This window comes from Pseudoselenomonas ruminantium (genome assembly GCF_900113715.1).
GTDB classification, from domain to species: Bacteria; Bacillota; Negativicutes; order Selenomonadales; family Selenomonadaceae; genus Selenomonas_A; species Selenomonas_A caprae.
This window is the reverse complement of the sequence record NZ_FOQK01000004.1, coordinates 1-57671: the sequence shown is the minus strand read 5'-3', so window position 1 is coordinate 57671 and position 57671 is coordinate 1. Positions and strand designations below refer to the sequence as shown.

Below are 57671 nucleotides of genomic sequence, written 5' to 3'. Positions count from 1 at the left end.
ATTCTATTAGCATCTCTTATACACAATATAGTACAGTCTCTGCCGCCCCATAATTATGATGCCTTATATACATTTTATATGTTGGAACCAATGATTTTATATATCTCGGTATATCTATAATATCCTCTTGATTATGGTAAACACATATTGCAAGTTTTGGCTTATATGCTTTTATTGTTTTCTCTGCGCCTTTTAATGCTTCCAATTCCATACCTTCAATATCCATTTTAATGAAACTAATCGGCTCAGAAATTTCTTTATCAATAGAAGTTACTTGTATAAAATAATCATAATCCCCGGACTCGACAACCCTTGAAGCACCTTTTTCTGTATCTGTCTTAAAATACAATGTTTCCTCTTTATTTCCTGCTCCTTTTGGTATAAAGATTATTCTATCATCTTTTTCTTTCTCTATTTTTTCTCTTATAATACTAATACATTTCACATCTGGCTCAAAACAATATATTCTCTTATATTTGCGATTCAGCCTGTCCAGTAATTCAATCAAAGTGCTACCATCATTCGCACCCACTTCAATAATTGTTTCATTTTCATCCAAGCTAATAATATCATCTGGAAAATACTGATTAAGCGTCATCACATTCGAAAAGTAATCCTGATTCCCCGTAATCCTCCCCTTCAAAATTGAGTCTAATGTTTCCCTAGATTTTTCATCAGCTAAAGACTGATATACATCATCCAATTCGTCGTAATGTTCCAACAAATATTTACGATACATCTTGACATCCTTGATAAAATTACAGTAGATTTCTGTCTCAAATGAATAAACTGGTACATTTTTCCATTTTTTTAAGATCTCACTTATTTCTCTTTTGTATTTGGGCGAACCAATAATGACACATAAATTATATAGTCCAAACTCTCGCTCTACATCATCCATAGACTTTATCTCAACAGAATCAATATATGATCCCTTCTGTCTTAAATCGCTATCGATAATGCACAACGGCTCTATTCCATGACCTCTTAACCATTCAACATACCATAAACATGCAGCTCCCCCTCCATAGATTACAATATTCTTGTCAGAAATCATTGCATTCAAAAAACTTTGTGGCAAATTATTTGCTTGCTCTATAAAGTCCTTTTCCAACATAATTTTACCTCAATATTTCCAATTTAAATCATCTAAATTATCGCATTCGTAATTACTCCAGCAGAAAAATCCTCCATTAAACCTATTTCTCCATAGACAATCCCTTTGCTTATCCTCACTTTAACAATTTCTACCTTCTCGATAACACCGATATCGTTGCCAATCCTTATCACTTAGTTTGGGCGCCAACTCATTCAATGGAGCAGATACCATCTCTCCTGACTCTAGTTTCTTACTAGTGGTCTTGAATGCTGGCCCCTGCGAGGAATCCTCTATCAGTTCACATAATGCATATCCAGGCTTCGCCAAGAACTCTTGTAATTTCCTATCGATATCCTGTACATTCTCCATTTTTGTATACGGAATATCATAGGCATAGGCAATCTTTTCCCAATCAGGGCAATCCAGTCCAAATTTCGGTGTGCAACCAGTCAGCCTTCCTTTGAAATAATGTTTCTGTGTCCGCACGATTCCCATATATCCATTATTGTTATATATCATTATCTTGATAGGTATCTTGTTCAACACCACCGTCTGAAGTTCCTGAAGATTCATCTGTATACTTCCATCTCCGGTCAGGCAAACAACAGAACGTCCACTTGCAACAGCCGCTCCCATTGCCGCTGGCAGATCATACCCCATTGTTCCGCAGTTTCGATTGCCGAACAGCCTTTGACCGTCTTTTTCCACGCCATAGTGAAGAGCCATTGCACTTCCCGAACTATTCCCCACAACCACAACAGCATTGTCATCTAGTGCATGCATAAGCCTTTGAATCATGCGATAAGGATTTATCCCTTGAGAATGTTCTTTTATTTCATTCTGCAGAGAAAATCTATCTTTCAAGGTATTGGCATAAGCTATCCATGACTCCTTCGCCTGCCAAGGAGTCAAAATAATTTTATTCATAACAGTTAGAAGTTTCTTTAAGTCTGCCTGAATGGGGAAGTCTATTTTCAACGTATGCTTCTTCAATTCATTTGCATCAATGTCAACCACCATCTTGTAAGCTTGTGGCGCAAAGGCATCATAATTAAATCCAATCTGATTCAAAGACAAGCGACATCCAAGTGATAATATTACATCAGCATTCTGTACAAGGAAATTTCCAGTTCTACCTCCGACAACGCCAAAATTCTGATAATAATACGGATGGCCTATCGGAAGTACATCTGCAACACAAGTTGGCGAAACTACAGGTATACAGAGCTTATCTGCCAACTCTCTGAATACATCATAAGCACCAGACCTGCGTATAGATGCACCAGCGAGTAGCAAGGGAGCCTTTGCCTTTGCCAATTTCGACAAGATCATCTTTGCTACAGGTTCATAATCTACACAGTCTAGCGGCGGCTCATAACCTTTCAAGTCATCAGTCTCGATACTTGCCCCTTGCACATTAAGTGGAACATCCACCCATACAGGCCCGCGCCTGCCATGAAGGGCCAAATACAATGCTTTTTCCAGTACATAGCGAATTTTTGAAGGATCTTTTACCGTATAAGCATACTTTGTCATAGGAGCTGCTGACCGAATAATATAATACTCTTGTTCTCCAAATTGTCTCAAATCAAGACCAGAATTCTCCACCGTTGTTGAATAACGCACCTGCCCAGAAACAACAATCATAGGCACATTATCCTGCCAGGCACATAAAACCCCCGTAAGAGCATTAGTCCCTCCAGGTCCCGTAGTAACACACACAGCTGCTGGTTTTTCATGAATACGAGCATATCCTTCTGCTGCCATAGCACTAGCCTGTTCATGATGATTATGAATGACATGTATTTTATCATGTTTTCCAAAAGCATCATTTAGGAACATGGCACCGCCACCAACAACTGTAAATACTGTATTTATGTCATGTGCTACTAAAAAATCTGCTATATATTCTGCCACACTTTGTTTCATTTCTACAATCCTCTTTCAACATATTCATAAGTACGGAAACTTGTTCTACCAAACCTTCCACGGAGCTTTATTCTGAGCCCACAGGCTTTCAAGCTCCATCTTTTCACGTAAAGTATCCATACAGCCCCAAAAACCCTCGTGTCTGTAACTCATAAGTTCGCCTTGTTCTGCCAGTAACGGTAAGACATCCTGTTCAATGGTACAATCATCTCCACTAATATAGTCTAAAACCTTGGGATCTATTACCATATAGCCAGCATTAATATAGGCATTATCTTTTATCGATTTTTCCCGAAAAGCTCGTACCGTATTATCAATTCCGATATTCAATATTCCCTTTGATTGTTTCTGCAAGACAGATGTTAACGTAGCTATCTTACCATGTGATTTATGAAACTCCACTAATCTATTCACATTCACATCACAAACACCATCACCATAAGTCAGTAAAAACGGTCCATCCCCTAGATATTTCCGAACACGTCTTATTCGTCCTCCAGTCATCGTTTCCAAGCCAGTATCTACCACTGTTACACGCCAAGGCTCTGTAAACTGATCATGAACAATCATTCTGTTTTTCTGCGTAAAGTCAAACGTTATATCCGAAGTATATACAAAATAATCGGCAAACCATTTTTTTATCATATGCTGTTTATAACCAGCACAAACTATAAATTCATTATATCCATAAAAGCTGTATTCCTTCATAATATGCCAAAGAATCGGCATCCCGCCGATTTCTACCATTGGTTTTGGACGGTATTCCGATTCTTCCTGTATACGAGTTCCCATTCCACCTGCTAGCAATACAACTTTCATTTAATAAACACTCCCTAACTCACCCCATAAACTACTTAATTAATGTTCTGTAAATATTTCCCCCGATGTCATTTATATTACAATCTATTACTGTTTTTCCTTTTTCTCGTAAAACATAAAAAACTGTCTCCTCGTCCAGCTCCCATTCCGCAACTCCATATCTCTCTGCATATTCTTTATGATACTTATCTTTTAGTTCCGGAGAAAAATCAACTATCCAACTATCAACCTTTTGTGACTTAGTATGGATACAAACGAGCAAATTCCCGTAATATGGTAAAAGATATAAATCATCTCCTACAACCTTCAGTATTGGCATCCCCAATTTTCCTTCCGATTTATTATTGATTTTATTTCTATAAATATTAACTTCGTCTGTGTCAATATTATAAATGCCATAAACATCCTGATAACTAGCAATAATCCATATATTTCTATTGACACATTTTATAGCACCATAGTTAGCGGCAATCCCCAGGGGGTTTACTATTTTTTTCTTTTGCCCGGACTCAGGCGTCCAACAAATCAAAACGCCCTCTAAAGTATACAGCCAAAAAAACTCCCCATCATATTCGATATAAGCAACTTTTCCATATTCTTCATCAATATCATGCGAATATACCTTGTGAGATATTAAATCAAATTGAAGTATTTGCGAGCTTTGTGCTGCTATTATCCAAAGACTTCCTCTTGCCAGCATTGACTCTCCATATATTGGATATACATCCTTCTGTACATCACGCAACACTCCATATATCTCTGGATAATATTCTACTTTTTTTGTTCTTAAATCATAGGATACAATCGCCTTACCATGATGTGGAATCATCCAGATTCTTTCACCCCAAAGATAAACTCCATAAAACTGCACATCTCCATTTGTGTCTATTCGTCCATCAACAAACTTACGACTAATAGGTATTTCTTCTATCACATCCCCGTTGAAATCAACGATTCTTGCATACTCATTATTAGCCGGAGCAAGAAAAAGCTTATCATTTAAAGAGCAAATTCCTCCACAACACCAAAACCTATTTATCCTTTGTCCTAGCCAAGATAAATGTTCTAATCTATTTTCATTGGTCTGGAATACAAATAACCCTTTATAATTCATTGGCGTAAAATATAAATCACCACCAATGACTATTCCATGCGGGATATTTATTTTCCAATGATATCTATCACCATCTTCGTCATTTCTGTTTATTGCTTCATATATTATAGGTTTATTTACTTTTTCATATAATGATACAACACTACTCGAATCGCCATAATATGCATCTGTCCATGCTACAGCCCTATTCAAATCTGCTGTATCATCATAAATTCCCCAACCTGCCGAGCGATATTTATTTACTATATCATCGTATTCCTCTAAAAGTTCTGGATACATAGATTGAAATGTAGCTCTTAACAATGGATGTGGCCGCCACCAAAGTACCACATCATGCTGAGATTTGAACGTTGAGAGAACCGAGCATATTTTATTAAGATAATCTTTACCATACCTCAACATGGTAGTCAAACCAGTATTATAAAGGACAACCTTTTTTTCTTGTATAAGATTATACCACTCCTGTGGAAGTTCATAATACTCTTTAGATGTATTAGTAACCTTATCATATTTAGGCGACCCCAATCCTAAAATATGTTCTTCCCAATACCGGCGCTCTACATCTGTATGTCGCATCAATACATTTATATATTTTTTTCTTAGTTTTTCTGACTGAACAATTGTATAATCTGCATTTATAACTCCAGGTGCCAAAATAAAGTTTGCGATCTTATCTTCTTCGTTAGTATTACCACTATATCCTAATTTTGATTCCGTCAAAACAAAATAAGGAATATATACAAGTCTATCTGTACATTTTTTCAAGTTACTTGAATAGTATTGTTTATCGATTGAAGTAACCGCATTATAGTTATCGTACGGGTTATGAATGAATATAACATCCGGGTGCCATGATTTCAGCTTTTCAAACGGATAGTCATTCCAATCCAGCACTGGAACATCCTTTGGAAACAACTCTGCTTCACAATGCCAAGTAGCTACTGTACCATCAGGATTTCGATCAGCATACGGGATAGGGATAACATACGTATTGCAATGTTCTTTATCCTCGCTCGCCGCCCGCCAGACGCTTTCGAGACTATCCCACATTGATGCTTTATAGGGCAGGAATACAATGTCTTTTTTTATTTCTTTTTCCTGACGTAATTTGCTGATAACGATATGAATGATATCCTGACAAAGGTTACGGCACTCATGCTTTTCCTCGGCCTGCAGATTCAGCCAATCTGTCTGGCCAATAATCTGGGCCAGACCACTGAGCGATTCCGCATACACTGCAGCCTTGAGTGCTGTGAAATCCATATTGCACCGCTTGTTCACGGCTTCGAGGATTTCCACTACGGTCTGCCGCTGTACACCATCACTAAAGTCAATGCCACGCAGCATTTCATTCAATTGTAACAACGCCTTGATAAGCTCCCGTTGTGTTCCTCGATCCATCATCTGGCATTCACTCCCTATACTTGCCTATACTATATCTATATTATAATTCGGTACACACCAAAAGAATCCTGCTCTTGTGCCAAAATCTCCCTAAAATCTACCCTCCCAATAGTAACAAAGCACCATCATCAATCACCATGTCATTTTCCTGCGAGATAAAGCCTTTGAACCAAAAGCGAGCGGCCTGACTGTCCATTTGACTTGTCAAACCGCCCGCTTGGCGTTTATTTTGTCATTTACCAATTTGCTTCTACATATCCTTGGGCCACATTCAGTTCAAGGTTGAAACGTGTCATGATTTTATCGATGGTCGTTGCCTTGTCAACATTGAGCTCTTTAAGCGTAATAATTACAGCCTTTATTCCTTCTTTGCGACCTTCCTCGACAGCATATTTCAACTGTGCCGCCTGATCACGGCGGAATTTTTCTGCTTTTTCATAGGACCGTTTGGCCACTTCGTCCTTGGTGAACACGTCTTCCACCTCCATCGCTTCTTGGATTGCCGCTTCGCTGGCGGCGATTTCTGCCAGCTCCTCATCAGGAGTACTGGGGGAGAAATAGGCGGCCCATTTCTCCATGCGGTTCATTTCTTTCACGTTCTTGCTCTTGAACTTCAAAAGTTCAAGAAAATGGATTTCCAATTTATCCGTCAGCTGGCAGCTGGTCTTCACATCATAGATACCAAAACAGCTGTGCATATCCGGATATTTACTGCCGTCAAACAGGTTGAAGCCCAAAATGTTGATGGCCACGGTGCGGCTTAACTGGTCGTATTCCTCGCCCCGCTTCAGATCAGCGTAGTTGCGTGCCCAATAGTAAACGGAACGCTCGCCCATGGCGGCCAAGGAGTTGACCTGCATTTCTATATTGACCTTGGTGCCGGAAGCCGTGCGGCCCAAAATGTCCAGCCGGGATTCCTTGCCCTCATATTCGTCGGCGTCCATTTCCCGGTCAATAAATTCTATGTCTTCGATAAGCTCCGTACCCTGAAACTCGAAAAAGGCGTTAATCAGAGCCAGCGTTATCTGCGGGTGCTTAGCAAAAACCGCCTTGAATACCGCATCATTTGTTCGATTGATACGAAAACCTGCCATGATTTTTTCCTCCTGTTTCTTGTCTCTATTTTATGCCTTTGCCTCGGAAAAGGCAAGATTTACCCGCAGGTTAGACGTATATTTGCAATTCTATAACAACGCATTACCTTTTTGCTAGAATTACTTCCTTTTGCACTATCTAAATGCTCTGTATGACTTCCTGATGGATAGTCTTCACTGCGCTATCACACGTATATGCCGCCATAACACACTCCTGTATCTTTCATTTCTCCTCAATAGCAGTACAGCACCGTCTCACAGGACGTTGGTATCTTATACCCCAGCCCATATTCACGCAGCAGGGCTTTATCCTGCTCCGACAGCCAGTAGTCCGTGACATCGATTGGATAGTGGCGGAATTCGAAGCGATAGCTTGGGCAGAGGGCGGAGACGTATTCGCGCAGTGCCCATAGGTCATAGGGCCGATGATAGGCACTGATGGCCATCTTGGGCTTCCATTTCAGAATGGAGGCCGCTGCACCTTCTAACACTTCCTGCTCGGCTCCTTCGACGTCGAGTTTGATATAGTCCACCCTTGGCAAATCAGCCCGCTCGACATAGGCGTCGATGGAAATGAAGTGCGCCACTTCCGCGCCGTGGTCCAATTTGCAGCTGGCCGTGCCGCCTCGATGATAATGCGCGTCGGATTCTGCATTGGACAGGCCCATGTTTTCGACAACGAAACCGTATTTCTCGGCTTTTTCCTGGCATACCTGATAGTTTTCCCTGTCCATCTCAAAGGCATAGACTTTCGCCCCCAGGGAGGCAAATAGTCTAGCCGTGCCGCCATCATAGGCACCGCCGTCAATCGCTATGTCATTTTCCTGGGGGATGAAGCCTTCGAGCATGTACTGTGGTTCCGGTGCGAAGTGATAGTCCCGTACCTGCCAGGATACATTACCGGCCACAGCGGCCAGATAGGCTTTTTTCGATTCTTCCTGACCAAGGCAGGCATAGGTTTCATAAAGCTTTGGCAAATTGTCAAACATAAAATCCCTTATGTTGATGGCGTCCTGTAGATGGCCCAAATTGATAGAATCTACACCGATAGGAGCTAAGACCTTATCCAGCACGGGCAGCCACATCTGGGTATGCAGCAGCATGACTTTCACGCCCTGCGGATCTGCCAGGAATTCTTTCAGTCCAACGACACGGCAGGCAGGATAATCGATTTGTGCGAGGTGTTTATCCCAAGTGCAGATTGTCGTTACGTTCATGCCCCATTCCCGCACTGCGTCGATGTTTCCAGCTTCGAATGGTTCCATAGGATAAAAATAGGCACAGGGAATCTGCTGTTCCTTGATTGCCTCCATCGAATCCTCATAGTTGCGATAATACAACTTCTTGACCATTGTTAGAAAATCCTTCATCGTTATCCCCCTTCAATCCATATCAACCTTATGCGATTTTCAATTCTAGCAGCAACGCATTGCCGCTTTGCTGGATTTTATCCACCTGCCCCCAGCCTAACCGATAGTCGAGCAAAGCCCGTTTCCATTCATTGGCCAGGTATTTGACCTCCAGACTCGGCAAGGAGGCATAAATCAGCAGGACAAACTGCTCTGCCTCATCTGCCAGCTGCAAGAGGGCATCGATATCTGCTCCTTCTACGGTCACTTCCCTTTGCACAAGCTGTATGCGCTCTATGGCTTCCTGCTGGATAGTCTTCACAGCACTATCCCAGGTATCAGCCGCCATAGCCTCATGTTCGGCTGCACTTATGGTGCTTTGACTTACCGTCCAGCCATCACCTGCTAAATACGTTTCTGCTCCTTTACCGTTAAATGCCTGCTGCATTTCCCTGCGCCGGGACAGGAGGATTAGCTGCCCCTCAGGCCGCAGGGACAGCCATAGATGCTCCTTCAGAGAGGGCAATAGGTATTCATCGGTATCATCGAGTACGATAAGGTCAAAAGTTTTCTGTGGCAGAAGCAGTTCTTCAAAGGGCATCGTCATGCAGATGCAATCTGCCCGCTCTTCCCTGCATGTTGGCGTCAGCCAATACATACGGTTATCCGGGTGGAATTTTGGCAGCAGCTGGCAAAAGCCCAGGAATCCTGCGCTAGTCCTGCCGCCTAGATGCAATAGTTTCAGCGGCTTGTATTTCCGCAAGCAAAAAGCTGCCAGCATCAAATTTATCATTTGGTACCCTTGGCGCAGGGAGCTGTCGCTGACAGCTGTTTCCAGTGAATGCAGCAGTTTTTTTATTTCCCGGTCCAGTACGAAGTCAACCGCAGCGCCATCCTCCCCCACGGTATGCATGGGCAGAGCGCTATGATTGCTATATAGGTCAAAGGTATCGAGCAATAGCTTTTTGCCGCCCTCTATTGCTTCCCCATAATAACGGAAATATTCCCGTGCCTGATCAGCCATTATCCCACCTCTTTGAAAAGCAGCCAATATAGGTGCTGAATGATTTTCTCGAAATCATATTCTTCTTTGGCATAGGCCAAAGCCCGCTCGCCTCCCTGCCTCATAAGATTTTCATCCCGGCATACCTGATATAAGATATCTGCCAGCGCAGCAATGTTTTCCCGCTCGTACTTTTTCCCGCAGCGGCCTTCGTCGATGACATCATCGGCTGCATCGATGTCCGAGGTAACCATATAGCAGCCACTGTATAGAGCTTCCGCCACCACATTGGGCGTACCACCTTCAAAGACCGAGGTCAGTGCAAAGATTTTCGCCCGTTTATATTCCGCCAGCAACTGTTTTTTCTCAAAGATTGGCCCCGTCATCACCACTTGCCGGCCGATTTGCGGATAGCGCTGACAAAAATCCTCAAACCACTGGATAAAATTCGGTTCCACATTGCCTACCAAGCGCACCGTCCAATCCGGCAGCTTATCATAAACCTTGGCAAAAGCTTCCAGCAGTTCTTCGTTACGCTTCTGGGCAGAGCCGATCCGGCCCACGGTCAGAATAACCTTTTCTTTTTGCTCAAAGTCTACCGCCATATCCAGCTGGTCAAAGTTGTAAAAGCCATTGGGCAGGTATTCCACCACGCAGGGCCATTTTTGTCCCAGGCATTTCTGCATGCGATGGCAGCTGGCCCCTATCACATCACATTCCTGCAGGAACCGCAAAAAGGCGGGATGTGTCCATTCCAGTGTGTCTTCATAATAGGAATTGGGATCGAGCTCCAAATAAACCTTGCCATCAGGACGTAGCTCACGATAACGGTGCAGGATGGGAAAATAAAAGGGAAACAAGCCATGCAGGACCAGTACATCCATATCTTGATAATTTTCAAGGAGATACCGGCATTCCGTCTCCCATTCTGCATCTGGCAGAAGATCCATCTCCACCCCCTGTATATAGCGTTCCAAAGACGGATACTCCGCCTGCATACGTGTACCAACCATCACCGCCCGATAGCCATATCTCTTGTGAAATAGATATGGCACAATCCCGCAGTTCTTCGTCAGCTGCTGATCGTTCCAGCCATTATTGGGGGCAATACTGTAAATCCCTCGTCTTTTCCCAGCCATAACTCACTCCTGCTTTCCCCGCATATCCTTACAGAATCGCTCGATTGTCCCGATAACCATCTGGGGCGTGATTTTCTTCGAGCATTCGTATTCCCGCGCGGTTCCCTTATGGTAGGGACATTTATCCTCCCGCCAGTCCACGCGCAAATCGTTATAGCAGCCATGGCAGACCTGCCGATTCTGCACGCGGCAGGGCGTATCGAATTCCGAATAGGGCAGCGATATGCCGCTAATCAACACCACTGGGCACCCAGCTGCATGGGCCAGCCACGACAAGCCACTTGATAGGCCAATAAAAAAGTCTGCATAGGCCAACATATTGACGCGATCCATCAACGTGTAAGAGCCCGACATATCCTCGGCACCAGCTGGCATCTCGATGGTCATGCCATCCGTATGGGTCACCCGTTCACGATCGATGCAGAGTACACGATACCCCAGCTGTTTCAGATAGGCAACGACCTCGTCCCATCCCTGCGGATACAGCCAGCATTTGCGTGCCCCCGAGGCCTGCACCGCGATACAGACATAGGGCTCCCCTATCGCCCGCGGCTGGGTTGGCTCATAGATAACATTCTCTACCGCCCGATACAGCCCCAACAATTCCCGGCCGATATACGAAACAGGCAAAGACCGGCTGTCGTCCGGCATCAGAAAGGGTGGCGTCTGAAAGGCACCGATATGGTAGGTCGCGTAGGCATCCTCAGGAAATTCCTCCACCACGGTAAATTCTGGATAGTAGTTTGCCAGGATCTCGCGGAATGCCGGTTTATCGAGAATCACGCCACGGCATTTCCATTGCTGCACAAAGGCCCGGAGGTAGGGCAGCAGCATGATGATATCGCCGAGCACATCATCTGCCAGGTCAAAGCAGACCACCTGCCCCTCCGCATCATACGTATGCGAAAAAACGAGCTCACCATCTTTGGCAATCTCAATCTGCCAGCGGATGAAATACTGCTCCATGGAGATAAGCACCGTTTCTGACACCTGATCCGCGAAAAACACCTGTCCGCTGTCCGCATCGGTAATCCTGACCTGCCAATCGCCAGCAGGAACTGCCACCCTCACACCGGCATTGAAATCGATTTTTAATCCCTCAATGCCCGTATCCCCCTTGACCGTCCCTGCCAATTCATCATAACGTACAAAGATCCCGCTGTCTTCGGCGGTAAAATCCTTCACGCCCGAATAAAAATACAATACCGGCCATAAGTGCATCCTGCAACCCCCTTCTACAGCTGACTATGCATTTCCACCAACGGAGTATCCATCGCGCCAATGATGGCATCCTGCAGCACGGCCTGCCAAAGCTCCTGCCATTGCGGCACACCGCCCTGCAGGAAATCCCGGCAAAACCCGCACCGCTGCATCGTCTGCCGCCGGAACAAAGGCGCGGACAAACCGCCCGTCAACAGTGCCTGGTGCTCTTGCAGATATTGCCGGTAGACATTGCCATCACCGATGGCAAAACCATCTGGCAGCTGCAAATCCACCAAAGTGCCCTGCGCTTTTGCCGGTTGCAAAGCAGGATGATCCAGACTATTCGTCAGCACGAAATTGATATTGCCATGACGCGCCAGCGTCGTAACCATCGGCTGTATTTTATGCTTCGCTAAAATATCGCCAGGAAATACCCATTGGATGAATTCACCATCTGCGGACTCCCATAAATCCTTCCAGAGAATATCTCCCTGCTCCTGCAGATAGATAATATCCTTCGTGGTCTTTTCCGACTGCTCTTCCAAGAATCCGAGCAGCCAATCGTCACGACTTGCTGTTTCTCCCAACGGGAATACGATAAGGTTCACCTGCGGATAATCCTCCGCCACCACGCTGGCAAAGGACTGCTGAAAGGGCTCCTGCTCTCCAAGATAGGGCAGCAGGAGCGATACCTTATGCTGTTCACTGGCAGCCTGCTGCTCACTATATGCATTGGCCAGCTGTTCAGCCGCCAGCAAGACATTGCGCAGTAATACCACTTCACCGCGCTGTGCTTTCGTATACACGAGCTGCCGTGCCTTGCAAGAGGGGGCAATCCGCGCCGGCTGACCATGTTTTAACAGCGGGCGAATCATTTTTTCGCCTGCCAGCAGCCGATAGAATCCCTGCCGCCAATGATTGGCCAGATTCGTCTGCCGCGAGTATTTAGCCACATTGGCCAGCCACCCCACAGCGACTTTCGACGCCGCCTGTTCGCTGCTGCGCCAGGAGTAATGTGCCAGATGGACGCCATTTAGCGGCAAAGGTTTCAGCCGCTGCCAGCCATCTGCCCCAGGAAGCAAGGCATGATGGTTCCCCTGGCTCAGCCGGAAACTTGTCTTTTCCCAAGCCTCACGCCCCAAGAGAAGTTTCCCGAGTTCTTCGGACTGGCTTTCTCGCTGGCTTTCCATTGCCAGGATAAACTGCTGGCCATGATATTCTTCTGCCGTCTGGTAAGTAACCCATGGCAGCTGATAAATATCCGTTGGCTTGCAGACCGAAAGCAGCGCCTCGCGGCACCAGGCCATATCCTGTTCTCCATCGGGCAGCAGGAATTCGTCGGCATCAAGCGGCAGAACAAAGTCTCCCCCCGCCGCAAAAGCCTGCTCCATCAGGTCTGTCATGATCTCAGCCTGTGCCTGCTCCGATTCGGAAAACTGCTGCACACTGAGCGGCAAGCCCTCTGTTGCTAGTTGCTGCAGGATCTCATAGGTACCATCCGTACTGGCATGCTCTACTATATAAAGTTTATCCGCAAAGCTTGCGGCATGGCGCACAAAGCTTTCGATGATATCCGCTTCGTTGCGTACCATCGAGATTACCGCTATCTGCATCATGATCTTCCTTCCCTCAGTTTATAGATTACGGATCAGTGCTGGTGAACGGAAAAGATGACCGCTGTATTTCTCCGGCAGAAGCAGCCAACCATCCATAAAATCCTGCCCCTCCTGCCAACCTGCCGCTAAAAGTTCCTGCTTTATTTTCTCATACTGTCCCGAAAACAAGATGTAGAGCCTGCGTCCCGCAGGACTTACGCGCTCATATTGGCACAGGCGTCCCGCCCAATCCATATCACTGCGCATCGTAAGGTAACGATCCTTCCCTCCCAAATTGAAAAGTTCCTGAATCGCTTTCTGTGAGGCTTCATTGGCGCAAAATATCCGCTGCCTTTGACTGGCAACGCTGAATACCTGCCGCGCCAGCTCCAGATCGATATCATGTTGCCGCTCCATCTGCGCAAAACAGCGATAGAGGAAGTCTTCGTCGCACCATGGCGTCTGGGAAAACACCGTATAGAATAGCCGATCATAGACGTCGTCTTCCCGCAAACCGAGACTTCCCGCATCATAATGATAAACTGCGGGTACCAACTGCTGGATTTTACGAAACTGCAAAGCTGGCACAAACGCATTATAGGCAATATTCAAATGTTTATAGCCGTTAGCAAAATATGCATTGAGGATATCCTGATCGTAAAACACAAATCCTTCGAGCTGTTTTAACCGCTTGATGCCTGCCCGCAGGATATCGCCCTGCGCCAAAAACTTCTCACGGTCTACAAGCAATACCCCGGAGTTAAAATAATCACGGCCATCCAGCCAGCCTGCTGCCACCATCGGATTATCCGCCGGATCTCCTGCCTCATCATACTCTGCTACCGCAGCCAGCGGATAATCCTCCAGGCTCTCCTGCCACAAACCAGCGATATCCATATGAATTACGGTATCGGCATCAAAATAAATAAACCGCGACACTGCTGGCGGCAATAACCGTGCCGCCAACAAGCGGTAAAAGGCCGCATAAGTATAACGCGATACCCCAGCCTGAGGTAATTCCTGCCGCAAATAGTCAAGCTCCGCCGCTGCCAGCACTTCCACATTGTAAAACGAAAGCTGCTGGCCAAAATGCATGGCCGCCTGGCGAAACCTCTGCTTTTCTTTTTCCCGCAGCGTCCCATCGTGCAATATATGGATATGCAAATCCTTCGCCGCATGCTGCTGGCAAAGCGACCATAGCGACGTTCCCAGGAACTTGCTGTAGGTCCCCTTTTCATCCGCTATCGCATAGCAAACATCAATCATTGTTCCTATACTCCTTATATCTCGCCCTTTATCAAGAAAATATCCCACAGGCGATTGGGGCCAACATCCTTAAAAGCTACGAGTGAATCAACAGGCCAAATCGCCTCTCTTCCCTCCATATACTCTTGAATCAGGATGTACTTTGTATATCCTGCCTCACGCAGATAGTCCACCATAGTCTGCAAAAGCCCCTGTTTATTCCACCAATAGGGATTGAATTCCATGTACAACGGAATAGCCCGCTTCTTCAGGATGTTCATTGCACCGCCCACGACAAAGGGCTCAAAACCTTCCGTATCAATCCATATATACTTGATTTTAGCATCATCGAGGCCGCTTTCCTCAAAGTATTCATCCAACGAAATCAACGGCACCTCTGTGGCCGTGCCACCGCTATTTCGAACCAAGCTCGTTCCACCTGGGTTGTTTTCATCATAGTAGAGTTCCTTGTTTTCCCGTCGATCGGATAAACCATAGGCCTCAACATAGGCCTCACCTACCAAACCATTCAGCAGCATATTAATCTGCAGCAGCTTATTGTTGCGCTCGTCCGGCTCAAATGCGATTATCTCAACGTTCGTATCAATCTTTTTGCGGAAATATATACTCGTCGTGCCAATATTGGCTCCTAAATCGAGGAAATAGCCTGGCGTATCATCGCGAAGTGCATAATATTCATGGGCCAGTTTATAAAACAAATGCATTTCATCCGCCGACCAAACCTGCCCATCACGCATCATTGTCGGCATGATTACCTTATCATCCACCGAAGCTATAAAAGTAAGCTCTTCGGCCTTACAACTGCAATAATCCTTAGCACTGCATTCATGATACCAAAAAAGCAATCGCCTCATGCCACCAGGATTATCCTTGAGCAAGAATACCGCTAAATCAAACTTCTCATACCAACTAATCATCTCATAAATGAATACCACTCTATCACTGTGGAAACCAACATTATCCAACAGCTTTACGATATTGCTGTCTATGACTCTGCTAGCAATCAACAACAAATCGATATCATCACTCAGTTGAATATTATTCTCACCAGAAGGTATTCGTTGCACCAGTTCTACGCGTTCTGCCTGAATATTTTCTTCAAACCACTTTTCCCCGTTGCCGTCCATATCCCATAAGATTATGCGTGCCTTCACTGTCATCAACTCCTTAATTACAATCCTGCCCGGCGCTCGGCCTCATGGCCTAACAACAGCATTTCCCGCAAGGCGGTACCGTCGCGATGCTTTTGCTGTGCAGCCAACCGCTTTACCAGCCGGTCGCCCCACCAGAGCTGAAGTGACGTAAAGTTCCCGGCCGCAATGGTGCGCCTTATGGCCTCCTCAATAGTCTGCTGGAATAAGTCACTGATAATACCCGCCCGACCGCGGCTTCCTTCTGCCATATGCCACAGCTGGAATAAATCATACGTCTGTTGCTGCCAGGTTTTATGCCCTTCATCATACTGCTGCAAATAGTCAAGCATCAAATCAAGTGCTCCACGGAAGTCCTTCCGCTGCCAGCAGCCATAGACACGCGGCAGATTCGCCTGCTGGTGCACCTGCCATTTCCGCACGATATCCCTGCGGCCAAAATCATTACTGATAAGCCCCTTCAAAGGATAGCCCTCACGCGCAAGGATACGCTCCCAAAAGGCTGCATCCATCTTATTCCAGCCATGCGCGCCGAATGGCCGCCAACCAGCCAGCATGCGCGGATAGGCATGCTGGATGTTTTCCTGCACGGCAAACTCCAGGGCTGTTTTCACATCTGGCACCTTGAAATCCACTTGAGGATTTTTCCCGCAATACCCCCAGAACGCGTCTTCACAGTCCAGCAGTTCCCCACTCCAAGGATGGTCGTCAGCCCACATCTTTTGCCAGATAGGAATCATCGCCCGGCAAGCCGCTACGCGCCGCAGGGAAAAGCCGCCATTGCCTACCCGCGCGCCGATTGCATGCCACAGCGGTATCAGCCGCCGTACAGGAGCACCGATATAGTCATAGCCCATTTGACAGAACTCCGCCAGGCGGTCAGCAAACACAAAGGCATCAAGCTGATAAATCAGCACGTATTCATAAGCGGCAAAGCGGTCATAAAATTCCGCCGACAGCAGTAAGGCGCTATAACCGGTAGTGCTCTGGAAATAAACATCATCAAAGGCTTCGGCAGCGATACCTGCCCCCAGTTCCCCATAATCCGGCTCCATGGATTCCGGGTGGATAAAGCACAGCGGATAATGGCCCAGCACCTTGCGCAGCTGCCGCAAGGCTACGATTTCAACAGGTGTTAAAGCCTGCTTATAAACTGGTACTACAACAGCCGCCAATTGTTTCTGCATCATAAAAGCGTCTCCTGATTCACACATATTGTTCCATTTTGACCGCTATTGCAGCGCGCCCGCAAAAGGTCAAACCCCTTCCGCATTGCCTGTACCTTGATCTGAACAATGCAATGCGCCTCCTTAGCATTAGAACACCCATATTCGGAGCGCTTCGTTTTACAATCCTCCAAAGCCTTTTCTGGCTGAATGAATACAGCTGGCGTCTGACGGGGAGCAAAAATCGTCGGTATATCATCAGGCCCCAACGGAAACTCTGCGGGGAAACAATTAGGAGCCAAGATTGGTTTATCCAAGGCTGCTGCCAAATGCATATTGCCCGTATCATTGCCGATATAGGCCTCACACTTATCGATAACCGCAACGGTCTCGCAATAGGTTAGTTTGCCGACAAGATTCCGGATAGCGTCTGTCCGGCCCTGCAGCTCACCATATACCTGCAAGAAGCGCTGTACCTCCCGCTCATCAATTGCACCGCCACCAAGCAGCACAAAACGCAAAACAGGATAATCTTCCTGCAAAAGCCGTATAAGCTGCGCATATTTTTCTGGCGGCCAGCGTTTGTACGCTCCCTCACCACCCATGACGATGGCATAAAGCGGATACTGCTCCACCAGCCAATCAGAAAGGATTTCCTCTGCACAGTTTATATCTTCAGGACAGCACCAGACTTCTGTCTCGCGCGCCTTTACCTTTTGCCCCCAGAATGCATCCAGTACCCCGAGATAACGGTCTGTCGCATGAGTGTTTTCACTGCGATAAGGAACAGACCGATTAATAAATGGCTCCACCACATCATAGGGTATGTCACCATGCCAAAAGGATGACTTCTGCACACGACTGATGTCATAAGCCACCCGCTCCTTTGCGCCGCTCAGATACGCCAGTTGCACCGCACTGCCATAATGCGGAAACACAAACGCCAAATCAAAATGATAGGGCAGGAGCTTTGCACAAAAGTCCTGATTCCATTCGTAAAGCGATAGAAAATCATCCCACCAGCATTGGCGCAGATTTGGTATTACCTCATCCACATAGGGGCAGGCCTCAGCCAAGGCCAACGCACGCGGGAAAAGTACCAGCACGATATGCGCCATCGGATAATGCTCGCGGATGGCCCGCAAGCATGGCGACAGATTGATGAAGTCCCCCACGCCCGCATCATGAATGATCAGGATATTCCGCGGCGATTCTGGCATTGCCGTACGATCCCCATACCGCACAAAATACGGTTCCATATATTGGATAAAATCATGCGTATTAAATTCCTTCGTTTGCTTTATCTGTTCTTCATAAATCGCGATGCCCTGCTGTATATCCTCAATCGCCCGCATATCTATCACCATCCCTGTATTCAAGCATCCTCTACATTGCGCTGCTCACAATACGAATGCTGCTCATCATAATAATAGAGTTTCCCCAGCGGTTTTAAGCGCCGGGCAAGTTTTTCCAGCACCTGCTTGCTGTCCGGAATCGTCCGCACATTGCCCAGTACCAGGATAATATCCTGCCTTGCGGGAATCGCAGCACTGATATTTTCCCATTGGGGCACATAGCGAATAGGAAAATCCTGCACGGCGTTCGCCTTATCCGCAACATTTAGTACCACTCCAGAAAGGTGCAGCTGCGAATATTTGCGCTTCAAATTGCACAAATCGAGTCCCACACTGCAGCGTACCAGCAGAACATGCTTGCCTGCATCCTCTGGCTGCAGCACATCCGTAATCCCATGGAATACTTTATGGTCTGGCGATACCTGCCATTTCTGCATGAATTTTGCTTCGTTCGCCTGTAAAATTTTGGCAAAGCGTTCCTGTCTGGCCTTGGCTTGCTCAGGATCAAGTGCCTGCTTGAATGAGGCACTGCCGAAATGATGGATAAACGTATCGGCGCACAAAAGCAGCCGGTAACCTGCCTGACGGATTGTATACGAATAGTCATCATCCTCGTAATTTCCCGGCGAGTAACGCTCGTCCATACCGCCAATCTTATCGTATACCACACGTTTCAACAGGAAGCAAAAACCAACCAATGTTGGCCAGCTGTACCACTTCTGCGCATCGCTGTGGTTGTATCCTGTTGCAAACTGCTGCAGTTCCTCTACGGTCTGGTAATCCACCGCAATCGACTGGCCATTGCTGCAGTTATTGGTCACGCAGCTGACCGCGCCGATATCTTTCCCGCTGTAAAGTGCCTGCTGCAGATTATCCAGCCAGTGTGGCGTCACAATCGTATCGCTGTTGAGCAGCAATAAATCATTTCCTGGCGCGGCGGCCTTCATGCCTTGATTGCAGCCGGCTGGAAAACCAACATTTTCCGTATTGGCGATGAGTTTTATATCGAGCTGCTCCTTGAGCCATTCCAACGAACCATCCGTAGAAGCATTATCTACCACGATAATCTCATAGCTATTTTTTCTCGTATAAGCGCGAATACTTTCGATACAAAACTGCGTATACGAAAGCGTATTATAGCTAAGTATTACAATACTTGTTTTTCTCATAGCTCAATTGCTCCATTGATTTGAATCGGAGACTCCAACGGCACACAAATTACATTCACCGATACCATCGGTACCTTGGCAATCGTATCTTCTGCCACTGGTATCGAAGCTACAAAAACATTATTCGGATTATGGAAATAATTATCCTCATTATACAAAGGCGCATTATGCGCATAAATCCGATATCCCAATGTTTTTGTATAGGCTAGCAAGGCATCTTTCTTCTCCGGACGATCTGCCTCCATATAGATGATTGGCCTGCATTTTTTTATCGTCTGTGCAGCTCCTTTTAATACATTCAACTCCATCCCTTCCACATCTATTTTCAAGAAATCACACCGTGATAGGGAAAGAGAATCCAATGTTATAGCTGGTACCGGCTCTCCCGTCTGCGTATGCTCCAACGACAAGCCGCCCCAATTCACTTCTGTGCCAACATCCTGCACAGGAACCAACACCGTCTCTGGCCGATCGCTAACACATTTCTGCTCACAATATACATTGGTAAGACCATTTATAGCGATGTTTCCTGCCAGCAACTGAAAAACCAAGCGTTGCGGTTCAAATGCCCATACAGTGCCATTATCGCCAGCCAACTGCGCTAAATGTACCGTATGGGAACCGATATTAGCGCCCACTTCAACCACTGTATCTCCTGGCTGAATAAAAAACTCAAAAATACGTGCTTCTGATTCCGAATACTCACCATACAATTCCAACGATTTACCAACATACTGATCCAAAGCATTATACATTATTTTCCCATAACGAAAATCAATGCATTTATTCACACTTTTCATCCCAATCCTCCCTACCATTTTCCAGGCAATACTTTATCTTCTGCCATACATATTCAACCGTAATTCCCTTTGAGCATTCCATTTCTCGCTCCGTCCCTTGATGATACGGGCAAAAATAATTCTTATCGTCAACGCGCAAGTCATTATGGCAGCCATGACAGACCTGATAGTTGATGACCCGATACGGCGTAAAGAATTCATTTGACGGCAGGGTAAAGCCGCTGATCATCACCACCGGCGTCCCTGCCGCATAGGCCAGCCAGGAAAGCCCGCTCGACACGCCAATGAAGCAGGCCGCCCCATTGAGCAGTGCCAGGCGTTCATCCAGCGGCCGCCGTCCCGTATAATCTTCGGCCCCTTTAGGAATCCCCACATGATAACTCCCCTGTCGCAGTTCCCGATCGCCATCGATGCAAAGCACGCGATAGCCTGCCTGTTTCAGCCGCTTGATGATGATTTTCCAGCCCTGCGGATAATGCCAGCACTTATTGACCCCCGAAGCCTGGGTAGCAATACATACATAAGGCTCTTCTATTAAGGGATTCCGCCCCGCAGCCGTAAGCTGCAACTTCCTTGGCACAACCGGCAGATGCAACAGAACACCGCCAAGCTGCGTGAGCGGCACCGAACGCGCATCCGTTGGCGATAAAATGGGGGCATTCTGAAAGATTCCCAGCACAAAGGCCGCATAGGCATCTTCTGGCAGTTTCTCCACCATGGGAAATTGCGGCCAACAGACGTCAAACAGCGGCGCGAAATTTTCCTGCCGCTCGCAGACAACCCGGCAATGATATTTTTCTTGAAAGGCCAAAACGTAAGGCATAACCGCCAGCATATCGCCCAAAGCATTGCCGAGATAGAAGTATACGGTTTGCTCCGTGACATCCAGGCGATGCGCAAACACCATGCTGCCACTTTGATAGACTTCTACCTGCCAGGGAATATAATATTTTTCCATGGAAGCCAGTAGCTGATTGCTGACCGCTCCCTCAAAATACACCTGGCCGCTTTCACTGTCGCTCACGCGGACGGCAAAATCCCCCGCTGGCACCTCAAGACGCAGCCCAAAATTAAAATCAATCCTAAGGCCTGAGATGCCAGTCTCCCCCTTGACTTCGCCAGCCTTTTCCATCAGCCGGACTAACAGCGCCTGATGGTATTCATTCATTTCATTTTGCGCAGCACTAAAAAACACGATTGGTTTCATTCTTCTTCATCCTTAAGCTGATATTGTTGCATCACACAATAATCCAGCAACAACATCACAAAGTCCTGCTGTTCCTTAAAGTATTCCTGACAGTATGGACCGATTTCCTGATTGATTTGTTCCAAGGAATAGCACTTAGAGACAGGCAGCATATGCCGCTTTAGGAAGATGCCGAAAAAATAAGCTTTTATCCGCTGCTTGAGCTCCGGATTCTGCTGGAAAAGCTCCATCCCTGCCATCCATTGCTCGCAGGCCAATAATGTCTTTATCCCCGACAGCCAGTACTGCTTTATCTTAGACAAATCCTGTCCGCGTGACAACGACTGCTCCCGCACATGATAGTGATAGTCCGTGGCGGAAATAAACACATAGCGTTTGGCATAATAAAGGCATAGAAAATTAAACAGACAGTCTTCAAAGTTTGGCATATCATCAAAGTGCAGTTGATATTTTTCGATAAGCTCCCGCCGATAAAGCTTGCCCCATGACGCAACATTGGTTCGATTTTCCAGCATTGCCTCAATACGCAATAAAACATTTTCTGGCATAATCCATACCGAATCTGTCAACCGTACTAAATCATACAAGAGGTATGAACCATCCTTCTGCAAGCGATACTCCTGACTACCACCTGAAACCACATCTGCATTATGCAGTATTGCTTGCGCGTATAGTGTCTTCAGATATTCTGGCTCAACGACGTCATCGCCATCCACAAACGTCAAGAAGCGTCCTATGGCGGTCTCCATTCCCCGATTGCGTGCCATACCGGCCCCGGAATTCTCTTGCAGCTGCACAAGCCTTATACGGCTGTCAGTCGTCGCCATAGCCGCGCAGATTTCCCCGCTGCGGTCTGTCGACGCATCATCGACAACGATAAGTTCAAAATTCTGCAGCGTCTGGGTCAGCAGGCTTTGCAGGCAATCCCGGATATATTTTTCGCCATTGTAAACAGGAACTATAACCGATACCATTGGAGCTCTCATACTATTCCTCACGTATTCTTTACCAGCAATTCAAAAGCCGCCACGACCTCATCGGGTGAAATCGTCGTAATGCAATGCGCCTCTTTGCCGCAGCAGCCACCATAGATGATTTCATCCTTGCACGCACCGATCGCCTTATCCGGTCGCAGGGCAATATAGGGCACCTGCCACGGGGCAAAACGATGAAAACCACTGAATACCCCCGGCAGGAAATCATCCTTGTCCAACGGATCGCGGAAAAAAGCCAGCACTGGCTTCTGCAGAGCCGCCGCAATATGCAATGTGCCTGTATCGTTGCCGATATACATAGCACATAGGTCTATTGCCGCACCAGTCTCCCGCAACCTTGTCTTGCCCGCCAGATTCACAGCTGCGCCTTTTGGCAAAGCCTCTTGAAGCTGCTCCGCTGCCTGCTGTTCCGACGGGCCCCCCAGCAATACGAAGCACAATTCCGGATAACGCGCTTTGAGTGTATTCAGCGCTTTAGCCAACAAAGTCGGCGGATATTTGCGATTTAGCGTTCCCGCGCCAAGACCTAGCGCAACATAAATTACTTCTGCTTTCTGCTGCCCAGCCAGCAAATCTTTAACCCGCTGACAATCTGCCGCACTATACCAAAACTCCATGCTGGTATCGGCTGGCTTATGCCCAAGCGCCTCCAGCACATAAAAAATGCGCTCGGCCTCATGCATACATTCTGGCGGACTTACCAACGGCTTAGTAAGCAGTTCCTCTGCAAAATCAGGCTTTGCCTCGAAATTACCATAGACATTGAACACTGTATTGCTGAAATCCACGCGTTCTTTGGCGCCACTTAAGTATTCCACCAGACGGATTTCATTGCGCAGCTGCGCCCAGCCCCAAAGCTTTGAGATACATACATCGAACTGCTTTGGCCAAAGATGCTCCTCTGCAAGTGCCACTAGCTCCTGCCAAGCTTTCCGCTGATTCTCTTGAAAGCGGCGCTCATCATACAAAATACGTTCATTGATATACGGACAGAATTCCCAAAGCTCCGCCACACCAGACCGCACCAGCACAGCAATATACGCCTGGGGATAAGCGCGTCGCAGCTCCCGCATAAAGCCTGTCGTTAGCACCGTATCGCCTACCGCATCGAATAACAACACCAATATTGACTTCACTGCCCCAGCCTGCTGTTTGCGCAGACCTGCCTGCTCAAAAGCCGGCTCCATCAGCGCTTTGAGCTTCGCGACGGAAAGCTGATGCACATCCATGGCCAGTTGCACTAGCTGTTCCCCAGCTAAAGACAAAGCATGTTCTCTCATTGCAGCAACTCCTTCTTATGCTCCTGCCGGCAACGATCGATAGCTTTTTTCACCATTACCGGAGCAATCTGACGCTGGCACTCCAGATAATGCGGACTCTTCTGCTCATGATACGGGCAAATTTTCCGCAAGAAATGAACACGGACATCATTGAAACAGCCATTGCATACGCGGGGATTCATGACCCGATAAACCTCCGGGAATTCATACCAAACTGCCGAAAAGCCAGCAATCATGATAACAGGACACCCCGCCATCCAGGCCAACCACGAAAGGCCACTGCCAAGGCCGATGAAAAAATCGGCATACGCCAGCATATCAGCCCGCTCAGCCAGTGGAATATTGCCCGTAAAGTCCTCGGCGCCCGCTGGCATCTTTACAGTGATGCCTTGGTCACTTACAACCCTGTCGCGATCAATGCACAGCACCCGATAGCCGAGTTGTTTCAGATACGCCACGATTTCGTCCCAGCCATTTGGCCACTGCCAGGTCTTAGCTACGCCCGAAGCCTGCACGCCAATGCACACATAAGGTTCTGCGATTGTCCGCAGTTTACGCGGTTTCCAGGGAATACGCGGTGCGATACAATCCTGTCCGAGAATATACTGCGCCGATGCCCGCATCGGAATCCGCCGTCCATCCGTCGGGATAAAATGCGGATCATCAAAACCGATTACGAGCCAGAAAACCGCATAAGTATCCTCGGGAATTTTCTCGCATTGCTCAATCTCCGGATAGGCACACTGGATAAACTCCCGCCACTTTTCACGGACATCAATCGAGATTTTCGCTTGATACTGCTTGGCAAACATAACAGCCGCAGGCAAGAAGGCAATCGTGTCGCCCATAGCCGTACTGACAACGCCAATATGGATACGCTGCCCTGTCGGATCAAAGCAATGCTCAAACACCTTCTGCCCCGCGTTAAAGACCTCGATAAACCACGGGATATAATATTTTTCCTCCGATACCAGGATGACTTCGGCTGCATCTTCATCAAAATACACCGTGCCAGTTTCGGCATCTGCTATCCGCACATGATAATCCCCTGCGGGGACCTGCAAGCGAAGCCCATTGCGGAAATCCAGCTTCAACCCGTCAATGCCCGTATCGCCAGCTACAGCTCCCATATGAACATGCATTTCATTAAAAAATATACGATTGTTTTCTTCCATCAATTCCTGCTGCTTTTCCGAATATTTGCGGCAAGGGAAATACTGGATGGGATACGGAAACATCTCCATTATTCTTGCTCCTTCCTGTTTTTATTCATACACCAGTCCAGCAGCAACGTCACATATTGATAGTTCTCACCAAATTCTTTTTCCATAACCGGCCGTATCTGCTCATTGATTGCCTCCAGGGAATGCTGTTTGGTCAAATCATAAAAATGCGACAATAACGATAACTGCATGATAAATACGAATAATATCTGTTTACTTCCCTTATCTGCCGCTAAATCAGGAATGGACTCCATATAGTCAGACAGAAAACGGATAGCTTTTACCACGGAATCCACATATTGTGGAGCTTTCGCCAGCAAATCCCCACGCGTGATGGATTCCGGGGTCTCAATGATTTCATACAGCGTATCCGGCAGTAAAGCAAACCGTTTCGCTGCCAATAGCGCTTCGATAGAAAACAAAACATCCTCAAGGAATACGATGGGATGAAACCGGATATTGCTACGTAAAATCAACTCACGTGAAAACAACTTCTGATAACAGGCTGTCCTATACTTGCCTTGCCAGACATATTCGGCACGCTGGGCCAATGGGATCTCCAGTCCTAAAGGCCCCGTAGTTTCTCCGCTGCCCTCCGCTACGATATCGGCATTTTCCCGCAATGCCATTTGATACATCCGCTTCAAATAATCGGGGTGAAGTACATCATCGGCATCAACAAAAGCGATAAACCGGCCACACGCTGCTTCAATACCAGCATTGCGCGTAGCACTAGCGCCCATGTTTTCCACATTTTGCCATAAATGCACCCGCTCTTGCTTTCCGTACAAGGACTGGCATAATTCATAGCTGCCATCGGTAGAGCAATCGTCGATGAGCAATATTTCAAAATTCTGCATAGTCTGTGCCAGTATACTGTCAATAGCCCGCTGCAAATATTGGACCTTGTTATAAATCGGCACAATTACAGATATGTTAACCATATTAGCTTCCCTTCATCATAAGATCTGCAGCAGCGTTTGCTGATAATGCTGCCAGAGCGGTGCTGCAGTATCTATCCCCTCGGCAATAGCCCGTGACAGCAAACGCTCACCATTCTGGCAATAGTGACTGACAGCCTCCTGCCAAGACTCCACCGGCCAATCATTTTTTGCCTGCTGCAGCAGTTCATACCACTCCAGCTGATGCATGACGAGCGTTTCCAGCGGCAGTTCCACCGTCTGGGGCCAAGCATAGCACTCGGTTATCACGCCAACCAACTGCGTATCACCTGCAGTAAGCAGGATTTTCCAAGCCGTAAATGGCAGCATATAGCCCTCAGGCCGCAAAAAAGCCTGCCGCAGCCAGCCGCACGCATCCATCAAGCGCCGGGCCATCAAGGCCCCCGTCAAACCACCAGCCGGATATTTGCCGATTTCGACCAGCCGCTGCCAAAAAGTCACACAATAAGCCACTTGCGTATTATCCATAGGATGAATCGTAATATAGGGAAGCTCATTGCGATAGTCCTCTGGCCCGTCGGATATCAATAGACTGATAGGGACATTCTGTTCCGCGATAGCTGACACCATACGTAACATAAAATTGGCAGCCATTTCTGTTCCCGGCAACTGCCAATGGATAAAATCGCCTTTAGCAGTTGCCGAAAGCTGGGTAAATACCTCCCCCGCTGGCGAATCTGCCAAAACCTGCCAGTCGAGCTGCTTTGGCAGATTCCGCTTGCAGCTCTCCTTGATTTTCATCCAATCGCTGCTGTTTACCTGATTCATGCAGGGAATCAATACCTGCCGATAAGGATACTCCTGGTCTGCCACCTGCTTTAGACGCAAGCAAAATTCCTCCCACTCCCCGAGATAAGGAACGATTGTCGTGACCCATATCTTGCGAGCCAATATCTTCTCTTCCTTCAATCGTTCCGCCAGCAAAACACTGGCCTGCATCAGATTGACCTGCGGATTTGGCGTGACCTGCTGACTATAGCGCAGTTTCTGCGGCTGCACCAACGGCCGTAAATCTACCCCATTGACCCGTTTGAAAAATTCAAACGGATTGATGGCTTCGCCCTTTATCAGCCGCTGATGGAAGAGGCGGTAACCGCCACCACCGATAGAAGCCAGCGAATATTTCGATACGAGAATTGGCCAGGCAACCGCAATCTTTGTTTGGAACTGCTCGGAACTGCGCCAATAGAAATGCGCGATTTCCAGTGTCTGGCAATCCAGCATATCCCTGCCCACCATCTTGCCCTCTTGTACCGAATACAGATAATGGTTACCCTGTATCACTTGGAGCTTATTGTCTAATACGGCCTTGGCCCCGACGATGCATTTATTTCCCGCATCACGGTAAATGTCCCCCAGAGCCGGCCGCGCCAACAGGAACTCCTCACGCCGCACATCTGGCTGATAAGGACTATAACGCCGCCAGGGCAGCTTATATACAAACTCCCTATCCAAGTCTTCTAAATATTCCCGTATGCTCTTCCCGGGCTTAGTGCCTACCAGGAACTCATCCGCATCCAGCGGAATAACCAAATCGGCCCCATGCTTATTGATTGCTTCATACAAGAGATCTGTCGTCATATCGCCCTGGGCATATTCGACCCGATTCGATGTATGTACAGTAAGAGGCAAGCCTTCCTGCTGCAAGGCCCGCAGGATTTCTGCCGTCTTGTCTGTACTCTGATGGTCGATAAGCAACAGTTCATCGGCAAAGCTCAACGTATGGCGCACGAAACTTTCAATGATATCCATTTCGTTCTTGACTATGCCAATGGCTGCGATATGATATTTCTTTATCGCAGCGGGAGCCGGTTCTGCATACTGAGCCTTAGCCTCCCACTCTTGCCAGCGAATTTCCTCAATCTGCTGGCAAAGCTGCTCAGCGGCCACTGTCTTGGACTGAGCGATAAGCGGCTGCAGGCTTTCAAGCAGCCAGAGAAGATTTTTCTCCCCTTCACCAACCTGCAAACTGCGAAGTATTGCTTCATCGAGCACCTGCTCCAACCGCTCCCAAGCCAATACCATCGTTGGCTCCGTGAGCCGCTGTTGCCGGCAGCTGCGCCAGAAATATTGCAGTTCTTCGCCATAGCCGATCCATGCCTTATCCCCAGCTGGATAGCGATCCAGCCAGGTCATAAGCAATAGCATCATTTCCGTATGTTTTCCGTGGCGCAAAGCCCCCCAAAGCCTTGCCATATCCATATACTGGCGTTTCTGCCAATAAGCCTCTAAATCTGTCCGCCGGCGGCTCTTACCATCTACACAGGCATGTCCCGTAAGGTCATAGCCACAAGCTGCAATCTTCCGCTGCCAGAACGCCACATGGCTTTCATTCCAGCCATGACAGCCAAAAGGCTGCAAAGTTCCCGCCTCGATCCGCCGATAACATCGCTGTACCTCTTCCTGCACAGCAAACTGCAAGGCAGTCGCAATCGGCGCACACCGAAAATCAAAATCTGACTGAACCCCGCACCAGCCCCAAAACAAGTCCTCGACCTGCAAAAAAACATCCTGGAAAATCTGCTGCCGCCCTACAGGAAGCTGCTCCCAGCGTTTGAGCGCCTGCCTTGCCGCCGTAATTTTCCGCAACGACAGGCCGCCATTGCCCACGCGTGCACCAATGGCATGCCAAATGGGATTCGACGGCGCAATCGGCGCACCAATATAGTCATAGCCCAAATCACAGAACTCCTGCAGCCGGTCCGAAAAGACAAACGCATCGAGCTGATAAATCAGCAGATAATCGTAAGCTGCAAACCGTGCATAATACTTTTCGGTGAGCAGCAATTGACTATAGCTGGTAATGCTCGTGAAATAATGATCGGGGAAGCGCTCCACGACAACGCCGTCTTCTAAACCTTCATAATCAAATTCCAGTGATTCTGGCGCCACAAAAACGCACGGGTAATGTCCCAAGATTCGCTTTAGCTGCTGCAACGATACTTTTTCAGTTATGCTTAAAGTCTCCCGATAAATGGGGATTGTAATCACTACGCTCATGTTCTGCCTCTTCCCTGACTCTCCATAAATTGCCGATAAAGGTACTGCACCAGCCATGCTTTATCACCAAAATCAGCGGTCAACGCGTCTCTTACACAGTCGGCTACCGTTTGGCGATGCTCGGGCGGCGTCGGATAAAAGCCCCAATGCTGCGGCATCTCCAGCATATAACCTGAGAGCTTTTCCATCACCTTATCTGCGGCCTTTGGATACTGCTGGAAATACGGTATCGCCTGCAGGCTGCGCCATAAAATTGCCGATAGCTTGAATGTATCCTGCACATGACGCATCAAATGGTCTAGATTCTTATCTTGCCGCAAAATCGAATCATCCGACAGACGATAGACATAATAAAGCTTTGTCGTAACCATGTATTTCCGAGCATGGAATACGCATAGGAAATTGAATAAGGTATCCTCATTAGCCGACAGCAGTTCAAATCTTAGCTGGTTCTCCTTCAGGAACTGCCGCCTATATATGCGGTTCCATACAGCCCCTATCCAGGCCGGACTAGCATAAACCAACTGCACACGTTCGCCGATATCCGGCGAGAGCTCCGCTAAATCCTGCATGTCGCCTGCCTCATCCGGTGCCGGCAGCAATTCTTCCTGTGCCGCCTTTTTATAGTAGCGTCCCATCGACCAAATGACATCCGGCTGATGCGCCAGCGCAATCCCCATCATATGCTGCAGGCCATCGGCCAGCAGAAAATCATCGCTGTCAACAAATGTGACATACTCGCCCTGCGCCAGCTCTAAGCCACGATTGCGCGCAGCGCTGACACCTTGATTCTGTGCCTGCATCACAACCTTGATGCGTCTGTCCCCGCAAAATGCCGCCTTGCACAAAGCCGGTGTCCCATCCGTCGAAGCATCGTCTACCAATATGAGCTCCCAATCGGCAAAAGTCTGCTGCCGGATGCTGTTTACACATTCCATGATATATCGTCGCCGATTATACATCGGCACAATTATCGATAATAGCGGTTTCTGTTGCATATGACTCCACTCTTTTTCCTTGACTCACTTTTATTCCATGCCATTGCGGAAATTCTTCGTGTTGGCCGCTTTTTGCAAAATATCCTGCCGGCCGGCTGGCGTAAGCATATGGCGGACAAGACGCTGCAAAGCCAGCTGACCACGATCAGGCGTATCGCGGCTTACTATCCAGCCGCAATCAGCCCGCTGTACCCGAAGTGCCTGCGCCCCCCAATTCATCGTAACTACTGGGTAGCCGGCCAAAATAGCCTCACTAGCCGTATAGCAATATGTCTCTGGGAAGGCACTCGGGATAAGTACGGCCGCCGTCTGCTGCTGGGCCAATAGATCCGAAACTTTTTCGCATTTATATTTGCCAGTAATGATTATGCCCTCGCGGTCACCAGCGACATCCTGAATATCTTCACCGACGACAACCAGCCTTACGGGCAGATTGCGCCGCTTAATCCAGCTATTTAACTGCAGGATATAACGCGCGCCTTTTTGTGCACATAAGTTCCCTAAAAAAGTCAACGTAAGCTCCGCTGTCCGCGCAAATTGCGGCTGAAACGTCCGCTCGATATTGCGCTGCAATTTATGCGGACGGCTCATAATCTTCACTTCGGGATAGAATTGATTCACCACTTGGGCTGCATAGGCAGACGGCGCAATCACTTCAGCTGCCCCTGCCAGGAACTCCCGGAAATTCTGCCGGAAAAGCTCCAAATCAAGATTTGGTACCGATAGTTCTTGGAAAATCCCCTGACAATACGGCTGGTTGCGATAATTAGGACAATAGGCGGCCTGACAATCCAGCGACCAATTGGGACAAACACACAAATAGTCATGTACATAGAACGTATAGGGAACGCCGAGCTTCCTTATAATCGCCATAATCTCAAACAATCTAAAACCGAGCAAATGATTGACCGTTATCTGCGTGATATGGTTTTGTTGCACCAAGTCCTGCCATTCGGCAAGGCTTCGCGGTGCCTGGCTTGGACGCAAAACCATTTTTTTTGCCACGGATACCTGCCTCAGGTATTCCTGCAAAAACACCTCCGTTCCACCGCCCAGCTCATGCGAGATAATGAGTTCCGTCGCTTCCCGAGCTGGTTTAATTCCCAAAGCTTCCCGCACCTGCTGGCAAAAAAGTTCTGGTTCCTGCTTGATTTTCTGCCGATAGGCAGCATAGCGACCGACTTCCTGCTCGTAATTTGCCAACAGTTCACGGATTTTGGCTATGATATTCGGAATGTTTTCCTCCGTATCCGCAAATTTCAAATCCTCAGCAATAGGAATATCCACCACATTGGCTGCTGCACCGCGTCTGCCGGTAATCAGGCAGCACCCCGACAGGACGGCCTCGCGCGGTATCCTGTCCTTGCCCGGATGATTGCCAAAATCCACATAGACTTTCGCCGTATGCAGGAATTCTTCCACCTGCTCCGGCGTCATATCCTGCACGGGACGCCAGGAAATATCTGGCGCATATTCCATGAGTTTGCGCGTAAAATCCAGGCCCTTCCGGGGATTGAAGGCAACAACATCCTGCCGGTTTTCTTTCGTTACAGTTTCATTGCGCAGCAAAAAGGCCTCGTCGAGATAATCCCCAACAGGCAGTATCTTTTCCGCTGGTACACCATTTAGCCGCAAGAACCGCTGCGCGTACTCAGACTGCACCCAATGGGTAAGGCCGGCATCATTCAACGCCCAGACATTTGGCAACGGCTCCGTATCAAACGCTTTCGCCTGTTCTTCATAATACTGCAGGAACTCATTGGTCAGCTTCCACCAATTATCGACGCTAAGCCACCACAAAACCCGCTGGATTTTCAGCGATTGCGGCACAAAGCCGCACAAGGTCTCAGGGATAATCAGAACATTATCCGGACAGTCATCGATAGCATCGGTATACGGCAAATTATATTTTTTATAACCAGGATGAACCTTCTTCTCTGCCGTAAGCGGCCAATAATACATAGCAGCATCCACACCAGCAGCCAACAGACACGCTGCAAGCTGATGCAGCAGCGTCGGCCCGCCCGAATAGGCATGTGCAGGACACATGATATAAACTTTACTGTTTTCCGTCAGATTCATACTTCTACCGCAGCCTCCCTGCTCATTTCTGCAGCAGGAAATCAAGCAACAAAAAGTCCGTCTGTGGCAATTTGGCGGCAAGCGCCAAGGCCTTGTCCGTCTTGCCCATGCGTTTTGCCAGTACGGCCAGATTGCGGATGACATTTGCATTCTTTCCATCGATAGTAAGAGCAGCTTCTAAAAGCTTAGCTGCTGCTGCATATTCGCCTGCCGTAAAATGACCACCAGCAAAGGCCTGCAACAGACGCACCTTGTCACAAAGTGAAGCATCCTTGTTCAGCACGGCCTGAATCTCTGCTTCCACATCTTCAGCTGCTTTTTCCTCTGCCTTCACTGGCTCGTCCATTGGCGCACCTGCCACCACTGAAGTCTCCTGCGATACATTCTGCGGTACTACCGGCGCTGCTGGCTCTGCAGGGATAGCTGCCGCCTGCGGAACTACGGCTGGCGTCAAGCCTAAGAAAGCCGCCACATGCGGGAACCCGGCCTTCAAATGATCTGCCTCATTGCGGCCATAGTAATCAAGGATATCCTCCATATCCTCGCGCTGCTCCTGCGTGAGCTGGCCCTCACCATGCTCAAGGACAAAATCGAAAATCGCCAGACTATCATCGGTGCGATCCTCCAAGATGCAGATACGTGCAAGCAGAATACGTGCTGCCAAATGACCTGGTGCAAAGTTCAATACATTTTCCACCATGCTTGCCGAACGCTCATAATCACCAATCATGAAGTAGCTGTATGCACCTGCATAGAGCATCTCCGGATCATAGTCGCCAGCCTGCACGAGCTCAGCCAGCTTGTTGATAACATCGCTGTATTTCTCTTCGGCAAACAACGCGCCCAGTTCCTCACGCAGTTTCTGTACCATAGCCGACTGCATCTCCTGTCCCTTTTTCTTTTTGTTTTTATTCATCTTACGGTTTGCTTTACCCATCGTATAATCTCCCTTCTTATTTTAACGTCTGCCTTCCCCTCTGGGGAAGGTGCCCCTTTAGGGGAGGATGAGGTTCATTTCGTAATCACATTTTAAATAAATTTACCTCATCCGAGCGCTTCGCGCCCACCTTCCCCAGAGGGGAAGACTTTATTACATATTCGGCGTAACAATAGCTGCTTCCTGCTTTTGCTGCCACTTGGCCCAGATGGTACGATACATATCCTCCACAGCCTGCACATAAGCAGGACCATCCATCAAAGGCGAATGCTGCATCATTACAGGGATTTGCTGATGCAGGATATGCAAGAGCTCTTTGTCCTTGGCCAGCGCCACGGCCTTGGCGATATACTCCTCACGCGTCGCACAGGCCAGCTCCCCCAGCCCGATATTCTGCAAGATGCTATAACTAAACCGCTCACCATGACGGCGGCCATAACGCGCAATAACCGGCACACCCATATAGAGCGCCTCACAGGTCGTACCTCCACCTGTATAAGGATACGTATCGAGCAGGATATCCACATCGAGATAGCGCGCAAGATAATCGCCGGTCGCATCCTCGAGGATATATTCCTCCGGTTTAAACCCTATCCGGTTAAGCTGACGGCCGATTATTTTTAACGCATTCGTTTTATGGCTCGAATTCTTGATAAGGATCCGGCTGCCTGGCACCTGCCGGATAATCTGTAACCAATCCTCCAGCATCGCCTCATTGATTTTGAGAAAATTATTGAAGCTGCCAAAAACAATCGGCTCATGCAGCTTGTATTCTTTTTTCACATTGAGCACCCGCACCGACGGCGTATAGCAGAAATGCGAATGTGGCAGACGCCAGATTTCCTCACGGAAATCCGCATCATGCAATCCCTCTGGATCGCAATGCGGATCGCCGAGGAAATAGTCCACAGCCGACGAACCCGAGGTGCTCATATAGCCAATGCCTGCCACCTGTACAGGTGCCGGACGATAACTCATGACCGCCATCGTCCGCCCGCCTGACGCATGCACATCAAAGTCAAACAGGATATCGATTTCATCCGCATAGATATCCTGCGCGACCCGGCTATACTCTACATTGCGCGGATAACGCCGCATCATGGCAATCTGCTGCTCGATATCATCACTGAGCAGATCCCGCCCCTCATACAGCTGATAACAATAAACGTCAAACGCATTGCGGTCATAGGCCAGCAAAAGCTGTATCGTAAAATAACTGACCACATTGTCGGTAAACTCACCGGCAATATAGCCAATCCGCAATTTATTATGACAATGGCGCGCCAAGTTATGCTCATACTGCTGCACCGCCCGTGTAAACTGATCATAGGCAAAGTGCAGCTGCCGCATCTCTGCATCCGTCACCTCCGGATAGTAATGCAGCATAAACAGGTAATCGCTAAACTCCAGCTGCTGGATACGGAACGGCTGACCTTCGCTATGCTGCAGAGCTGCCCAAGAATATTCCCGGCACTTCTGCTTATCAAAAAGCTTATAATAACATTGACTATAGTATTGCAGGATGCGCCACTCTTCATCTGGAGCATATCCCTCTTCCCGTACCAAACGGTTCAGCCGGTCCAAAGCCTGTTGTGGTGCTTCCTGGTCCAACAGCTTCAGCACCGCCCCATAGCGATTGTCCAAATCTCCTAAGTCCATTACCTTCCCACCTTTTCCAGCATCTGCCGATAGGCCGACTCCACCTCTGCCACATAGCGCTGCGTATCCATAAGCGGCGCTTGCAGGAGCATTTGCCGCAAATTTTGATGCATTGCCTGCAAAAGCTCCCTATCCTGTGCCAGCGATACCGCCCGCGCCACGTATTCCGCTGGCGTCTTGACTGCTAGTTCCCCTAGACCCGCATTTTGCAGCAGCGTAAGGCCGAAACGCGTATCTCTGCGCTCGCCGTAAAGCGATACTACCGGTACGCCCATATACAGGGCATCACAAGTAGTGCCGCCCCCCGGATACGGATAGGTATCGAGAGCGATATCGACCGCCAGATAGCGCTGCATATAATCCATCGATGCCGGTTCTAACGTAATCCTATCCACAGCTAATCCCAAATTCCGCAACCGTTTCTGCACCATAAGCTGCGCCGCCGGCTCACCGAAAATATCGCTCTTCAAAAGCAAGCGGCTGTCCGGCACCAACTCCATGATTTTTTGCCACAAAAGCAGCATATCATCGGTAATCTTCAAATAACGGTTAAAGACACCAAAGGTGATATACCCATTGGTCTGGCAGGGTGCTCCCTGCGATTCCGGCAAATCACTGCGACCCGTATAACAGAACTGACTCGTAAGCAAAACGGGCTGTTCGTGATACTTCTGCCACTCCGGCTCACTATTTTCAGGGTCCGTCCAGCCATCGGTCAGGAAATAATCCACTGCAGACAGTCCCGTCGGATGCGTATAGCCAAGGCCCGATACCTGTACGGGTACCGGCCGCCAGGCAAGGATTGGCAGTCCTGAATCTGCACTGTGCCCGCCTAAATCGACCAGAATATCGATTCCATCCTGCTGGATTCTTCTGGCCGCCTCCTCATAGGAAAGAGCCGAAATATCCACAAAATGCGCGACGGCCTTCCGGACCATGTCCGTATAGTTATCCTGCCGTGGACTGAGGCTGTAAGCATAAAGCTCAAACTGCCCGGCGTCGTGAGCCCCAAGCAACTGATAATAGAAATAGAACATCACATGCTGCCGAAAATCCGCCGACAGATAGCCGACGCGGATTTTGCGCCCCAGAGACCTCCTGGCTGGCGTCTGCGGCTGCACGGCGGCAAATAGCTTATCATAACCGCGATGTGCCTGGCCGTATGCCTCCGCGCTAAGCGGCAAATTATGCTGGGAAAGCAGCCAGGAACTGTAGAGCTGACAGCGGTCCTTGAAATCCACCGCCAGCTCGGCCGCCTGCTGGTAAAGTGCTGCCGACTCCTGGGTCCTGCCAATCTGCAGGGCGCAGTTGGCCCAAATAGCCAAAAGACTGGTCATGAATTCCGGCGTGACTTTTCCCGCCTGCTGCGCCAGTTTCTCTGCCCCCATTGAGGCGGCCTCATAACCAGCCAGATAATGCTTCTGCCGCATTTCGACGGCCGCAAGGGTACGCCATAATTCGACATCATGGGCTGCATCCTGCTGCGCAGCCTGCCGCAGCCACCAAGCGGCCCTCGCATCATCGTGCAGCGCTTCATAGGCCATAGCCCCGGCCGTCCAGGCCTTGGCTGACCGCTCAGGGAACCGCGCCGTCATCCGGCCGGCAATTTCCACCACCTTCGGCCAATCCTGACGAGCCTGCGCCAAGGCCAATTCGCTTTCTTCCTTACACTGGTTTTCCCAGCGTTCCTCCACAGAACAAGCCCGCTCGAGCCAATCTAAATGGATACGCGTAAAGGCCTGTTCGACTTCGCCCATATAATCTGCCGCCTGCATGACAGGCGACGCCAGGAGCTGCGGCCGTATCGCCTGATGATAGCAGCGCAGCCGCTCTTTGTCGTTGGCCAATGCCACAGCTTTTTCGACATATTCTTCCGGCGAGAACGCACAGAGTTCGGAAAGCCCTGCATTCATGAGCAGACTGTAGCCAAAGCGTGCATTATGGCGCTCTCCAACCAGCGTGATGACCGGTACGCCCATATACAGGGCATCACAGGTCGTACCGCCCCCCGGATACGGATACGTATCCAGCGCGATATCCATCTCGTTATAGGCCTGCAAATACTTGGCCTCCTGCTCGCCCAAAATCAACCGCTCGGTGGGAATTCCCGCCTGCTGAATGCGCTCTAGTGCCAGTTTCCTTCCATAGGGATTATTGAAAATAGCCGCCTTGAGGAAAAGTCTGCTATCGGGAACCGCCGCTAAGATTTTTCCCCAAAGTTCCAGCATCCCATCGGTCACCTTGGAAAAGTTATTAAAACTGCCAAAGGTCACATAACCATTCTTCTGAAAGGGAGCCGGTGCCGGCTGCTGCGGATTATCATGCCACATAAAGCAGAAATGGCTGTGCGGCAGACGAATGAGTTTTTCGACAAAATACGCATCGTTCTCCGGCGGGTCCGTATAATGATCTGCCAAGAAATAATCGATAGCGGGCAAACCTATCGTATCGAAATAGCCAATGCCCGATACCTGTACCGGCACGGGCTTATAAGCCATCGTTTGCAAAAATCCCCAAGCCGTATGCCCTGTAAGATCGACCAAAATATCGAGTTTGTCTTTATAGACAAGTTCGGCAACTTTTTCATCGGGCAGACCTCTTACATTCTGCCAATGATCAACCATGGCCGCAAATTCCCGGCTGGCATTATCCTCCTCACAGTCCGTATAGCAGAACACCTCGAAGCGGCGTTTGTCATAATCATGCAGAAACGCGTAGCTGAAAAATGCCACGACATGGAAATGTAAATCCGGCGAAATATAACCAATCCGTATTTTGGGGCTATTGCCGCGCCGCTTCTCATGACGATATTGCGGAATCTGTGCCAGCATCTGCCCATATTTTTCGGCGGCCTGACGCATGAATGACTGTGGCTTGTCGAGATAATGCAGGTTGAACAGATAATTACTGTATTCCGTAGCCTGCCCGTGCGCCAAATCCTTATACTTCGCCGATTCCAGATAATGCTGGGCAGCCTTCTCCCCTCGCGCCGTCTGCCGGTACAAAGTTGCCAGGATGCTATGCACAGCACCACGGTACCAGCCCACCAGCGTCTGATCTTCAAGCGATGTCGTGAATTGCTTCTCTGCCGTCTCCCAGTCTCCATTCAGGAAAGCCACACGCCCCAGATAGAAGCGGCTGATGCCATCAAGCGGGAATCGCTGCTGATATTCCACTCCCGCAGCCTCAGCCCTTGCAGCATCATTGCCATCAATATAGGCCGCCAGTATCGCCTGGAACATCGTGCGGTCGGTTACATCTGACTGCCGCAAGGCATCGGCAGTCTCAATGGCCTTATCCCACTGCCGTTTCTCCATCAGCTGGGTCAGCAGCTGATACAGCTGTTTTTTCTCCCGGTATGTCATCATAAATCTTTATCCCTCATGTCTTTTAGCATCTGCTGTGCCGCCCGCTCGATATCCTCACAACCAACCGGCAGCAATGCCGTCATAAGTGACGGCTTGCTGTCGCCTGCAGCCAGCCCCAGCCGATAAAGGAAAGCCAGCTGTTTGCTGGCAAGCTGAGCGGCACCATCGGGACGGCCAGCTGCCAGACAGTCAAGTACCGGCCGTTCACTGCTGCCAGCCTGCTTAGCGTAATAGATATAGACCAGCCCGCCATTCTGCCGAGCTAATTGCTGTGCCAAAAAAGCCGCATCAGCCTGCTTATCGTAAATGACATTAAGCACGGCGATGCAATCTGCCGCCTCAATGCCCTGCTGCTGCAAAAAGTGCCAAAAGGTCACCAATAAGCCACCATGATAGCGGTTCTGCTGCAAGCCCTGCCAATAGCACTCCTGTGCTCTGGCTGCATCACCCTGCCATTGCGCCAGCAGTCCGAGCCGCCAATAGACTGACGGCAACAGCCGTGCCGCATTGTTCATGACGCCGGCCACCGTATCTTTGGGATAATCCTTTGTCAACGCCAAACCTGCCTGCAGATCCTGCTCAGCCTGCAGATACTCTCGCCGGTCGAAATGCCACAGGCCGCGCATCAGCGGAAATTCCGCCAACTGCGGGCAGTCGCGGATAGCAGCTGCAAGGCAAGCCTCCGTTTCTTCCGCCGGATGCTTGTCATCGATACAGCAACTGGCCCATGTCTCATAGGCTCGCCCCCGCAGGTCTAACGCCAGTTCTTCATGGGCAAGAAGACGTTTCGCATAGGCAATGGCCTTCGCATGATCGCCCAATCCATACCAAATATCCATGAAGTAGCGGTCATCCAATAGCTCCGTCCGGCCATGATTCGCCGCAATACGCTCCTCCATGATTTTCAAGTTGCGACGAAGCTTTGCCTGTACTATATGCGTCGAATAGCCCGTATGATAGATTTCTATCTCATTGGCAAGTTCCAAAGGACGCCCTTTTGTCAAGGTCAGCACCTCATGGATTTTCCCACTGTAACGGAGATTCCGGCGGTTGCGGAACATCCGCAGCTGCACGAGCGTCGTCATGATGCGGTTATTATCATCTGTATCAATATTTATCAAGCGGCAGAGCACGCCCTCGATCTTCAAGTGAGGCTCCAAGCGCATCAATAACGGCCGCACCTTGGCCTGTGAAGCCGGTGTGAAATATTCATCAGCATCCAGGAACAATATCCAGTTGCCTGTCGCCTGTTCCAAGGCATAATTCTTGGCTGCGGCAAAATCGTTGCCCCAGGCAAAGGAATAGACCTTAGCCCCCGCTGCCCTTGCCATAGCCACCGTTTCATCCGTGCTGCCCGTGTCGACAACAATCATTTCATCCGCTATGGCCTGCATCGATTCTAGCCAGCGGCCAATGTTTTCCGCCTCATTCTTGACAATCACGCAGGCCGAAATCCGCATCTTCATAGCTTTTCCCTCCGCGCTATCCACGCTTGATAGGCTGGCAGATCTGGCTGCGTCGAACCTGCTGCCACCGCCCGCGTCAGGCATTCCCGCGCGGTTTCCCATTCTTGCAGGTGATACAGGCATCTACCTGTCTGATACCAAAACTCAGCTTCGTCCCCCATTTGGTCAGCAGGAATCTCAGCGAGCAGTGTATAAGCTGCCTGCCATTGCCGCTGTTCTGCCAATAGCGCCGCCGTCTGCCGCACCTGCTCCCACGGAAAATCCAGCGAAACCAGCGCATATTCCTGATAGGCATCTGCCCCAACAAAACCTTGGAGTACCTGCAATCCCGCCTGATATTCCGGCCAATCCTCTGCTGGCAATTTGTCACGCCATCCATAGATACGCGCAATGACGCGTTCCCAGGCTGCCGGCAGCAACGCCGCCCACTCATGGCAGTCGAGCGGCTGCAGCCGCCGTTTATCAACAGGCAGCATCACCAGTGCCGCAAACAGCTCCTGCACATAAATACTGGCCTGTAAGCTGGCTTGCTCGCCAGCCTCAGCATGCTGGCCTTTCGCAAATAATTCCCATAACTGCCGCTGGTTTTGTGGCAGATACGCAGTCAACAGCGAGATAATCCTGCCATGACCGAAACGCACGGCCCACGCCGCAAGATACTTGTAGCCTTGTTCCTTATCCGCAAAGAAAGCTGCCACCTGTGCGAGGAAATCTGCTGGCTGTTCCCCGCCAAGCTGATAATATGCCTGCAGGATTTCTTCATGATACGGATTGGCAGCTAACGCCTGCTGCCAGTCCAACCGTGCCCCGGCTGCATCTCCCAGCTTTGCCCGGCAAACAGCCCTGGCCGCATAGACCTCAGCCATCATGCCCTGCACCGCATTGCTGCCTGCGGCCAAATCCTGGGCAGATGCCTGTTGCAAGAACTGCGTGAGTAGTCCCTGTGCCTGTTCATACTTACCCGATTCGGCTTCGATAATTCCCTGCCAGCCAAGAAGCTCCCAATCGTCACAGCCATTCTGTCTGGCCTCCGCCAGGATTTCCAGCTGCTTGGCCGCAGGCTTTTGCAATTTACGGGCACAGTGCAGCCAGAGACGATAAAGTTCTCCCTCGCCAGCCACCGTCGTAATGCCCGACTGCAAGGCCTTCTGCGCATAAGCCGCCGCGAGTTCATACTCATGCAGTCCATATAGGCAGTCAGCCAAATACCGGAAATGCAGGGGATGCTCCCCCTGCTCCTGCATCGCCTTCATGATAAGCTGCAGATTGCGCGTAAGTTTCTGCTGAATGCGGCCAGCCGAATAGCCCGTATGCCGCACCGCAAGCTCGGCTGCATAGCTTTGCCGGATTTCACCGCGGAAGCTGTACAGTGCCTCATGAATGACTCCCCGATAGCGATATGCTCTGCGGTTGCGCCAGATGCGCAGCGCCCGGAAGCGCTGGATTTCCCGCCCCCAGGCATCCATATCCACATTGACGATAGGCACCTGCACGCCTTCAATATCCGGCTGCTGCCGCATCATATAGGCCAGAAAGCCCCGCAGACGTTGTGGTTCATAAAACGTCTCATCGGCATCAAGGAATACAATCCAGTCCGCATCATCCGGCACCTGTTCCAACGCAAAATTGCGCGCAGCCGCAAAATCATCCTGCCAGTCAAAGGAAAGCACCCTTGCTCCAGACTGCTGCGCCATCATAGCAGTTCCATCCTCAGAACCTGTATCTACCACAAGGATTTCGTCGCTATAGACAGATGCTTTGGCCAGCCAACTCTCAATTTCCCCAGCTTCATTCCTGGCAATCAAACAGGAAATAATCTTTAACCTACGCGCCTGCGCATCAAGTGTCTGCCACTCTTTTTGCTTCTCCCGCGCCACTTGGACCATAACTGACGAAAATTCCTTGGGTTCAAGACTAAGCGGGGGAAATTCTCTATCTTTCTGCAGTGCCTTTTTCATAGACGCCAGTGCTTGTGCATATTCATAGCTGGCCGCCTGGCAGATTGCCAGCTCGGCCCAAAACTCCGGCAGCTCGGGAAAGTCTTTGACCGCCGCTGCCGCCAGCTTATACCGCTCAGATTCGCGTCCCTGTTCTGCCAGATAGGAAAGCAGCATCCGATAGGAACGGCTGGCAAACGCCACTGGCCGGCGTCCCTGCGCAATATCGAGCCGTGCATAGTTCTCCATACCTGCCATATCACCAATTCCACGGCACGCCTCGGCCAAATACATGTAAAGCCTGCCGGGCTGGGTCGCATTCTTTAGTTCCTCCTGCAAAATACGCAGATTTCGCTCTGCTTTCGCCTTATTGACCGAAGCCTCATAGCCCGTATGATAGAGCTTCACCAGCTCCGGATTCAGTACACCAATGTCTTTAAGCGGCTGGCCATCCTCACAAAGCTCCTCATGAATACGCCCTGTATAGCGGAGACCAAGCCGGCGCCGGAACGCCCGCAAGACAAATATTTCGCCAAGGATATCCGTTTCATCCGTATCGATATCATAGCGCTTCATAAGCAAGGCATCATGTCCGCAATTCTGCTCTATAAGCTGCCGCAGCCTGGTACAGGATTCTTTTGCTACATATTCATCAGCATCCAAGAACAGGATATAGTCACCGGTTGCCTGTTCGATGGCAAAATTGCGCGGCCCTGAAAAGTCATCCTGCCAGGTATATGGATAGACTTTAGCCCCATAGCTCCTGGCAATCTCACATGTTTTATCCGTAGAGCCCGTATCCACAAGGATGATTTCATCGGCTGTCGGCGCTGCCGACGCCAATGAACGTGCCAAATTCTTCTCTTCATTTTTCGTGATATAACAAACAGAAATTTTCACGGCCGGCTCCTCCCCGCCAATACATCTGAAAAAAGACATACATAAATATATATTCGTCAATGCATACAAAAAACCCTCTCCCGAAGGAGAGGGTTTCGTCTACCTGAGTAGTAAAATCCGTTACCGGAATCTCGCTTACTGAAGCAGGCTGAGAACCGAGCTGCTGCTCTGGTTTGCCTGTGCCAGCATGGACTGAGCGGCCTGCATGAGAACGTTGTTCTTCGTGTATTCCGTCATCTCTTTGGCCATGTTGGCATCGCGGATCGTGGACTCCGAGCTCTGGACGTTCTCGGAAGCCGTCGTCAAGTTAGCGCTCGTGTACTCGAGGCGGGACTCGATCGAACCGATCGTCGTCTGCTGATCAAGAGCCTTAGCTACAGCATTGTCGAGAACGCTGATAGCTGCGTTAGCCTGCTGCTGCGTACCAATCTGGATGTTGGCACCCGAGGAGCTCTGGAGACCAAGAGCCTCTGCACGCATATCCGTCAGGCCGACTTTGATGCTCTGGTTTGCTTTCGTGCCAACCTGGAGAACCATAGCGTTGTCCGTGGACTTGTTCTGTGCACGGATGGACTCGGAGAAGTTGTCGAGAACTGCGTTAGCAGATTTCTGGACAGCACCCTTCGTGTTCGTTACGGAAATCGTGATACCAGAAATCTGGTTCGTCACCGAGGAACCACCAGCCGAAATCGTCAGTGCATTCGTAGCATCAGCCGTAGCAACCGTATCGCCAGCAACATCTTTACCGATGTAGGAGTTCGTACGAATCTCCGTGCTGAATGCTGCCGAACTCTGGCTGTTTGCCTTCGTGATGAGGTCAGACAGGCTGTTCGTAGCGCTGACAGAAGTCGTGTAGGTCTTGCCCTGTTTTACGAAGGAAATCGTAACTTTGTCCATCGAGTTGATGTTCAGGCTGTTGCCGTTACGATCTTTCATCTCGCAGAACTTCGTATCCCCCGTCGTAGCCGTGGAAAGGCTCTGGTTCGTCATAGCCGTGGACGTAGCTTTGACTTCGCTGTTGTGCGAACCATCTACGAGCAGTTTGCCGTTGTACGTTACGTTAGCGTTGTCGTTGATCTGGTCGATGCTCTGGTCGAGCTCTTTCTGGATCGTAGCGCGGTCGCTATCGGTGTTCGTATCGTTGGCTGCGTTGATGACTTTCTCTTTGAGAGTCTTCAGGATGTCAACCGTGGAGCTTACTGCACCCTCGGCAACTTTCATCATGCTGCTGCCGTTCTGCGTGTTGCTGTTAGCCTGATCGAGGCCGCGGATCTGAACGCGCATGCGCTCGGAAATCGCATAGCCCGAAGCGTCATCAGCAGCACCGTTGATCTTCATGCCCGAAGAAACCTTTGCCAGGCTCTTCGTCAGTGCATTGCTGTTCTTGTTCAGAGTGTTCAGCGTCGAGATTGCCGACATGTTGTTTTTTACTACCATACCCATGATAATATTCCTCCCTGATAATACAGTTAAATTATTTTGTAACGGACATCCATGCCCGTCGTTAGCTATATAATAGTAAGCTGATCCGTAAGTTTGGGGCTGCTAGCTGACCACCATTGCTTTCCTTAGCAGCTTACGTATTACCTTAAATAACTTCTTACACACTATATATCGAAGCTTTTCCGATTTCCTTAAATACTTTTTTATTTTTTTAGTATTTGCGGTTAAGAATATTGCCAACCGGATTGACAGACTGCAAATCGTAGGCGTGCACCGTAGCATTCTGCCGTTTGGATTTATTGAGCCACGATTTTGCCTTATAGATGATCTGCATATCGAGCGGCTTGATTTTCTCTACCAAGGCCTTGCATTCATCCGTCTGCCGATAAACTTCTGTCTCCGGTAGAGCCTTCATGCGCTCGACGATGACATCGCGCTGCCGCGTAAGCTCCGTAAACGCATCAATATCCTGTTTATCGATGAACTTCAAAAGCTCCTGGGAGAGTGTGTAGTACATCTCCCAGTTTGCCTTTGCCTGTTCCATTGCATCATTAGCCGACATAGCTGTCACCTTGTGCATTCTTCGTGCCCTGATCCTGACGCGCTTTTTTCATTGCCTGCGCCCAAGCATCACGAAGTTCTTTGATAATATCGATTGCTTCCTGCACCAGCTTCGTATCGCTCTTCATATTGCCTTCGACCAAACGATCGTAGGTATAATTGTAAAGCGGCATGAGCTGCTTGCTGATATCATAATCCATGTTCAGCGTAATGCGAAACTCCGAAATGATATTCTGTGCTTTCTGCAGCGAGATATTCGCCTGCTCCCACTGCTTGGCCTCAATGGCATCCTTGCCCTCATTCATGAATTTCAGGCAGCCATTGTAGAGCATAAGCGTCAGCGCCTCCGGCGTTGCCGTCATAATCTGCTGACGTTTGTAAGCTTCTGCTGCATTATTTACCATTTATTTGCCTCCTAATACGGACTTTATCCGTCACACGTCACGTGTCACCGTCCTCAAAAGAGGATCTCTTAATTGCCACCAGTAATATAATTGGCCTGCATGCTCAAGCGCTGGATGGCCTGTTCCATTGCATCATACTTCTTGTAGAGCGACTTTTCAAACGCATCCATCATCGTCTTGAAATTCGACATCTTCGTCTGCATCTCAAGAATCAAATCACCAAGCGTACTGCCATCCGATGCTGATGACGACGTACCTGCGTACGACTTCATCGTCTTCAGATTCTCATTGACCTTATCGGTAATGCGGTTGATTACGCCTTCTTTATTATAGTCCGTATAGGACTCACCCTTGGCGTTGACCGCATCGCCCGAAGCAGAAAAGAGCTGATAGACACAATCCGGATCAGCTGCCAGTGCCTTCTTGAGCTTATCCTCATCGAGGCGCAGATGACCGCGGTCCGTCGATGACTCGATACCGATGGACATCATCGTATTGTAATTGCTGTCTACCGAATCAACCGGCGTATAGATTGCCTCGCGCATTGCGCTGATAATCTTGCCAAGCGTCTGATCATGATACAACAGGCCCGATTTTTCCTTCTCGTTCCACTTCGTGATCTGATCCTGTGTCATCGCATTTTCCTGCGACTTCGTCAAGACATCGTAATCACTGTAACGAGTTTCGTTATACTTCGAGTTAAGCGAGTCAATCATCTTGTTGTAGTCTTCGACGAACTTCTTGACGTTCTCGATAAGCTTATCCGTATCCTGCGATATCGAAACTGTCGCCGAACCTACTGCTCCGACATTATAAGTAACGTTGGCAACATTGATCTTGCTGCTCGTCGTCGCATAGTCCTTACCATCGATGGTAACCGATCCATTCGTACCCGCTACCGTCAACGTATCGGTCGTGTGTCCTGCTGTCAAGCCCGCATTGAACATCGTATTGAGGAATGACCGCGAAGACGCTGCCGTATCGGTCTTGTCCATCGCATCAATCGTCAGCGTGATATCCTTGGTACTATCCGCATTTGTCAATGTCAGCTTGCCATCATTGGAAAGCGATGCCGTCACATTAAGACCAGTACCATTGATATCCTTCATCAAGTCATTGATAGACTTTGATGCAGCCTGTTCAGCCGTATAGACGATTGTCTTGCTGGCTGTACCATCATTGATAGTGAAGGACAGACCATATTCCCCTATTTTCTTTTTATCAACATCCGCAACAATAGAATTGAGACTTGTATTTTTCTCATACGCCGTCGTATTGACACTGGTCATGCTGCCAGTCGAAGACTTCGAGCTTACGCCATCCGAGGCCTCAGAAAGCTCTGGCAACGACGTCATCGAGTCACCATCAACCTTAGCCAGATTGAGATTGTTGATAAGCGCGCGCGCTGCATCATCAGCATTGGCATTCGTCGTCACGCCATCCTTCGTCTCGGCAGCTGTACGATTCTTGACCGCCAGGACAATCTGATTGTCGACACCACCATCTTTCTGATAGATGCTGAAGGCATCATTCGTCGAGTCATAGGTGGCCGTCATATTGACATTGGCATTCTTGATTTTTGCCGCCAAGTCATTGAGGGTCTGCTTGCTGTCGTAGAGCTCTGCATACGTGAAGGAAATCGTAGCAGTGGTTGTATTCTTATCCTTCGGATCACCATTGCTGATTTCGAAGGATAACGCCACCTCATTGCGGATTTTATTTTTATCCTCTTCGGTAGCGGCTCCATCCAAAACTGCCCTATATGCATCTTCATCCATTCCAATAACTTTGCTGCTGCCGCCAATTATATCCTTGATATACATGCTATTGCCGGCACTGGCATTATTGCGCGTGATTGCACTCTCCGACTGCACGTAAGCATTGCTCGATACCGAGTTGACCTTAACCGTATGGCTCATATTGGCAGCATCGGCATTCGCCGTAGCCGAAACCACTGACGAATTCGTACTGGCTGCCGTCATCGGATTCGTAGTATACGACATCTTGTACGTAGACATCGTCGAGGTTTTGAATGTATTCAGATCCGAATAAAGGCTCGTATAAGCTTCCTTGATCCACTCATTCTTGACCTCTTTTTTATACATCTTATCATATTGGCTCTGCTTATTCAGCATACCAACCTTGACCATCGAGTCAACGTCAATACCTGATCCCGACAGGCCATAAATTCCCTGTACACTCATTCCCTACACCTCCTCATCAGGCATTCTTGTCCAGGAATGCACCGAGCCAATCCTTGGCCTTTATCATGTGCTTGATCATTTCCTCTGGCGGCACTTCCTTGAGCACCTCACCAGTCTTCTTGTCCAGCATCTTGACCGACATCGTGTTGACTTCCTTATGATATTGGAATTCGAGATCGGCATCGATCCTGCGCATCAGATCGTTGAGCTCCTTCGTCATATAGCTGACGGAGTTCTCATCCATCTTCTGCTCGTCTTCTTTTTGCTGTTTCTGGTTGTTGGATTCCTGAGCGTCATCGCTCTTCTTTACCTGCTCCTTGACCGACTCCATATCCGAAGCCTTAGCCGTCGCCACTTCGGCATTGATCTTTTGCGTGCTGTCCGCCGTCTTGTTGGCACTGGCCTTCTCAGCTGCACCTACGACAATAGCAGAAGCTACCATATCCTGAACTTTACCTATCATTGTTATCCCTCCGTAGAATGAATCGAGTTTTCCCTAACCTTATTCTTGTTCTTTATGGGGCAAAGCAGCACTGAGATCCAAATCCTGTGGAGCCGGAGCTGCAGCCTTTTGGTTTTCTTCCTGAATAGCACGATAAATCTCGCCACGATAGATTTTCACCGCACGCGGTGCATCTATCGCAATCCGGACATTATCGCCCTGAACCTCAACGACATTGATGACGATATTGTCACCAATCATAATCTGTTGGCGTGGTTTACGGGTAAGTACGAGCATTATTTGTTTTCCTCCTTATGTTCCGGAAACAATCTATGCTTGGTCGTGTAGCGGCTCTTATCGAGCACGATCTGACGTGCCTGCATCGTATTCTGATTCAGGACAACGGGTGCCATGAGATTGGCCGTCATATCTGCTACCTTGCCACCAGGAATTGTCAAGAGCGTGTAGATCAGCATGTCCTCCTGGGTTTTGATGCCAAGCTTATTCTGACTGTCATCATCAAGCTCGAACTCATACTCTGGGAAGAATACGAATGGCATCGTCATGAGGAACGCCAGATCCGGCGTCGTGATTGACTGCAGGAACACGTAGGGACTCTCATCATCATAAGGGATGATGAGAAACTCATGCTCATCTTCAAAGGCTGGGATTCCATCTTCGAAATGTACTACTTTTTCTTCTTCGACTTCGATTTCGCCAAACCGTAATGTGTTGACCTTTTTCATTCGTTACGCCTCCAAATCCGCATGTTTCGTCATCTGTCATGCGTAGATATCGTATTTGCCCTCGGTCACCCAGCGTCTGACATCCGGTTTCTGCTGCAGGTACGTCTCGACCTTGCCCGGCGTGAAATGCGTCTGCGCAAAGGCCTCCGTGTCAATCTTGACCGTCACATCCCCAGGATCTACATTCCCTTCGGCCTGTACCGGCGTGAAGTGGATTTCCGGGTCAGGGATCAGATTGGCCACGATATGGCGCTGCTTGCTGATTTCCTGCTGCAGCTTGCTGTCATACCGTTGCTTGACCGGCTGCCGGCCTTTCTTGCCACCGTTCTCGATATTGTCCCAAGCCTCTTCCGTCCAGCGGGAAGTGGTCTTCTTCAGGTCACTCATGCCCTGCTGACCGTGCTCCCTGGCAAAATCCGTATGGTTCGTGAAGCCATAGGAATGCCGGCTCGGATACTGGTTTATCTCGACGGATGGCTGCGTCCAATGCGCATTGGAGCGGGCCTGCCGATTCTCACTATGCAGTTTTGCCGGTGTTGAATGGGCTTCCAGCTTTCCAAGCTGCGTGTGCATACCAATCATCGGTTGCGTTGTCCGCATATTTAACCGCAGCATAGATTATTTCACCCTTTCCCTAGGAAAATCCTGCTAATCCGTTAACTTACCTTTATTATACTATGTTTTGCGCCATTAGGCTATCATCTCAGATAATCTGCCAGCGACTGCGGCAGTATCCTGCCACCGAGCGACAAGCTCAGATTATAGATGGTCTGCTCCTGCATGAGCTGTACCGCCAGCTTCGCTACATCCGTCGAGCTGACATTCGTGATATCCGAAGTGATAAGCTCATTCTGGTTGCTGAGCATCGTATTGACCGATTCATACAGCTGCTGGCGCGCGCCAAGCTTAGTCTGCGTATTGACCGTCGTCGCATGCACACCATCAGCCACTGTCTGTCCATCCTTGCTGAGCCACTCATTATCCAGCCCCTCAACCTGTGCACGGACTGTCAGCATCTGATTAAGCATCGCTGCTCCCGATACCTTATTCCCCGAATTAGCATCATCGAAGATATCCGAGCCAAAGATTTCCGGCCCCGTAACATTGACCGTATCGGCTACAGGCTCCGTTGTACCATTCTTCTTGACCATCGATACGCCTTTGTCATCACCAGCATAATGGACAATCTGCTGTTTCACACAAATGAATGTGAACGTAATCTCAGACGGATTACCACTGCTATCCGTAACTGTCATTTTCATATTATTTGTCTTTGCCGTCTCAGCATCTGAATCCGTACGAAGCGCACCTGTATTCATGAAATACGTGGATACCTTATCTGCACCAGTGGCAAAAGAATCAATTTTACCAGCAGCATCGGTAGAGGGATTAACTTTTGAGATATTCTTGGCCACGCGATTTTTATAGCCATTTTCCACAAAGTCTTTGGTATAAACATAGCCATCCTTCGTGTTAAGATAATAAATATTCCCATCGCTCCCCTTTAGGGAAAGCATCTGTTTCAGACTGCCAGCATCATCAGCACCACTGTTGCCGCTGAAATATGCCGACTGGTTCTCATCAAGTGTCTTGGCTAAGCCACGATCGTCCTCTCCGGTCGACATGCTAAAGGGCTTCGTAAGATCCTTCTGACCGCCGAATACATAACTGTCACCCTGCATCGTGTTGCCGAGCGATACCAGCTCCTGAATCTCAGCCATCATCTCTTTACCGATAGCCTTCATATCATCGCTGTTGTTCGTGCTGTTGGCAGCAGCTACGGTTTTCTCTTTGAAGGTAGTCTGGATAGCCGTCATATTGACCAGTGCCGCATCCGACGTCTTCATCCAGGAAATCGCCGTATTGACATTTTCCTGATACTGCGTATTCTCATTTTCCGATACTGTATAGCGGAGATATTTCGAGTAGTCTACCGAATCATCCGAGGGACGGTGCAGCTTGCTGCCGTCGCCCTGCTCCAGGAGTTTCGTCTGCCGGTAGTTGGCATCATTGAGCTGTTTCTGATAGCCGTAAACCATCTGATTGCTGCTTACGCGAATAGACATTTTATTTCACCTCGTTAGTTCAAAGATTATCTGCCGACCGTACCTGTGCTATTGATAAGTTTATCGAGCATCTCATCCATGGTCGTCAGGCAGCGCGAGCAGGCACTATAGCCCTTCTGGAACGTAATCATGTTCGTGAGTTCCTCATTCCAGTCAACACCAGCTGTCGAGGAACGCCAGTTGACAATCTGCGTAATCAGATCTTCTTGTGCACTTTCCTTATCCTTAATAGATTCCGCATCGCTGCCAAGCTGCGACATCGCCGCAATGTAATAAGCATTGAGCGAGTCTTTATCTGTCGACCGGTCCTTCGTCGATACCGGTGAACCATTATTTTTGATTATTGCCGTGTTATATTTCACAGCTTCATCTTTACTCATATTGATGAGTGCCGCAATATTGACAGCATTCGTGCCGTCCTTGGTGCCGTTAGGCTTTACGCTGTAAGTCCCCGCTAAAGCCCCCGTGGAGGTAGTATCCTCCTCAACACTCAGCGTACGTGCCGCGATCAGATTCTGACCGCTTGTCGCCGAAATCTGGCTATTGACCGTCAGTGCTTTGATGATATTGATGCCCTTGAGATTATCGGTCGATGCCACCTTGCCCTTGATATCGATATTCACCGTGCTCGTAGCCGACGACACAGCAGAAATCGAGCGCACGACTGTACCAGCCTGGTAATTCGTAGCTTTGACGCAGTTATTCGTTGAATCCCACTCATAAACCGTATTGTCATCACCATAAAAGTTCAAACCGTAAGCTGGCCCCGTATATGCCGATGTACCAGCGGCATCCATCAGATTGCCATTGGCATCAGTCAGGAACGTGCCAATATTGGTATCCGTGCCGTTGATGCCCGCCCCCTGCTGATGCATATTGTTGAAGGTCGTGAGCAGGAACCCCGCCATATTGGCCACCTTATCCAGATAAGCCTTGTCCTCAGCAATCGTATCCTGCTGAGCCCGCAGAGCACCATTCTGTGGAACAAACGCTACGCCTGATTCCTTGATGTTAATGACATAATCATTGATGCCATAGTCTGCATTGTTGACAGGATCTGACATCTCTAGCGTCAACCGGTTGACACCGCCGACCATCGAGATACCATTGGACACAATCGAGTACATTCCCTTGTCATCCTCATAGACATTGAGGTTCATATACTTCGAGAGTTCGTCGACAAGCAAATCACGCTGGTCGCGAAGATCATTAGCCGTGCCACCAGTCGCTTCCTGCTGCATGATATTTTTATTAAGCAGAACGATTTTTTCCGTCGTCTGGTTCACCTTATCGACCGTCGTCTTCATGTCGTCATACTGTGCATTGATCTGCGTCTGCAGCTGCTCACCAGCTGTCTTGAGCTTGTCTGACAGGATATTACCTTTTTCGATGACAGCCACACGTGCACTAGCCGTTGACGCATTCGTCTGCAAATCATGCCAGGCATTATAGAACTCATCCATCGCATGACGGATGCCGGTCTTATCGGAGTCATCAAAGACAGCCTCTATCTTATCGTAGTTGACCTGCGTGGTTTTATAATACTGCTGGGTCGACGTCTCCTGCCAATACTGTTTATCCGCATAGACATTACGCGCACGTTCGATTGACATGGAGTCTACACCGGTTCCTACCACGACCTGTCCATAAAGAGACGAAACATTCTGTCCTCTTGTCGCTGCCAGATTCACCTTCTGGCGGCTGTAGCCTTCGGTCGAAGCATTCGTGATATTATGACCAACCGTATCCAGCGAGAGCTGATTGGAGAATACACCGCGAACCATCGTATTGAGGCCGGCAAATGTTGAACGCATATTATCTCACCCTATCTTTCATTTCCTTACAAATCCAACTGCATCAGGTATCAGACATTCGCATCGAACATCTTGATACCGCGGTGGTTCTCTACCTCAGTTGCTCCTGGCGGTGCATAGGTATCATTTGCCGCGGTCTGTGTCATCACATTGATGTGAAAATCCACAAAATCCTTGCTGCGCTGCAAGAGCGCTTGTGTCGATGCCAGTTCCTTCTGCATTTCATTCTCCAATCCATGGACTCGTGCTATAAGCCGCATGACCGCATCCCTCTCCACAGAGTCCGGCATGCTGGCCGCATAGGCTGTCATCCTCTTGTTTTCCGCTTCTTGCAGGAACTTGTCTTGCAGCTTGGCAATCTGGCCAAGCTTTGCGAGGGGAGTCTCCAGGGCCTGCACCGCTGCATTCACCCCCAAGCCATTGCTGGTATCCCGCAGGGCCTCTTTGACGGCCCGCAGTTTCTCCAGGCACTCGGTACTCAGCAGCATCTGTGCCCGCAGCAGCTTCACAGCCTCATTCATTTTCTCCCCACCTTTGTCAAAATTTTGACGCCCTACTGTCTTGCAACAAGTGTCAGGCGTCAAATTCGTAATTTTTCCGATGGCTTACGACCTCGCCGCCGCCATGACCATAAGTTGGCTCGACCGTCGCACCACCGATTCGATTCAAATGATAAGCAACGGCCTGCATCGCCCCACGGATCAGCAGGCTGTTGCCCTCGCTGAGCTCCTTGGCCGCTGCCGTGTTCTCCGACAGTGACTTGTGGAGCTGCCCTAAAATCTGTTTGAACTGCGCATTCGGCGCAAACTGCAACAAATCTTCAAGTTTGGAATCCTTCTTGATGGCACGGTTCTGCACCGCCAAATGTATCAATGCCTTCTGGCGCTGCTGTTCCAGATCCCTGATTTTCTTCGTCAACGCATCCTCATCCTTGAGCAGACTCTCCAAAGTCTTCATATCGATGGACACCAATGCGCCCCGCTTTTTTTTGCCCAGTTCGATGAGCTGCAGATAGATTTTATTGAGTTCGTTTAGTGTTGCTGCCAAATCCTGCCACATAGACTGCCTCCATCATCAGGAATCGAATCCGTATCAGTAACGCGTATCAAGCAGGCTGCCTGCCAGCTTCTGTGCATCTACCTGATAGCTGCCATCAGCTACCTGCTGGCGCAGTGCCGCCACCTTCTGCTCGCGGCTGTCATCCATGCTCTTGAGTTTCTGCAGCATGCTGCTGAAGCTCTGTGCCTCACTCGAGAACACAACCGCATCGCTCTCATGCGCCTCACGTGCTGCCGATGCCCGTTTCGTACCGGACGCCGTGCTGACATTGTACGCACCAGTCACCGCTTGAATGTTGCCATTGATTATCATCTGGTTCACCACCTGTCATCATTTTGGACTTTATCAAGATCCACAAGGGATTCTTATTCTGTCTTCTGGTAAAAGTATCGTAAAAAAAAACAGGAGACTTAACTCCTGCTTTTCAGCCATTATTCGTGATTACAATGGAATATCTTTTAAATACTCCGTTTTTCTATCTATTGCGTATCCGTTTCAGCTCAGCTTATTTTTCGAATACATGCCATGGCCCTGCGCCTGCTGTTTTGCGGCCTGCTTAGCTGCCGTGATGGCCGATGCCTTCTTCTGCAGCTCCTTGTGCACTTCCTCCTGACAGCTCTGGCAGATCTTGCCCGTAATGATAGGCGCCCCACACTTTTCACACGGATAGCTCATCTTGACACCGATCTGCTCGAAGCGGCCTTCACGGATCATCTTCTTGATCATGCCCTCAGGAGCCCCGGTAGCCTCGACGATTTCCGGAATCTTCGCCCCCGGATTATCGCGGACGTAATTGACGACCTCCGCCTCTTTTGCCTTGATCTTATCATAGCAGTCCAGGCATACACGTGTCCCATTATCTGCAAACAGCTTGCCGCACATCGGGCAATTCTTGATTTTCCCTGCCATTTTCTGTCACTCCTATCACTGTATCCCTATTGGCAATTACGTTGCACTTAAGAAATAAATTCGGCAGACAGGTTGGGTTCTCCTGCCTGCCGCCTTATTATTTTGTTTTTACCAGATCTTGCCGAGCATAAACCAGACACGCCCCTTGGCCTTAGCAGCCTCCGAAAGATTCGGATCGCCACCAATGCGGCGCGCATAGTCAAGACGCGCAAACCAGTCGTTGGGCTTCGTATAGGCAAGCCCTACCCCCCAGCCTTTGAGTGTCATACCACTCGACTTCGTGCCCACAGGCGGCTCACCGCTCTTTTGATAAGTAACATGCCCCATATCAAAATAAGTACTGAACACCAGCCCCGGTACATCGGTATAGAACCGCGTCTCTACCGTGCCCATGATGCCGACATCTCCTGAGCCTTCACCCTGCGGATACGCACGCACACCATTGGCACCGCCAAGGTACATTTCCTCCGAACCATCCAGATTACGGCTTGCAAGCTGGCCGCTGGCCTTGACGAGCACATCTGCCCGATGGCCCAGCGACTTGACCGCTGTGGCTTTCGCCTCGAGCTTGGTATAGCGGCCTGCAGTATTAGCCCCTTTATCCAACAGACGTGAATATTCCGAGTCCATACCCACAGTACCAGTCACTACCTTGGCATCATAGTTGACCGCATAGCCATCACCACGAACAAATCCGTCGACACCAGCACGGACACTATGGGAATGTTTCTTGCCCTTCTGACTGAATTTATCGATATTGTCTTCCAGCTGACGATAATCATAGCCATACGACACATTGAGACCGCTATCCGTATAATGATAGATCGGCCGGCTGCCAAACAGGCTGACCGTATTGGCTACGCCATTAGCCCCCAAATTACTGAGTGCTCCGCCAACCGTGTAATCCATGCGGCTGTAGCCAAAACCAAGCGTCGTACCACCATGGCCTACCAACATCTCATAGTTGGCATAGTAGTTATGCAGACCACCATTGGATATCAGTGTACCAGCAGACAATTTGCCGCCATTGCCACCAACGTCATAGATATTATGCTGCAGGCCATAGCGGTAACGGCCCGTATTCTGGCTGCCGTAATTCTCAACATAAAGGATGGTGTTCTCACCCTTGCTCTTCTCCAAACGCACCGTCAAATCACTTGTACCGAGCTCCTTGCCAGGGCTCAACACACCAACAGCCCGGGTACCGCTGATATCTGACAGCGTATAAAGCGCCGTCTCAAGATTTTTCGTACGGATGATCTCACCAGGTTTGAGTCCATTGACAAAGCCTTGGATAACCTTTTCCTTCATCCGTGTCTGGTTGTCAAACTTGATCTCACCATAGCGTCCCGGAATGACACGGATGGTAATCATGCCATCGGTACTCGTCTGTGGCGGCACATAGGCAGCCGCAGCCGGATATCCATGCTGACGGCAGTAACGCGTCAGCGAATTGAGTGTCACATTGAGCTGCGTCATTGTCTTGTTCTCGCCCATGCCATCCTGCAAGATGCGCGTGAGCTCGGCTTTATCGAGGTAAAGATCCGGTGCCTCAAGGCGAAAGTTCACAATCGTAAACTCCGTTTCAAGCGCACTGGTCTTTCCCTCAGGATTCAAATCCTCAACATTCGCTGCCGGTTTTGGCAGCTGCGCCGCGACATCTTCGCCAGGTTTAGTCAGTGACGATGCTGCCAGCGCTGTACCGCTCATAAAACTGAGCAAAGAAACGGCGGTTACTCCTGCTGTGATTCGTTTCTTCCACGGATTCTGCATTTCTTACTAGCCCTTCTTTCTCAACCCATCGATTGAATTTCCGCCTGCGCGTCTTTTTCCGGCGATTCCGTCGTCAACGGAACAATTTCCAGATTTACAATACTGCCATCACCATCGACCTCAATCTGAGCCACGTTGCCGGCATCGACGTTTTCCATATTTACCACGTCGTCACCTGTGATGCCAATACGTGCTAATTTATTTTTGCCTCCAGCTTCTACACGGGCAATCGCCTCAAGACCGCTGCTACCAGTTTCACTGCCTGTGCCGCTGGCGTTTTCAGCGCTGTTTGCACCGCCAGCAGATTTATTGCTCTGCGCGATATTGCCATTCTCATAGACATCGCCACTGCCAATGGTCGTAACGCCCAGCACAGTTCCCTTCTTATCGCGATACTCAAGTGCTGCCTTACCCGTACTACGGAATTCACCAGCTGCGGCTGGATCGAGTGCCGCCTGCTTGTAAGCCGTACGATCGGGGATAAAGCTGCTGTTCGGGTTGACCGTGTCATGGTACTCCCGCCCTGGGTCTGTCAGATTGACCGTAAAGGCCGTATCATTTCCAGCAGCCTGACTGAACGAATAATTCTGTCCCAGATTACCGGACGTATTTCCCTTATACCAGCCATAAACAGCATATTCACCCGGCGTCGCCGTAGTAACACCAGCACTCGGATGGAACGTAAACATATCTGCCACGCCATTATCTGCTGGAAGTACCCCGCTGACATATCCGGTAAAGGATGGCATAGCATCACCAGCATTGATAGCAGTAGGCTCAGCTACAACTTCAAGACCTTTGCGGCGAATAGTACCTTCACCTTGTACCTCATTCTCAGCCAACTGATAATTGCTATTTGCCAAGTTCAGCTTATAGTTTACCTTGTGACGGATGAGCTCATCCGAGTCTTCGCTTACACCAGCATTGGCATTATCATATTCCGCTGAAGCTGTAAGTCCGATATCATCGCCACGGACAATGCGTTCATGAATACCAACATTTGCGGCTGCATTTTTCACCGCAGTTGTACCATCATATTCCTTCTCAGCATTTGCCAGAGAATTCACCGCCAGCACACGTGGCGTAATCGTGCCATTCGTGCCGCTGAGCGTGCCCGAAAGGCCCGCTGTCTGTACTTTCTCACCGGCTTCTGCCGGCTTTGCAACAAGGTCATAGTCACCATTATCCCAACCGAGATTATACGTATAATGCTTAGTACCTTCCGCTGCATTCTTATCCGCATAGTTTGCATCCGTGACATTGATTGCCACTTTATCATTGCCGATAAGTCCAGCAGAATCTACTTGAATATTCGCGGCCGTTCCGTATTTTCCTGCTATAGCCGTTGTGCCATCATACTCTTTGACAGGGCCATCCTTCACCGATACGCCTACCGCACGCGGAGTGATCGTACCAGTTCCCTGCAGCTCATTAGTCATCAGATAATAGTTATCTTTGCCTTCGCCTGCAAGGTCAAAGCCCGTATACTTAACATTCTGAGCCGTTGCCTTGCCCTGTGCATCACGCTGGACATGTGCCGAAGCATACATTCCGTTGATGGAACCGCCTACTTGCACCTTG

General features: G+C 49.1%; 45 protein-coding genes. All 45 read right to left on the bottom strand.

The window, feature by feature from the left end:
* Positions 1 to 16: 16 nt before the first annotated feature.
* Positions 17 to 1117, bottom strand: a complete 1101-nt coding sequence (locus BM181_RS03025; protein ID WP_075442352.1) for an FkbM family methyltransferase — start codon at positions 1115 to 1117, stop codon at positions 17 to 19.
* A gap of 120 nt (positions 1118 to 1237) precedes the next feature.
* Positions 1238 to 3028 carry a thiamine pyrophosphate-binding protein gene (locus tag BM181_RS03020; protein ID WP_075442351.1) on the bottom strand — a complete coding sequence of 597 codons (1791 nt, stop codon included), beginning with the start codon at positions 3026 to 3028 and terminating at the stop codon, positions 1238 to 1240.
* Positions 3029 to 3073: 45 nt separating this feature from the next.
* Entirely contained in the window at positions 3074 to 3847 is a 774-nt protein-coding gene (gene rfbF, locus BM181_RS03015; protein WP_075442350.1) for a glucose-1-phosphate cytidylyltransferase, read from the bottom strand.
* A 31-nt stretch (positions 3848 to 3878) separates the two neighbouring features.
* On the bottom strand, positions 3879 to 6365 hold the full coding sequence (locus tag BM181_RS03010) for a CDP-glycerol glycerophosphotransferase family protein (RefSeq protein WP_075442349.1): 2487 nt from the start codon (positions 6363 to 6365) through the stop codon (positions 3879 to 3881).
* Positions 6366 to 6601: 236 nt separating this feature from the next.
* Positions 6602 to 7459, bottom strand: coding sequence for an Rpn family recombination-promoting nuclease/putative transposase (locus BM181_RS03005; RefSeq protein ID WP_075442347.1), 858 nt, complete (start codon positions 7457 to 7459; stop codon positions 6602 to 6604).
* Positions 7460 to 7692: 233 nt separating this feature from the next.
* Positions 7693 to 8829 (bottom strand): FkbM family methyltransferase, encoded by a 1137-nt coding sequence (locus BM181_RS03000; RefSeq protein WP_082336133.1) that lies wholly within the window; start codon positions 8827 to 8829, stop codon positions 7693 to 7695.
* Positions 8830 to 8857: 28 nt separating this feature from the next.
* Positions 8858 to 9832, bottom strand: a complete 975-nt coding sequence (locus BM181_RS02995; RefSeq protein ID WP_075442343.1) for a hypothetical protein — start codon at positions 9830 to 9832, stop codon at positions 8858 to 8860.
* The gene (locus tag BM181_RS02990; RefSeq protein WP_075442341.1) at positions 9832 to 10950 is read right to left on the bottom strand and encodes a glycosyltransferase family 4 protein; all 1119 of its coding nucleotides are present in this window, start codon (positions 10948 to 10950) and stop codon (positions 9832 to 9834) included. The genes BM181_RS02995 and BM181_RS02990 overlap by 1 nt, the downstream gene beginning before the upstream one ends.
* Before the next feature lie 3 nt (positions 10951 to 10953).
* Positions 10954 to 12171, bottom strand: a complete 1218-nt coding sequence (locus BM181_RS02985; RefSeq protein ID WP_082336132.1) for an autotransporter strand-loop-strand O-heptosyltransferase — start codon at positions 12169 to 12171, stop codon at positions 10954 to 10956.
* 14 nt (positions 12172 to 12185) lie between these two features.
* Positions 12186 to 13769 carry a glycosyltransferase family 2 protein gene (locus BM181_RS02980; protein ID WP_075442339.1) on the bottom strand — a complete coding sequence of 528 codons (1584 nt, stop codon included), beginning with the start codon at positions 13767 to 13769 and terminating at the stop codon, positions 12186 to 12188.
* Positions 13770 to 13787: 18 nt separating this feature from the next.
* The gene (locus BM181_RS02975) at positions 13788 to 15014 is read right to left on the bottom strand and encodes a glycosyltransferase family 8 protein (RefSeq protein WP_075442338.1); all 1227 of its coding nucleotides are present in this window, start codon (positions 15012 to 15014) and stop codon (positions 13788 to 13790) included.
* 14 nt (positions 15015 to 15028) lie between these two features.
* Positions 15029 to 16168 carry an FkbM family methyltransferase gene (locus BM181_RS02970; protein ID WP_075442337.1) on the bottom strand — a complete coding sequence of 380 codons (1140 nt, stop codon included), beginning with the start codon at positions 16166 to 16168 and terminating at the stop codon, positions 15029 to 15031.
* 17 nt (positions 16169 to 16185) lie between these two features.
* Positions 16186 to 17355, bottom strand: coding sequence for a DUF5672 family protein (locus BM181_RS02965; RefSeq protein ID WP_075442336.1), 1170 nt, complete (start codon positions 17353 to 17355; stop codon positions 16186 to 16188).
* Positions 17352 to 18698, bottom strand: a complete 1347-nt coding sequence (locus BM181_RS02960; RefSeq protein WP_075442335.1) for a glycosyltransferase family 9 protein — start codon at positions 18696 to 18698, stop codon at positions 17352 to 17354. Before BM181_RS02960 ends, BM181_RS02965 begins: the two co-directional genes overlap by 4 nt.
* An 8-nt stretch (positions 18699 to 18706) precedes the next feature.
* The gene (locus tag BM181_RS02955; RefSeq protein ID WP_075442334.1) at positions 18707 to 19855 is read right to left on the bottom strand and encodes a glycosyltransferase family 2 protein; all 1149 of its coding nucleotides are present in this window, start codon (positions 19853 to 19855) and stop codon (positions 18707 to 18709) included.
* Positions 19852 to 20655 carry an FkbM family methyltransferase gene (locus BM181_RS02950; protein WP_177207152.1) on the bottom strand — a complete coding sequence of 268 codons (804 nt, stop codon included), beginning with the start codon at positions 20653 to 20655 and terminating at the stop codon, positions 19852 to 19854. Before BM181_RS02950 ends, BM181_RS02955 begins: the two co-directional genes overlap by 4 nt.
* The gene (locus tag BM181_RS02945; protein WP_082336130.1) at positions 20639 to 21862 is read right to left on the bottom strand and encodes an autotransporter strand-loop-strand O-heptosyltransferase; all 1224 of its coding nucleotides are present in this window, start codon (positions 21860 to 21862) and stop codon (positions 20639 to 20641) included. The genes BM181_RS02950 and BM181_RS02945 overlap by 17 nt, the downstream gene beginning before the upstream one ends.
* Positions 21859 to 22836: a glycosyltransferase family 2 protein gene (locus BM181_RS02940; protein ID WP_075442331.1), complete on the bottom strand. Its 978-nt coding sequence runs from the start codon at positions 22834 to 22836 to the stop codon at positions 21859 to 21861. The genes BM181_RS02945 and BM181_RS02940 overlap by 4 nt, the downstream gene beginning before the upstream one ends.
* Before the next feature lie 20 nt (positions 22837 to 22856).
* Positions 22857 to 24137 carry a glycosyltransferase family 9 protein gene (locus BM181_RS02935; protein WP_075442329.1) on the bottom strand — a complete coding sequence of 427 codons (1281 nt, stop codon included), beginning with the start codon at positions 24135 to 24137 and terminating at the stop codon, positions 22857 to 22859.
* A complete protein-coding gene (locus tag BM181_RS02930) occupies positions 24134 to 25381 on the bottom strand; it encodes an autotransporter strand-loop-strand O-heptosyltransferase (RefSeq protein ID WP_075442327.1) in 1248 nt (415 codons plus the stop codon). Before BM181_RS02930 ends, BM181_RS02935 begins: the two co-directional genes overlap by 4 nt.
* On the bottom strand, positions 25381 to 26304 hold the full coding sequence (locus BM181_RS02925; protein WP_075442325.1) for a glycosyltransferase family 2 protein: 924 nt from the start codon (positions 26302 to 26304) through the stop codon (positions 25381 to 25383). The genes BM181_RS02930 and BM181_RS02925 overlap by 1 nt, the downstream gene beginning before the upstream one ends.
* 15 nt (positions 26305 to 26319) lie before the next feature.
* Positions 26320 to 29238, bottom strand: a complete 2919-nt coding sequence (locus BM181_RS02920) for a DUF5672 family protein (RefSeq protein ID WP_218150087.1) — start codon at positions 29236 to 29238, stop codon at positions 26320 to 26322.
* An 80-nt stretch (positions 29239 to 29318) separates the two neighbouring features.
* The gene (locus tag BM181_RS02915; protein WP_075442321.1) at positions 29319 to 30320 is read right to left on the bottom strand and encodes a glycosyltransferase family 2 protein; all 1002 of its coding nucleotides are present in this window, start codon (positions 30318 to 30320) and stop codon (positions 29319 to 29321) included.
* Between the two features lie 30 nt (positions 30321 to 30350).
* Positions 30351 to 32402, bottom strand: coding sequence for a glycosyltransferase (locus tag BM181_RS02910; protein WP_075442319.1), 2052 nt, complete (start codon positions 32400 to 32402; stop codon positions 30351 to 30353).
* 22 nt (positions 32403 to 32424) lie between these two features.
* The gene (locus tag BM181_RS02905; protein WP_075442317.1) at positions 32425 to 33339 is read right to left on the bottom strand and encodes a tetratricopeptide repeat protein; all 915 of its coding nucleotides are present in this window, start codon (positions 33337 to 33339) and stop codon (positions 32425 to 32427) included.
* Between the two features lie 153 nt (positions 33340 to 33492).
* Positions 33493 to 34998 carry an O-linked N-acetylglucosamine transferase, SPINDLY family protein gene (locus BM181_RS02900; protein ID WP_075442315.1) on the bottom strand — a complete coding sequence of 502 codons (1506 nt, stop codon included), beginning with the start codon at positions 34996 to 34998 and terminating at the stop codon, positions 33493 to 33495.
* Positions 34998 to 38366, bottom strand: coding sequence for an O-linked N-acetylglucosamine transferase, SPINDLY family protein (locus BM181_RS02895; protein WP_075442313.1), 3369 nt, complete (start codon positions 38364 to 38366; stop codon positions 34998 to 35000). The genes BM181_RS02900 and BM181_RS02895 overlap by 1 nt, the downstream gene beginning before the upstream one ends.
* A complete protein-coding gene (locus BM181_RS02890; RefSeq protein ID WP_075442311.1) occupies positions 38363 to 39832 on the bottom strand; it encodes a glycosyltransferase family 2 protein in 1470 nt (489 codons plus the stop codon). The genes BM181_RS02895 and BM181_RS02890 overlap by 4 nt, the downstream gene beginning before the upstream one ends.
* Positions 39829 to 42669, bottom strand: a complete 2841-nt coding sequence (locus BM181_RS02885) for a glycosyltransferase (RefSeq protein WP_075442309.1) — start codon at positions 42667 to 42669, stop codon at positions 39829 to 39831. The genes BM181_RS02890 and BM181_RS02885 overlap by 4 nt, the downstream gene beginning before the upstream one ends.
* 135 nt (positions 42670 to 42804) lie before the next feature.
* Positions 42805 to 44112, bottom strand: coding sequence for a flagellin N-terminal helical domain-containing protein (locus tag BM181_RS02880; protein ID WP_075442307.1), 1308 nt, complete (start codon positions 44110 to 44112; stop codon positions 42805 to 42807).
* Between the two features lie 211 nt (positions 44113 to 44323).
* Complete coding sequence (locus BM181_RS02875) at positions 44324 to 44674, bottom strand: flagellar protein FliT (protein WP_075442305.1); 351 nt, start codon at positions 44672 to 44674, stop codon at positions 44324 to 44326.
* Positions 44664 to 45077 carry a flagellar export chaperone FliS gene (fliS, locus tag BM181_RS02870; protein ID WP_033171354.1) on the bottom strand — a complete coding sequence of 138 codons (414 nt, stop codon included), beginning with the start codon at positions 45075 to 45077 and terminating at the stop codon, positions 44664 to 44666. Before fliS ends, BM181_RS02875 begins: the two co-directional genes overlap by 11 nt.
* Before the next feature lie 68 nt (positions 45078 to 45145).
* Positions 45146 to 47281 (bottom strand): flagellar filament capping protein FliD, encoded by a 2136-nt coding sequence (gene fliD / locus BM181_RS02865; RefSeq protein ID WP_075442303.1) that lies wholly within the window; start codon positions 47279 to 47281, stop codon positions 45146 to 45148.
* 16 nt (positions 47282 to 47297) lie between these two features.
* The gene (locus BM181_RS02860; RefSeq protein WP_075442301.1) at positions 47298 to 47744 is read right to left on the bottom strand and encodes a flagellar protein FlaG; all 447 of its coding nucleotides are present in this window, start codon (positions 47742 to 47744) and stop codon (positions 47298 to 47300) included.
* Positions 47745 to 47783: 39 nt separating this feature from the next.
* Positions 47784 to 48020 carry a carbon storage regulator CsrA gene (gene csrA, locus BM181_RS02855; protein WP_075442299.1) on the bottom strand — a complete coding sequence of 79 codons (237 nt, stop codon included), beginning with the start codon at positions 48018 to 48020 and terminating at the stop codon, positions 47784 to 47786.
* Positions 48020 to 48469 (bottom strand): flagellar assembly protein FliW, encoded by a 450-nt coding sequence (gene fliW, locus BM181_RS02850; RefSeq protein WP_075428941.1) that lies wholly within the window; start codon positions 48467 to 48469, stop codon positions 48020 to 48022. Before fliW ends, csrA begins: the two co-directional genes overlap by 1 nt.
* Before the next feature lie 36 nt (positions 48470 to 48505).
* The gene (locus BM181_RS02845) at positions 48506 to 49084 is read right to left on the bottom strand and encodes a DUF6470 family protein (protein ID WP_075442297.1); all 579 of its coding nucleotides are present in this window, start codon (positions 49082 to 49084) and stop codon (positions 48506 to 48508) included.
* An 83-nt stretch (positions 49085 to 49167) separates the two neighbouring features.
* Positions 49168 to 50535 (bottom strand): flagellar hook-associated protein FlgL, encoded by a 1368-nt coding sequence (flgL, locus tag BM181_RS02840; protein WP_075442295.1) that lies wholly within the window; start codon positions 50533 to 50535, stop codon positions 49168 to 49170.
* 26 nt (positions 50536 to 50561) lie between these two features.
* Positions 50562 to 52349 carry a flagellar hook-associated protein FlgK gene (gene flgK, locus BM181_RS02835; RefSeq protein ID WP_075442293.1) on the bottom strand — a complete coding sequence of 596 codons (1788 nt, stop codon included), beginning with the start codon at positions 52347 to 52349 and terminating at the stop codon, positions 50562 to 50564.
* Between the two features lie 50 nt (positions 52350 to 52399).
* Positions 52400 to 52870 carry a flagellar export chaperone FlgN gene (flgN, locus tag BM181_RS02830; RefSeq protein ID WP_075442291.1) on the bottom strand — a complete coding sequence of 157 codons (471 nt, stop codon included), beginning with the start codon at positions 52868 to 52870 and terminating at the stop codon, positions 52400 to 52402.
* Between the two features lie 52 nt (positions 52871 to 52922).
* Positions 52923 to 53408, bottom strand: a complete 486-nt coding sequence (locus BM181_RS02825) for a flagellar protein FlgN (RefSeq protein ID WP_075442289.1) — start codon at positions 53406 to 53408, stop codon at positions 52923 to 52925.
* A 33-nt stretch (positions 53409 to 53441) separates the two neighbouring features.
* Entirely contained in the window at positions 53442 to 53720 is a 279-nt protein-coding gene (flgM, locus tag BM181_RS02820; RefSeq protein WP_075442287.1) for a flagellar biosynthesis anti-sigma factor FlgM, read from the bottom strand.
* A gap of 183 nt (positions 53721 to 53903) precedes the next feature.
* Positions 53904 to 54317 (bottom strand): flagellar protein, encoded by a 414-nt coding sequence (locus tag BM181_RS02815; protein WP_075442285.1) that lies wholly within the window; start codon positions 54315 to 54317, stop codon positions 53904 to 53906.
* 108 nt (positions 54318 to 54425) lie between these two features.
* The gene (locus BM181_RS02810; RefSeq protein WP_256211266.1) at positions 54426 to 56039 is read right to left on the bottom strand and encodes a ShlB/FhaC/HecB family hemolysin secretion/activation protein; all 1614 of its coding nucleotides are present in this window, start codon (positions 56037 to 56039) and stop codon (positions 54426 to 54428) included.
* A gap of 71 nt (positions 56040 to 56110) precedes the next feature.
* A partial coding sequence (locus tag BM181_RS15230; protein ID WP_177207149.1) for a YDG domain-containing protein occupies positions 56111 to 57671 on the bottom strand: 1561 nt, incomplete at its 5' end.

What these genes read in the sequence shown, in the direction of transcription:
- fliS (WP_033171354.1), bottom strand. Translation starts at nt 45,077, where the DNA reads ATGGTAAATAATGCAGCAGAAGCTTACAAACGTCAGCAGATTATGACG.
- flgL (WP_075442295.1), bottom strand. Translation starts at nt 50,535, where the DNA reads ATGTCTATTCGCGTAAGCAGCAATCAGATGGTTTACGGCTATCAGAAA.
- flgM (WP_075442287.1), bottom strand. Translation starts at nt 53,720, where the DNA reads ATGATAATCAATGGCAACATTCAAGCGGTGACTGGTGCGTACAATGTC.
- BM181_RS02890 (WP_075442311.1), bottom strand. Translation starts at nt 39,832, where the DNA reads ATGAAGATGCGGATTTCGGCCTGCGTGATTGTCAAGAATGAGGCGGAA.
- BM181_RS02900 (WP_075442315.1), bottom strand. Translation starts at nt 34,998, where the DNA reads ATGGACTTAGGAGATTTGGACAATCGCTATGGGGCGGTGCTGAAGCTG.
- BM181_RS02905 (WP_075442317.1), bottom strand. Translation starts at nt 33,339, where the DNA reads ATGGGTAAAGCAAACCGTAAGATGAATAAAAACAAAAAGAAAAAGGGA.
- BM181_RS02990 (WP_075442341.1), bottom strand. Translation starts at nt 10,950, where the DNA reads ATGGCTGGGAAAAGACGAGGGATTTACAGTATTGCCCCCAATAATGGC.
- csrA (WP_075442299.1), bottom strand. Translation starts at nt 48,020, where the DNA reads ATGCTCGTACTTACCCGTAAACCACGCCAACAGATTATGATTGGTGAC.
- BM181_RS02925 (WP_075442325.1), bottom strand. Translation starts at nt 26,304, where the DNA reads ATGGTTAACATATCTGTAATTGTGCCGATTTATAACAAGGTCCAATAT.
- BM181_RS02955 (WP_075442334.1), bottom strand. Translation starts at nt 19,855, where the DNA reads ATGAGAAAAACAAGTATTGTAATACTTAGCTATAATACGCTTTCGTAT.
- BM181_RS02975 (WP_075442338.1), bottom strand. Translation starts at nt 15,014, where the DNA reads ATGATTGATGTTTGCTATGCGATAGCGGATGAAAAGGGGACCTACAGC.
- BM181_RS02815 (WP_075442285.1), bottom strand. Translation starts at nt 54,317, where the DNA reads ATGGCAGGGAAAATCAAGAATTGCCCGATGTGCGGCAAGCTGTTTGCA.
- flgN (WP_075442291.1), bottom strand. Translation starts at nt 52,870, where the DNA reads ATGAATGAGGCTGTGAAGCTGCTGCGGGCACAGATGCTGCTGAGTACC.
- flgK (WP_075442293.1), bottom strand. Translation starts at nt 52,349, where the DNA reads ATGCGTTCAACATTTGCCGGCCTCAATACGATGGTTCGCGGTGTATTC.
- BM181_RS02945 (WP_082336130.1), bottom strand. Translation starts at nt 21,862, where the DNA reads ATGAAACCAATCGTGTTTTTTAGTGCTGCGCAAAATGAAATGAATGAA.
- BM181_RS02915 (WP_075442321.1), bottom strand. Translation starts at nt 30,320, where the DNA reads ATGCAACAGAAACCGCTATTATCGATAATTGTGCCGATGTATAATCGG.
- BM181_RS03010 (WP_075442349.1), bottom strand. Translation starts at nt 6,365, where the DNA reads ATGATGGATCGAGGAACACAACGGGAGCTTATCAAGGCGTTGTTACAA.
- BM181_RS02965 (WP_075442336.1), bottom strand. Translation starts at nt 17,355, where the DNA reads ATGATGCAGAAACAATTGGCGGCTGTTGTAGTACCAGTTTATAAGCAG.
- BM181_RS02845 (WP_075442297.1), bottom strand. Translation starts at nt 49,084, where the DNA reads ATGCTGCGGTTAAATATGCGGACAACGCAACCGATGATTGGTATGCAC.
- BM181_RS03025 (WP_075442352.1), bottom strand. Translation starts at nt 1,117, where the DNA reads ATGTTGGAAAAGGACTTTATAGAGCAAGCAAATAATTTGCCACAAAGT.
- BM181_RS02960 (WP_075442335.1), bottom strand. Translation starts at nt 18,698, where the DNA reads ATGGTGATAGATATGCGGGCGATTGAGGATATACAGCAGGGCATCGCG.
- BM181_RS02985 (WP_082336132.1), bottom strand. Translation starts at nt 12,171, where the DNA reads ATGCACTTATGGCCGGTATTGTATTTTTATTCGGGCGTGAAGGATTTT.
- BM181_RS02940 (WP_075442331.1), bottom strand. Translation starts at nt 22,836, where the DNA reads ATGGTATCGGTTATAGTTCCTGTTTACAATGGCGAAAAATATATCCGG.
- fliW (WP_075428941.1), bottom strand. Translation starts at nt 48,469, where the DNA reads ATGAAAAAGGTCAACACATTACGGTTTGGCGAAATCGAAGTCGAAGAA.
- BM181_RS02935 (WP_075442329.1), bottom strand. Translation starts at nt 24,137, where the DNA reads ATGAGAGAACATGCTTTGTCTTTAGCTGGGGAACAGCTAGTGCAACTG.
- fliD (WP_075442303.1), bottom strand. Translation starts at nt 47,281, where the DNA reads ATGAGTGTACAGGGAATTTATGGCCTGTCGGGATCAGGTATTGACGTT.
- BM181_RS03005 (WP_075442347.1), bottom strand. Translation starts at nt 7,459, where the DNA reads ATGGCAGGTTTTCGTATCAATCGAACAAATGATGCGGTATTCAAGGCG.
- BM181_RS02875 (WP_075442305.1), bottom strand. Translation starts at nt 44,674, where the DNA reads ATGTCGGCTAATGATGCAATGGAACAGGCAAAGGCAAACTGGGAGATG.
- BM181_RS02995 (WP_075442343.1), bottom strand. Translation starts at nt 9,832, where the DNA reads ATGGCTGATCAGGCACGGGAATATTTCCGTTATTATGGGGAAGCAATA.
- BM181_RS02895 (WP_075442313.1), bottom strand. Translation starts at nt 38,366, where the DNA reads ATGATGACATACCGGGAGAAAAAACAGCTGTATCAGCTGCTGACCCAG.
- BM181_RS02825 (WP_075442289.1), bottom strand. Translation starts at nt 53,408, where the DNA reads ATGTGGCAGGATTTGGCAGCAACACTAAACGAACTCAATAAAATCTAT.
- rfbF (WP_075442350.1), bottom strand. Translation starts at nt 3,847, where the DNA reads ATGAAAGTTGTATTGCTAGCAGGTGGAATGGGAACTCGTATACAGGAA.
- BM181_RS02880 (WP_075442307.1), bottom strand. Translation starts at nt 44,112, where the DNA reads ATGGGTATGGTAGTAAAAAACAACATGTCGGCAATCTCGACGCTGAAC.
- BM181_RS03020 (WP_075442351.1), bottom strand. Translation starts at nt 3,028, where the DNA reads ATGAAACAAAGTGTGGCAGAATATATAGCAGATTTTTTAGTAGCACAT.
- BM181_RS02910 (WP_075442319.1), bottom strand. Translation starts at nt 32,402, where the DNA reads ATGAATCTGACGGAAAACAGTAAAGTTTATATCATGTGTCCTGCACAT.
- BM181_RS02860 (WP_075442301.1), bottom strand. Translation starts at nt 47,744, where the DNA reads ATGATAGGTAAAGTTCAGGATATGGTAGCTTCTGCTATTGTCGTAGGT.
- BM181_RS02950 (WP_177207152.1), bottom strand. Translation starts at nt 20,655, where the DNA reads ATGAAAAGTGTGAATAAATGCATTGATTTTCGTTATGGGAAAATAATG.
- BM181_RS03000 (WP_082336133.1), bottom strand. Translation starts at nt 8,829, where the DNA reads ATGAAGGATTTTCTAACAATGGTCAAGAAGTTGTATTATCGCAACTAT.
- BM181_RS02980 (WP_075442339.1), bottom strand. Translation starts at nt 13,769, where the DNA reads ATGATGCAGATAGCGGTAATCTCGATGGTACGCAACGAAGCGGATATC.
- BM181_RS02930 (WP_075442327.1), bottom strand. Translation starts at nt 25,381, where the DNA reads ATGGAGATGTTTCCGTATCCCATCCAGTATTTCCCTTGCCGCAAATAT.